This window comes from Azohydromonas lata NBRC 102462, from assembly GCF_001571085.1.
Lineage (GTDB): Bacteria > Pseudomonadota > Gammaproteobacteria > Burkholderiales > Burkholderiaceae_C > Azohydromonas > Azohydromonas lata.
Genome location: NZ_BCTC01000011.1, coordinates 55004 through 95531, shown reverse-complemented (window position 1 = coordinate 95531; position 40528 = coordinate 55004). Strand labels below are relative to the sequence as shown.

At 70.0% G+C, this 40528-nt stretch carries 36 protein-coding genes (1 of these 36 only partly in view); 14 read left to right on the top strand and 22 right to left on the bottom strand.

The window, feature by feature from the left end; genetic code table 11:
* The coding region (locus ALA01S_RS06555) for a methyl-accepting chemotaxis protein (RefSeq protein WP_238455712.1) at positions 1-600 on the top strand (600 nt) is incomplete at its 5' end.
* A 235-nt stretch (positions 601-835) separates the two neighbouring features.
* A complete protein-coding gene (locus ALA01S_RS35155) occupies positions 836-2407 on the top strand; it encodes a methyl-accepting chemotaxis protein (RefSeq protein WP_066333727.1) in 1572 nt (523 codons plus the stop codon).
* Between the two features lie 38 nt (positions 2408-2445).
* On the opposite strand, the gene ccoG is transcribed toward ALA01S_RS35155, so the two are convergent.
* The 6 genes from ccoG to ALA01S_RS06520 form a co-directional block, all read right to left on the bottom strand.
* Entirely contained in the window at positions 2446-3867 is a 1422-nt protein-coding gene (gene ccoG / locus ALA01S_RS06545; RefSeq protein WP_066333725.1) for a cytochrome c oxidase accessory protein CcoG, read from the bottom strand.
* A 134-nt stretch (positions 3868-4001) separates the two neighbouring features.
* On the bottom strand, positions 4002-4481 hold the full coding sequence (locus tag ALA01S_RS06540) for an RrF2 family transcriptional regulator (protein ID WP_066333723.1): 480 nt from the start codon (positions 4479-4481) through the stop codon (positions 4002-4004).
* A 4-nt stretch (positions 4482-4485) separates the two neighbouring features.
* Complete coding sequence (locus tag ALA01S_RS06535; protein WP_066333720.1) at positions 4486-5691, bottom strand: NnrS family protein; 1206 nt, start codon at positions 5689-5691, stop codon at positions 4486-4488.
* The gene (locus ALA01S_RS06530; protein WP_238455711.1) at positions 5688-6794 is read right to left on the bottom strand and encodes a DUF8744 domain-containing protein; all 1107 of its coding nucleotides are present in this window, start codon (positions 6792-6794) and stop codon (positions 5688-5690) included. The genes ALA01S_RS06535 and ALA01S_RS06530 overlap by 4 nt, the downstream gene beginning before the upstream one ends.
* A gap of 17 nt (positions 6795-6811) precedes the next feature.
* On the bottom strand, positions 6812-7168 hold the full coding sequence (locus tag ALA01S_RS06525) for a metal-sulfur cluster assembly factor (RefSeq protein ID WP_066333717.1): 357 nt from the start codon (positions 7166-7168) through the stop codon (positions 6812-6814).
* Position 7169: 1 nt separating this feature from the next.
* A complete protein-coding gene (locus ALA01S_RS06520; protein WP_066333714.1) occupies positions 7170-7439 on the bottom strand; it encodes a DUF2249 domain-containing protein in 270 nt (89 codons plus the stop codon).
* A gap of 191 nt (positions 7440-7630) precedes the next feature.
* Here ALA01S_RS06520 and ALA01S_RS06515 point away from each other — a divergent pair, with 191 nt between their 5' ends.
* The 5 genes from ALA01S_RS06515 to ALA01S_RS06495 all read left to right on the top strand — a co-directional run bounded on the left by ALA01S_RS06515 (position 7631) and on the right by ALA01S_RS06495 (position 13421).
* Entirely contained in the window at positions 7631-8626 is a 996-nt protein-coding gene (locus ALA01S_RS06515; RefSeq protein WP_066333711.1) for a recombination-associated protein RdgC, read from the top strand.
* Between the two features lie 48 nt (positions 8627-8674).
* Positions 8675-10003, top strand: coding sequence for an erythromycin esterase family protein (locus ALA01S_RS06510; protein WP_066333750.1), 1329 nt, complete (start codon positions 8675-8677; stop codon positions 10001-10003).
* 201 nt (positions 10004-10204) lie between these two features.
* Positions 10205-10597: a TraR/DksA family transcriptional regulator gene (locus ALA01S_RS06505; RefSeq protein WP_066333708.1), complete on the top strand. Its 393-nt coding sequence runs from the start codon at positions 10205-10207 to the stop codon at positions 10595-10597.
* Positions 10598-10841: 244 nt separating this feature from the next.
* Positions 10842-12545 carry a cation:proton antiporter domain-containing protein gene (locus ALA01S_RS06500; RefSeq protein ID WP_066333706.1) on the top strand — a complete coding sequence of 568 codons (1704 nt, stop codon included), beginning with the start codon at positions 10842-10844 and terminating at the stop codon, positions 12543-12545.
* A 192-nt stretch (positions 12546-12737) separates the two neighbouring features.
* Entirely contained in the window at positions 12738-13421 is a 684-nt protein-coding gene (locus ALA01S_RS06495) for a PEP-CTERM sorting domain-containing protein (protein WP_066333704.1), read from the top strand.
* Positions 13422-13536: 115 nt separating this feature from the next.
* Here ALA01S_RS06495 and ALA01S_RS06490 read toward each other — a convergent pair whose 3' ends face one another.
* The 8 genes from ALA01S_RS06490 to ALA01S_RS06455 form a co-directional block, all read right to left on the bottom strand.
* Positions 13537-14232, bottom strand: a complete 696-nt coding sequence (locus tag ALA01S_RS06490; RefSeq protein WP_066333701.1) for a Crp/Fnr family transcriptional regulator — start codon at positions 14230-14232, stop codon at positions 13537-13539.
* Between the two features lie 209 nt (positions 14233-14441).
* Positions 14442-16301 (bottom strand): nitric oxide reductase activation protein NorD, encoded by a 1860-nt coding sequence (locus tag ALA01S_RS06485; protein WP_066333697.1) that lies wholly within the window; start codon positions 16299-16301, stop codon positions 14442-14444.
* A gap of 34 nt (positions 16302-16335) precedes the next feature.
* A complete protein-coding gene (locus tag ALA01S_RS06480) occupies positions 16336-17430 on the bottom strand; it encodes a 4Fe-4S binding protein (protein ID WP_238455710.1) in 1095 nt (364 codons plus the stop codon).
* A gap of 24 nt (positions 17431-17454) precedes the next feature.
* The gene (locus ALA01S_RS06475; RefSeq protein ID WP_066333695.1) at positions 17455-18261 is read right to left on the bottom strand and encodes a CbbQ/NirQ/NorQ/GpvN family protein; all 807 of its coding nucleotides are present in this window, start codon (positions 18259-18261) and stop codon (positions 17455-17457) included.
* Between the two features lie 13 nt (positions 18262-18274).
* Positions 18275-19723, bottom strand: coding sequence for a cbb3-type cytochrome c oxidase subunit I (locus tag ALA01S_RS06470; protein ID WP_066333693.1), 1449 nt, complete (start codon positions 19721-19723; stop codon positions 18275-18277).
* 4 nt (positions 19724-19727) lie between these two features.
* On the bottom strand, positions 19728-20162 hold the full coding sequence (locus tag ALA01S_RS06465) for a c-type cytochrome (RefSeq protein ID WP_066333691.1): 435 nt from the start codon (positions 20160-20162) through the stop codon (positions 19728-19730).
* A gap of 281 nt (positions 20163-20443) precedes the next feature.
* Entirely contained in the window at positions 20444-20767 is a 324-nt protein-coding gene (locus tag ALA01S_RS06460) for an ElaB/YgaM/YqjD family protein (RefSeq protein WP_218011433.1), read from the bottom strand.
* A 226-nt stretch (positions 20768-20993) separates the two neighbouring features.
* A complete protein-coding gene (locus tag ALA01S_RS06455) occupies positions 20994-22244 on the bottom strand; it encodes an NAD(P)H-dependent flavin oxidoreductase (protein ID WP_066333686.1) in 1251 nt (416 codons plus the stop codon).
* 351 nt (positions 22245-22595) lie between these two features.
* On the opposite strand from ALA01S_RS06455, the gene ALA01S_RS33890 reads away from it, so the two are divergent.
* Positions 22596-22928 carry a cupin domain-containing protein gene (locus ALA01S_RS33890; protein WP_169805858.1) on the top strand — a complete coding sequence of 111 codons (333 nt, stop codon included), beginning with the start codon at positions 22596-22598 and terminating at the stop codon, positions 22926-22928.
* Between the two features lie 36 nt (positions 22929-22964).
* Here ALA01S_RS33890 and ALA01S_RS06445 read toward each other — a convergent pair whose 3' ends face one another.
* The 5 genes from ALA01S_RS06445 to ALA01S_RS06425 all read right to left on the bottom strand — a co-directional run bounded on the left by ALA01S_RS06445 (position 22965) and on the right by ALA01S_RS06425 (position 30401).
* Entirely contained in the window at positions 22965-23675 is a 711-nt protein-coding gene (locus tag ALA01S_RS06445; protein ID WP_066333680.1) for a carbonic anhydrase, read from the bottom strand.
* A 118-nt stretch (positions 23676-23793) separates the two neighbouring features.
* The gene (locus tag ALA01S_RS06440; RefSeq protein ID WP_066333745.1) at positions 23794-25701 is read right to left on the bottom strand and encodes a DmsC/YnfH family molybdoenzyme membrane anchor subunit; all 1908 of its coding nucleotides are present in this window, start codon (positions 25699-25701) and stop codon (positions 23794-23796) included.
* Between the two features lie 21 nt (positions 25702-25722).
* The gene (locus tag ALA01S_RS06435) at positions 25723-27927 is read right to left on the bottom strand and encodes a molybdopterin oxidoreductase family protein (protein ID WP_066333678.1); all 2205 of its coding nucleotides are present in this window, start codon (positions 27925-27927) and stop codon (positions 25723-25725) included.
* Positions 27928-28399: 472 nt separating this feature from the next.
* Positions 28400-29194 carry a DNA alkylation repair protein gene (locus ALA01S_RS06430; RefSeq protein WP_238455709.1) on the bottom strand — a complete coding sequence of 265 codons (795 nt, stop codon included), beginning with the start codon at positions 29192-29194 and terminating at the stop codon, positions 28400-28402.
* Positions 29195-29303: 109 nt separating this feature from the next.
* Positions 29304-30401: a choice-of-anchor A family protein gene (locus ALA01S_RS06425; RefSeq protein WP_066333675.1), complete on the bottom strand. Its 1098-nt coding sequence runs from the start codon at positions 30399-30401 to the stop codon at positions 29304-29306.
* Positions 30402-30682: 281 nt separating this feature from the next.
* Between ALA01S_RS06425 and ALA01S_RS06420 the strand changes: the two genes are divergently transcribed.
* On the top strand, positions 30683-30949 hold the full coding sequence (locus tag ALA01S_RS06420; RefSeq protein ID WP_066333674.1) for a hypothetical protein: 267 nt from the start codon (positions 30683-30685) through the stop codon (positions 30947-30949).
* An 18-nt stretch (positions 30950-30967) separates the two neighbouring features.
* Here the strand turns inward: ALA01S_RS06420 and ALA01S_RS06415 are convergent, their stop codons facing one another.
* Together ALA01S_RS06415 and ALA01S_RS06410 are read right to left on the bottom strand one after the other, a co-directional pair.
* A complete protein-coding gene (locus ALA01S_RS06415) occupies positions 30968-31669 on the bottom strand; it encodes a response regulator (protein ID WP_066333742.1) in 702 nt (233 codons plus the stop codon).
* Positions 31670-31679: 10 nt separating this feature from the next.
* Entirely contained in the window at positions 31680-33611 is a 1932-nt protein-coding gene (locus ALA01S_RS06410) for a type IV pili methyl-accepting chemotaxis transducer N-terminal domain-containing protein (protein WP_066333668.1), read from the bottom strand.
* Between the two features lie 201 nt (positions 33612-33812).
* Here ALA01S_RS06410 and ALA01S_RS06405 point away from each other — a divergent pair, with 201 nt between their 5' ends.
* Complete coding sequence (locus ALA01S_RS06405; RefSeq protein ID WP_066333665.1) at positions 33813-34379, top strand: hypothetical protein; 567 nt, start codon at positions 33813-33815, stop codon at positions 34377-34379.
* A gap of 93 nt (positions 34380-34472) precedes the next feature.
* Here the strand turns inward: ALA01S_RS06405 and ALA01S_RS06400 are convergent, their stop codons facing one another.
* Positions 34473-36170, bottom strand: coding sequence for an MFS transporter (locus tag ALA01S_RS06400; RefSeq protein WP_066333662.1), 1698 nt, complete (start codon positions 36168-36170; stop codon positions 34473-34475).
* Positions 36171-36419: 249 nt separating this feature from the next.
* Here ALA01S_RS06400 and ALA01S_RS06395 point away from each other — a divergent pair, with 249 nt between their 5' ends.
* From ALA01S_RS06395 to ALA01S_RS06380, 4 genes are all read left to right on the top strand, one after another.
* Positions 36420-36782 (top strand): DUF485 domain-containing protein, encoded by a 363-nt coding sequence (locus ALA01S_RS06395; protein ID WP_066333659.1) that lies wholly within the window; start codon positions 36420-36422, stop codon positions 36780-36782.
* On the top strand, positions 36779-38509 hold the full coding sequence (locus tag ALA01S_RS06390) for a cation acetate symporter (protein ID WP_066333658.1): 1731 nt from the start codon (positions 36779-36781) through the stop codon (positions 38507-38509). Before ALA01S_RS06395 ends, ALA01S_RS06390 begins: the two co-directional genes overlap by 4 nt.
* Positions 38510-38841: 332 nt before the next feature.
* On the top strand, positions 38842-40521 hold the full coding sequence (locus ALA01S_RS06385) for a sensor histidine kinase (protein ID WP_066333656.1): 1680 nt from the start codon (positions 38842-38844) through the stop codon (positions 40519-40521).
* Positions 40518-40528: the 5' end (the start) of a response regulator transcription factor gene (locus tag ALA01S_RS06380; RefSeq protein WP_066333649.1), read on the top strand. 739 nt of this gene lie beyond the right edge of the window; the window shows 11 of its 750 coding nt (coding positions 1-11); it begins with the start codon at positions 40518-40520; its stop codon lies off the right edge, out of view. The genes ALA01S_RS06385 and ALA01S_RS06380 overlap by 4 nt, the downstream gene beginning before the upstream one ends.

The following is a 40528-nucleotide window of genomic DNA, read 5'->3' as shown; positions in this document are numbered from 1 at the left end:
GGCTTCGCCGTGGTGGCCGGCGAGGTGCGCACCCTGGCGCAGCGCAGCGCCACGGCGGCCAAGGAGATCAAGGGCCTGATCACCGACAGCGTCAGCCGCGTGGACCAGGGCTCGGCCCTGGCCGACCAGGCCGGCCACACCATGGAAGAAGTCGTGGCCGCCATCAAGCGCGTCACCGACCTCGTGGGCGAGATCAGCCACGCCAGCGTCGAGCAAAGCCAGGGCGTGGCCCAGGTGGCCGAAGCCGTCAGCGGCATGGACCGCGCCACGCAGCAGAACGCCGCGCTGGTGGAGGACAGCGCCGCCGCCGCCGAGCGGCTGCGCACCCAGGCCCAGCACCTGGTGGAGGCGGTGGCGGTGTTCCGCCTGGACGGCGGCGCGCAGTCCTTCGCCTACGGCGCGCCCACGGCCCCGGCGGCGGCCTACACGCCCATGGCGCCCTCCACGACGCCATACGCGACCAAGGCCAGGCCGGACGCGCCGGCACCCCGAGCCTCCCGCCTGGCCCCGCCCGCGCAGCCTGCCCTGCCGGCCGGCCGCGACACGCCGTCGCCCCGCGCCATGCAAAGCGACGACAGCGCGGAGTGGACCTCGTTCTGACCCCGGCCGCCGCCTGAGCCCCGGCCCGCCGGGCCGCAGCACCGCCAGCCCCCGCCGCCAGCACGGCTACGGAGCTGGCGGTTTTTTTTCGTCTCATGCGCATCTCATGCACACAGAAAATCCAGGCATGAAAACATCAGACATTTGTCAAGAGGGAAAACACAAGTGTTACTAAGGTTGATGTAAAGTTATGTGACTAGATTGCATCGGATCGCACGCACCCCCGTTGCATCCCATGAAACTCGTGAACTTCCGCATTGGCCAGCGCTTGGCCGCCGCTTTTGGCGTGATCGTGGCCATGGCGCTGGCTTCAGCCGCGCTGGGCGTCCACCAGCTCGCCCGCATACAGGACAACCTGGACCGCGTCGTCGAGGACAGCAACGTGAAGATCGCGCTGTCGCACGAGATGAACGACGCCATCCACCGGGTGCTGCGCTCCATGCGCACGCTCATGCTGCTGGAGGACAAGGCCGCCGTGGAGGCCGAGGTGACGCGCATCGCCGAGTACCGCAGCGCCTACGACGCGGCACGCCAGGCGCTGGACGCGCTGCCCGCCGACGAGGAGATCAAGGCCCGCTTCGCGCAGGTGGACGAGGCGCGCAACGCCACGCGCGGCATCAACACCCAGGTGGTGCAACTGGCGCTGGCCGGCCAGCGCCAGGAGGCCCTGGCGCTGCTGCTGACCGAGTCGCAGCCGCGCACGCAGCGCTGGCAGGACCTGCTGCAGGACAGCATCCGGCTGCAGGAGGCGGCCAATGCGCAGAGCAACGCCCAGGCGCGCGAGGCCTACGCCTGGGCGCGCAACGAGCTCGTGAGCGGCGCGCTGCTGATGCTGGCGGCCTCGGTGCTGCTGGCCTGGCGCATCACGCGCTCCATCACCGTGCCGCTGCGCCGCGCCTGCGAAGTGGCGCTGCGCGTGGCCGAGGGTGACCTGACCCAGGGCGTGCGGGCCGAGGGCCGCGACGAGGCCGCGCAGCTCCTGGGCGCGCTGGCCGTCATGGAGGATCGCCTCACCAGCACCGTGGCCCACGTGCGGCGCAACGCCGAGGGCGTGGCCACGGCCAGCGCCCAGATCTCGCAGGGCAACCTGGACCTGAGCCAGCGCACCGAGGAGCAGGCCTCCTCGCTGCAGCAGACCGCCGCCTCCATGGACCAGCTCGGCGGCGCCGTGCGCCACAACGCCGACACCGCGCAGCAGGCCAACCAGCTCGCGCAGGGCGCCTCGGACGTCGCCGTCCAGGGCGGCCAGGTCGTGGCGAAGGTGGTGGACACCATGCGCGGCATCGAGGAGAGCTCGCGCCGCATCGCCGACATCATCGGCGTCATCGACGGCATCGCCTTCCAGACCAACATCCTCGCGCTCAACGCCGCGGTGGAAGCGGCACGCGCCGGCGAGGCCGGCCGCGGCTTCGCCGTGGTGGCCGGCGAGGTGCGCGCCCTGGCGCAGCGCAGCGCGGGGGCCGCGCGCGAGATCAAGGACCTCATCGGCGTGAGCGTGCAGCGCGTGGGCGAAGGCTCGGCGCTGGCCGACCAGGCCGGGCAGACCATGCAGGACGTGGTCAGCGCCATCAAGCGCGTGACGGACCTCATGGGCGAGATCAGCCACGCCAGCCTGGAGCAAAGCCAGGGCGTGTCCCAGGTCGGCGAGGCCGTGGGCCAGATGGACCGCGTCACGCAGCAGAACGCCGCGCTGGTGGAGGAAAGCGCCGCCGCGGCCCAAAGCCTGAGCTCGCAGGCGCAGCGCCTGGTGGAGGCGGTGGCGGTGTTCCGCCTGGCGCAGCACGCACCGGCGCTGGCGGCGGCCTGAGCCGCCGGCGCGGCCCCGCGCGGGCCGCGCCGAACGCCTCAGCGCGGCACGACGAAGGTGGTCTTTTCGCTCACGGCCTGCCGGCTGCCGTCCGGCAGCAGCCGCGAGACTTCGATCACCACGGGGCTGGAGCGGCCCTGCCGCTGCATCGCCTCTTCGGCCGGCAGCTGCAGCCGCAGCGGCAGCGAGCCGATCTGCGCGGGCGCCACCTCCAGCTCGGCCGGGCCCACCAGCATGAGGCCGGGCAGCCCGCTGGCGCTCACGCTGAAGCGGCCCGCGCTCTCGGAGCCGTTCATGAGCTGCAGCCGGTAGACGTTCTCCACGCGGCCGTCCTCGACCTGGCGGGCCAGGATGTTGCGGTCCTTGATCAGGTCCACGTGGAAGGGGCTGCGCAGCGCCAGGCTGGCCACGAAGGCGATGCCCACGGCCCCCAGCAGCGCGCCGTAGATGAGCACGCGCGCTCGCAGCACGCGCTTGAACATCTGCCCGCGCGAGAGCTTTTGCGTCACGCCGTTCTCGGTGGAGTAGCGGATGAGCCCCTTGGCGTAGCCCATCTTGTCCATCACGCCGTCGCAGACGTCGATGCACGCGGCGCAGCCAATGCACTCGGCCTGCAGCCCGTTGCGGATGTCAATGCCCGTTGGGCAGACCTGCACGCACAGCCCGCAGTCGATGCAGGAGCCCAGGCCCATGGCCTTGGGGTCGGCCTTCTTGGAGCGCGAGCCGCGCGGGTCGCCCCGGCCCGCGTCGTAGGTGATGATCATCGAGTCGCGGTCGATGAGCGCGCTCTGGAAGCGGGCGTAGGGGCACATGTAGCTGCACACCTGCTCGCGCATGAAGCCGGCGTTGCCCCAGGTGGCAAAGCCGTAGAACAGCACCCAGAACGCCTCCCAGCCCGTGAGGCTGGCCGTGGCCAGCTCGGCCGCGAGCGTGCGTATGGGCGTGAAGTAGCCGACGAAGGTGAACCCGGTGACGAGGGCGATGGCAATCCAGGCCACGTGCTTGCTGCCCTTGCGCAGCAGCTTCTGGCCGCTCCAGGGCGCCTTGTCCAGCTTCATGCGGGCGATGCGGTCGCCCTCGGCCTTGCGCTCCACCCACATGAAGATCTGCGTGTAGACCGACTGCGGGCAGGCGTAGCCGCACCACAGCCGCCCGGCCACGGCGGTGAAGAAGAACAGGCCCAGGGCCGAGAGCACCAGCAGCGCGGTGAGGTAGATGAGGTCCTGCGGATGCAGCACCAGGCCGAAGAGGAAGAAGCGGCGCTGCTCCAGGTCGAACAGCAGGGCCTGGCGGCCGTTCCACTGCAGCCAGGGCGCGCCGTAGAAGAAGAGCTGCGTGAGCCACACCATCACCCAGCGCCAGCGCGCAAACCAGCCGTCCACGGACTTGGGATAGATCTTGGCCTGCTTCTGGAAGAGGGACGCCGGCTGTATCGGAATGACGGTGGGGCTCTTGCTCACGGGGACTGCCTTCAGAGATGCGCGCGCAATGTATCTTTGTATGGATGCCGCAGCGTCCCGCCCGGCGTTGCGCGCACCGCGGCGGCGTGACGACTTGCCGCCCGCCCGGCGGCAAAGGCACTAGTGCGAAAGAACTAGCCCGGCACGGGCACGGCCGGGAGGGCGCGCACCAGGCGTATGGGCTGCGGCGCGGCGGCACCGGTGCCGGGCAGCACGTCGGCCAGGCAATGGGCGTCCAGGTGCTGCATGAAGCGCTGCAGCGCGCCGTCGAGCACGCCGGTGAGCGCGCAGCGGCCGTGCAGCAGGCAACCCGACGGCGCCTCGGCCGCGGCCGCGTCCAGGCACTCGACCAGGGCGAAGTCGCTTTCCATGCAGCGCACCACGGCGCCCAGCGGGATGTCCTGCGGCGGCCTGGCCAAGCGCATGCCGCCGCCCTTGCCGCGCACGGTCTCCAGCCAGCCGCCCAGGGCCAGGCGGTGCGTGACCTTCATGAGGTGGGCTTCGGAGATGCCGTAGGCGCGCGCCACCTCGGCAATGGTGCAAAGGCGGTTCGGGTTCTGCGCCACGTGCAGCAGCAGCCGCAGGGCGTAATCGGTCATGGCGGTCAGTCGCATGGCGTCATCCTGCCTTGCCGTCCAGGCGCGCGCGGGTGAGCGCGCTCCAGTAGCGCACGGCGTAGAGGCCGAAGCCCGCGCTCCACAGCGCGGCCGAGCACCACAGCGCGTGCACGTACAGCGCCGGCCACAGCAGCGGCAGGCCCACGCGCACGGCGCCGGCGGCCAGCACCAGCGCGTAGCAGGCGACGTCGAAGCGGTCGGCCCGCAGCGCGCGCCCGGTGTGGCCGCGGGCGGTGCGGGTCATCATGGCGATGGTCAGGCCGCCGATGGCGCCCACCGTGAGCGCGTGCGTGGCGAAGGTGCTGGGCAGCAGGTCCAGCGCCGTGGCCGCGCGCAGCGCCAGGTGCAGCGGAATCCACAGGTAGGCCGCGTGCAGCGCCCACACCAGCGGCACGCGCCGGGTCAACAGCGGCTGCCACAGCAGCAGCCGCGCGCCGTGCAGCAGCGCGGCGGCCGCGGCGATGGCGAACACCGCCACGCCGGAGAGGCCCAGCGCATCGGCCGCCAGCAGCGCCAGCAGCGTGCCCAGGGCGCCCTGCTCCACACGCGGATGGCGCACGGCCTTCACGCCCGGCACGCCGTTGTTGGTGAACATCGGGATCACCCGGCCGCCCATGACGGCCATCATGAACAGCACCACGTCCAGCGCCACCTGTATGCCGGCCCAACCCGGCAGCGGGCTGAAGCCCAGCCGCTCGGCGTGCACCAGGCCCGCGCCCAGCGCCATCACCACCAGCAGGGCAGCGAAAAAGTAATTGCGCTGGTTCTTGCCGCGGCGCAGCGCCTGGAACAGCGCCCAGGCCGACAGCAATGGGAAAGCCACGTTGGCCACCGCCGCGGCCCAGGCCCAGGGCGTGAGCAGCAGCACGCGGGCGGCCAGCCACAGCGCGGCCAGCGCCATGAGGCCCGCGCCGCTGGGCGTGTCCTGCCCCGCCCAATTGCGCCCGGCGGTGAAGAGAAAGCCCACCACCACGGCCAGCGTGAAGCCGAACACCATCTCGTGCGCGTGCCACAGCGGCCCGGGCAGGTAGGGGTGCGGCAGCAGCCCCGTGGACTGCAGCGCCCACAGCGCGATGGACAGCGCCGCGAACGCGCTGGCCAGCAGGTAGAAGGGCCGGAAGCCCAGCGCCCACAGGGCGAAGCCGGGCGGACGCGGCGCGGGCGCGGCGCCGCGCGGCGCCTGCTCCAGTTGCATGATCCTCTTCATGAGCGGGCTCTTTCCATGGCGCGCCAGCGCAGCGCGGCGCGCACCATCACCAGGGCGAACAGCGCCATGGCCATTGCGTTGAGCACGGCGCCCGTTGGGCGCCATGCGGGGCCGGCCAGGCGCAGCACGAGCGAGGCGTGCAGCAGCGCCAGCGGCAGGTAGAAGGCGGCATCGAACTGCACCTTGATGCGCGCCACGGCGGGCAGGATCACGGGGGCATGCCCCATGACCATGCAGAAGATGAACCCCAGGCCCAGCGCGTGCAGCGCCGCGTCGCGGCTGGCCCAGCCCAGCGACAGGCCCAGCCAGGCCACGCCGGCCACGGCCAGCCAGGCGTAGCCGCCCAGCAGGCACAGCGCCATGTAGCGGGTGAGCCCCTTGGCGCGCACCGTCTGGCGCGCGATGTCGAAGCTCATGAACCACAGCGCCAGCGCCACCAGCGCCACGCCGAAGAGCGCGCTCCACAGCGCGGCGCCGGCCAGCAGCGCGCACAGCACGGCCACCAGCAGGGGCTGCGCCGCGGCACGGCGGCGCATGAGCCGCGTCATCTCCAGCCGCTCCGCGGCGATGGTGATGACGAGGAAGGCGAACCACGAGGCCAGCATGGCGTCGTCGTGCAGCCCAACGGTCAGGCGCACGTTGCCCGTGAGCCAGGCCAGCGCCGACACCAGCAGCACGATGGTGTGCGGCGCGGCCTGCCGGTGGACGATGGCGAGGTTCACGCCCGTGAAACCCAGCGCCGCGGCGGTGAACGCCAGCGCGCCGGCTTGCGGCCAGCCCGCCAGCAGCGCCAGGCCGCCGGCCAGGGCCAGGAGCGGCACGGCGAAGGCCGCGCGCGCCTTGAGCGCCACGGCCCGCTCCAGGCTGACCACGGCGCCGAAGAAGCCGCAAATCATCAGCGCCGCGTGCTGCGCGGCGGCCTGGCCGACCAGCACGCCGCCGCCCACGGGCAGCCCCGCGCGCAGCAGCCCGCCGGCCACGGCCAGCAGCAGCAGCGACGCGAGCAGCGGCACCAGCAGCAGGCGGCCCACGCGCAGCGCGCGCGAGGGGCCGGGCTTGCCGGCGCTGCCGCGGCGGCGGGGTTTGGGCAGGACGGCGGCCATGGCGGGGCAGCCTTTCATCACCAGCGCATGAAGCGTCGTGCGCTTTCGCTCATGCGCTCAGGCGTCCACGGCGGCTCGTAGGTGATTTCCACTTCCAGCGGCAGCGCCGCGGGCAGCACCCGGTCGAGCTCGTCCTGCACGTCCTCGACGATGACGTCCGTCACCGGGCAGGCCGCGGAGGTCATGGTCATGAGCACGTGCACGCCCTCCTGCGTGACGCGCACGCGGTAGATCAGGCCCACGTCCACGATGGACAGGGCCACCTCCGGGTCCACCACGCGGCGCAGCGCCTGCGTGACGGGCCCGCGCAGGGCCTCGTCGCCCTCGTAGTCGAAGCGCGGCGCGGCGTCCGCGCCCTGCCCTGCGGTGTCCATGTCAGCCTCCGCAGCAGCCGCCGCAGCAGTGGTCGCGCCGCGCCAGCTTGGTGATGTGCACGCGCCAGGCGGCGGGTCCGCTTTCCACGGCGGTCCAGGTGAAGAGGTTGGGCACCAGGGCGTCGAACTGGCGGCGCAGCGGCTGCGGGTCGTGGTCGTTGACCAGCTCCAGCGTGCCGTCCGCGCCCAGCGCGTCGAAGCTGGAGAACACGCGCAGGTGGCGCTCCTGCGGCGGCAGGCTGCGCAGGTCCAGGGAAACGGCTGAAGGCATCGGGATTTCCAAAGATGTACAAAAGATGCATCTATGGTGCCGGCCGCCCTCCCCGAGCTCCTTGACTTAGCGCAAACCGGGCCTTTTGGACGGGGCCGTGCCGCCGCGGCGTGGACAATGCGCCCCCTTGCGCCGCGACGGCGGCGCGCCGGAAGTCCTTTCCCCCGTCCCTATTTTTCTGGTCCTGGCCCATGTTCAAGAACCTGCATCTGCTGCGCATCGCCCCCGGCTGGAACGCCGACGCGGCGCAGGCCGAGGAGCGCCTGGCGCGCGAACCCTTCACGCCTTGCGGCGCCACGCAACCGGAGAGCGCCGGCTGGGTGCCGCCGCGCGGCACGCCGCACGCGCCGCTGCTGGAGGTGGTGCAGGGCCAGTGGCTGCTGGCGCTGATGACGGAGCGCAAGATGCTGCCGGGCTCGGTGGTCAAGGAGCGCAGCGAGGAGATCGCCGTCCGCCTGGAGCAGGAGCGCGGCTACAAGCCGGGCCGGCGCGAGGCCAAGGAGATCAAGGAGCAGGCCACGCAGGAGCTGCTGCCCCTGGCCTTTACCAAGCGCGCGCGCACGCTGGTGTGGATAGACCCGAAAGCCGGGCTGCTGTGCGTGGACGCCGGCGGCACGGCGCAGGCCGACGCGGTGGTGAGCCTGCTGGTCAAGGCGCTGGACGGTTTCAACGTGCTGCCCCTGCAGGCCAAGCAGTCGCCGGCCGGGTGCATGGCGGCGTGGCTGGCCGAAGGCGAAGCGCCGGCGGGCTTTTTCCTGGACCGCGAGTGCGAGCTGAAATCGGCCGACGAGATGCGCTCGGTGGTGCGCTACGCACGCCACGCGCTGGACACCGATGAAGTGAAGCAGCACATCGCCGCGGGCAAGCGGCCCACGCGGCTGGCGCTGTCCTGGGGCGAGCGCGTGGCCTTCACGCTCACCGAGGGGCTGCTGCTCAAGAAGATAGAAATCCTGGACGTGGCCCTGGAAGGCCGCGACGGCGTGGCCGAGGACGAGGCTTTCGATGCCGACGCGGCCATTGCCACCGGCGAGCTGCGCGGGCTCATTCCCGACCTGCTGGAAGCGTTGGGCGGCGAGCAGGACGGCACGGAGGGTGCCGCCGCGGCGCCCACGCCGGCCCCGGTGGCGGCCCCAGCCCCGGCTGCGCCGGCCACCGCCGTGGCGAGCAGCGACGAGGCGCCCTGGTAAGCCGTTGAGCCCCGCCCTTGGGCGCGGCGCTTGCCGCCCCCGCTGGGCATGAGACACGACCCTGCCCTGGACCCGGTGCGCCGCGCCGCGCGGCCGCTGGACGACCTCGACGACGTGGGCGCCATCGCCCGCGCCGCGGCCAATGCCCACATCGTGCTGCTGGGCGAGGCCTCGCACGGCACGCGCGAGTTCTACGCGCTGCGCGCGGCCATCACGCGGGAGCTCATCGAGCGCCACGGCTTCGACGGCGTGGCGCTGGAGGCGGACTGGCCCGACATGCTGCGCGCCCACCGCTGGGTGCAGGGCGGCCTGCAGGACGCCAACGCGCGCCAGGCGCTGGAGAACTTCAAGCGCTTTCCGCAATGGATGTGGCGCAACCGCGAGTTCCTGCGCCTGGTGCAGTGGCTGCGCAGCTACAACGACCTGCAGCCCATGCACAAGCGCGCCGGGCTTTACGGCCTGGACCTCTACAGCCTGCACGGCTCGGTGCAGGCGGTGCTCACCTACCTGGAGGCGCACGAGCCGCACATGGTGGACGAGGCGCGCCGGCGCTACGGCTGCTTCGACCACTTCCTGGAAGAGCCCCAGCGCTACGGCCAGGCCCTGCACTTCGGCCTGAGCGAGGGTTGCCAGCGCGAGGTGCTGCAACAGTTGCAGGCGCTCATGGCCGAGTCCGCTCGGCAGACCATGGGCGGCAGCGCGGCCGACGAGCTGTTCCACGCCCAGCTCAACGCGCTGGTGGTGCGCAACGCCGAGCGCTACTACCGGCTCATGTTCCAGGGCTCCACGGCCTCGTGGAACCAGCGCGACCGCCACATGCACCAGGTGCTGGAGCGCGTGCGCGAGCACCTCACCCGCACCCGCGGCCACCCGGCGCGGCTGGTGGTGTGGGCGCACAACTCGCACCTGGGCGACGCGCGGGCGACGGAGTTCGGCGGCCTGGGACAGCTCAACCTGGGCCAGCTCGTCCGCGAAGCCGCCGCCCCCGCCGAAAGTTTTACGCTGGGCTTCAGCACGGACCATGGCAGCGTGGCGGCCGCCCCGGACTGGGACGAGCCGGTGCAGTTCATGCGCGTGACGCCCGCGCGGGCCGACAGCTGGGAAAGGCTGCTGCACGACACGGGGCTGGACCTCTTCCTGCTGCCGCTGCAAGGCGAGGACGTGCAGCGGCTGCTGGCCCCGCCGCGGCTGCAGCGCGCCATCGGCGTGATCTACCGGCCGGACACCGAGCGGCAAAGCCACTACTACGACGCCTCGCTGTCGCAGCAGTTCGACGCCGTGCTGCACGTGGACCGCAGCCACGCCCTGCACCCGCTGGACGGCGCCGCGCCGCCGCAGGTGCTGGAGGAGCCGGAAACCTTCCCCAGCGGCCTCTGAGCCGCGCTGCAGACGCCGGGCCCGCACGCCGGATGCGTGGGGATTACCCCGCCCCACAGGGCTAATCCCGGCAGCCGCCATCAAGCGGAATTTGAAAATCGGCGGTACTTCGGTGCACCCCGGCGCGCGGCACATGGCTTGCCGCCGGGGTGGTTCAGCAACACACGGCCGCTGCGCCACGGCAAACCCCAGGAGGTACCCATGTCCGCCCTGACCCCCGAACAACTGCAGGCGCTGCAGGCGCTGCTCTCACAGCGCGAAGCCGAGCTGGGCGCCGAGCTGCGCGAGGCGCGTGAGGCGCGCGAGGAGCGGCCCAGCGCGCAAGGCCCGCAGGTGGACGACCAGGTGGCGCAGGGCGAGGAGCGCCTGCGCACGGGCCTGGAGCACATCGAGATGGAGCGCGACCAGCTGGAGCTGCGCGACATCGACGACGCGCGCACCCGCCTGGCCGACGGCAGCTACGGCGAATGCGTGGACTGCGGCTGCGACATCCCCTACGAGCGGCTGCACGCGCAGCCCACGGCCGCGCGCTGCGTGGACTGCCAGGAGCGCTGGGAAAAGACGCACGAGACGGTGCCGCGGTACACGGCCTGAGTTCGGCTGAAGTTCGGCCTGAGACCGGCGCCATGCCGGTCCCGCCGCGGCCTGCGCGGCCTGGGCGCTTTCGCCCAACTTTTTTCACCCCCCGGGTGAACCCGGGCGCCCCCAGCCGCTCTACCTTTTTCCTGCGACTTCCCATCCCCTGAACAAGCGCTCCCCGGCCAGGGCGGCGCGCCGTGCTTTTCCCATGAAGCGCGGCGCCCGCGCGTGGCCGCCAGGCGCACCGACCACACTGCCGATGCACGCACCCGTCCCCCTCATTGCCACCCTCGCCGCCGCCTTTGCCCTCTCGCTTTTGCTGGGCTTCCTGGCCGTGCGCCTGAAACTGCCCGCGCTGGTGGGCTACCTGGCCGCGGGCATCCTGCTGAGCCCGGCCACGCCGGGCTACGTGGCCGACATGAAGCTCGCCGCCGAGCTCGCCGAGATCGGCGTGATGCTGCTCATGTTCGGCGTGGGCCTGCACTTCTCGCTGGACGACCTCATGGCCGTGCGCCGCATCGCCGTGCCGGGCGCGGCGCTGCAGATCGCCGTGGCCACGGCCATGGGCGCGGGTGTCGCATTGAGCTGGGGCTGGAACTTGGGCGGCGCGCTGGTGTTCGGCCTGGCGCTGTCGGTGGCCTCCACCGTGGTGCTGCTCAAGGCGCTGGAGGCGCGCGGGGTGCTGGACAGCGTCAACGGCCGCATCGCGGTGGGCTGGCTGGTGGTGGAGGACCTGGTGATGGTGCTCGTCCTGGTGCTGCTGCCGGCGCTGTCGCCGCTGCTCGGCGGCGCGGCCGACACGGACGGTGCCCACGCCGGCGAGGCCCTGTGGCTCACGCTCGTGCGCACGCTGCTGGCCGTGGGTGCCTTCGTGGCGCTGATGCTGGTGGTGGGCCGGCGCTTCTTCCCCTGGCTGATGTGGCAGGTGGCGCGCACGGGCTCGCGCGAGCTGTTCACGCTCAGCGTGGTGGCCGCGGCCGTGGGCATCGCCTTCGGCGCGGCGCAGCTCTTTGGCGTGAGCTTCGCGCTGGGGGCCTTCTTCGCCGGCATGGTGCTGCGCGAGTCCTCCTTGAGCCACCGCGCCGCCCACGAAAGCCTGCCGCTGCGCGACGCGTTCTCGGTGCTGTTCTTCGTCTCGGTGGGCATGCTGTTCGACCCCATGGTGCTCGTGGAGCAGCCGCTGGCGGTGCTGGCGGTGGTGGCCATCATCGTGCTGGGCAAGTCCATCGCCGCGGCGGCGCTGGTGCTGCTGCTGCGCTACCCGCTGGGCACGGCGCTCACGGTGTCGGCCAGCCTGGCGCAGATCGGCGAGTTCTCCTTCATCCTGGCCGGACTGGGCATGCAGCTTGGGCTGCTGCCGGCCGAGGGGCAAAGCCTCATCCTGGCCGGCGCGCTCATCTCCATCGCGCTCAACCCGCTGGTGTTCTCCGCCATCGAGCCGGTGATGCGCTGGCTGCGCCAGCGCCCGGGCCTGCTGCAGCACCTGGAGCGCAGCGACGACCCGCTGTCGGAGCTGCCCATGGACACCGCCCACCAGTACCTGGAGAAGCAGGTGGTGCTGGTGGGCCACGGGCGCACGGGCCAGCGCATCGCCCACGCGCTGCGCGAGGCCGGCATCCCCTGCGTGGTGGCCGACGAGAACCGCGAGACCGTGGAGCGGCTGCGCGCCGAGGGCCTGCCCGCCGTGTGCGGCGACGCCACCGACGAGGCCACGCTCATCCAGGCCCACATCGCGCGGGCGCGCATGCTCGTCATCGCCGTGCCGCAGGCCGTGGACGTGCTGCCCATGGTGGAGACGGCGCGGCTGCTCAACCCGGACATCGAGGTCGTCCTGCGCGGCCACGACGAGGACGAGGCCGGCTTCCTGAAGCGCGCCCAAGCCGGCGCCGTGTTCTCGGCCGAGGAAGCCTTGGGCGAAGTCATGAGCGCCCACGTGCTGCAGCGCCTGCGCACCGCGCACTGAGGAGCCCGCGCGGGCCCGCCGCGGCACGGCCCTAACCCTGTCGGGTTTTTTTACAGTGGCGCCACCAAGCGCCCTGAAGTCAGCTGCAAGCGTTTGTCGCGAAACGGTTTTTTACATTTGGCACACCCCTTGCATGCGGGAGCGCGGCGTCCCATCGCGTCGCAAGAACCACCAATTTCCAGGGGTAAGCAAATGAAGAAGATCGCAGCCGCGCTTGCAGCCGTCGCTTTGTGCGCCGGCGCGCAAGCCGCCACCGTGTCCGACAGCTTCACCAACACGCTGCAGCACACGGACTTCACCAACCAGACCGGCACGCTGGACCTGTTCAACACCGCGCTGGGTACGCTGACGGGCGTGTCGCTGACGCTGTACGGCCAAAGCGTGACGGACCTGGTGCTGACCAACACGTCCAACTCGGTCTCCGAAGCCAGCGCCAGCACCCGCACCCGCCTGACCTTCTCCAGCAGCATCGGCGCGCTGAGCTCGCTGATCGGCGGCTCCTACAAGATTCAGCTGCTGCCCACCACCGACGACACGACGCTGAACCCCGGCCAGTCCGCGACGTTCAACGACGTCAGCGACAACAGCAGCTACGTCGTCACCGGCCTGAACGCCATCCTGTCGGCCTTCAACTCCTCCGCCGGCCACAACACCTTCACCATCAGCTGCTCCTCGGCCACGCGGCTGCTGACCTCGGTGTCCGGCGGTAACTCCGACGCCACCCAGAACACCGAAGCCGGCTGCGGCGCCTCGGTGGTCTACACCTACACGGCCGCCCCGACGCCGCATCCCACGCCCGAACCCGCCTCGCTGGCGCTGGTGGGCCTGGGCCTGGCCGGCGTGGGCGTTGCCCGCCGCAAGGCCAAGCGCGCCTGAAGCCGCGCGGGCTCCAGCCGGCCACGGCCGGCGTGAGCCTCACGCATGAAAAAGCCGGGGGAGGACCCCGGCTTTTTCTTTGGCGGCGCGCGCCGCGGTGCGTGGCCGCGCCGGCCTACTGCAGCGGGTAGCGGGCCAGGCGCTGCGCGTCGAGGATGCGTATGTCGCGCTTGTCCACCTCGATGAGCCCCACGGTTTCCAGTTCGCCCAGCACGCGCGAGAAGTATTCCGGCGTGATGGACAGCCGCGAGGCGATGGTGGCCTTGCTCACGGGCAGCGAGACGGTGGCCGTCGCGTCGCCCTCGCCGTCGCTGTGCTGCTCGCGCAGCAGGTAGCCGATGACGCGCTGCATGCCGCTGTGCAGCGCATAGGCCTCCACGTCGTTGATGAGCCCGTGCAGCCGCCGCGACATGCCCGCGAGCATGCGCAGCGCAAAGCGCGGGTCGCGCGAGATCTCGCCGAACACGGCCTCCTTGCGCACGCCCAGCAGCAGCGAGTCGGCCAGTGCCGTGGCGTTGACGATGCAGGGCCGGTCGCTGAACACCAGCGCCTCGCCGAAGCTGTTGCTTGGGCCGACCAGCTCAATGACCTTTTCCTGCCCCGCCGGCGAGATGGCGTGCAGTTTCACTTGCCCGGTGACCACGACGTGGAAGGCCTCGCAGGGGTCGCCGCAGCGGAACACCGGCTCGCCGCGCGCGTAGCGGCGCAGTTGGCAGCCCTCGGCCAGGTTCTGCAGCTCGGCGGGCCGCAGGTCGCTGAACAGCGGCAGCACCGACAGGTAGCGCGGGGTATCGAACTGGCGCAGGTCCATGGGGCTGTCTCCTGATGCTCGGGTTGTGGCGGCTTTGGGGGGCGGATTGTGGGTGGCGAAGGACGGCTTGGGCTTGATGGGAATCAAGCGAAAAGGCTTGCTTCGCTCAAGCCGCGGTGCGCTGCGCGTGAGCCTCCGGCCGGCACGCTTGTGCCCCAACCCGCGCAATGCTGCGCCCTCACAGGCGTCACCCGGCAAGGCCACCAGCCCTATCGGGTCAACGTCGCATACACCTGCGCCAGCCGCCCAACGAGCTCGGTGGCGCGATGCACCTGCGCGTAGCCCTTGGTGCCGAAGAGCATGGGCAGGTAGTCGTGGCCCTGGTCGTCGATGCTCACGCAAAAGGGCACCAGCCCGGCCGCGCGCGCAGCCTGCACGGCGTGGCGCGTGTCCTCCAGGCCGTAGCGGCCCTCGTACTGGTCCAGGTCGTTGGGCTTGCCGTCGGTGAGCAGCAGCAGCAGCCGCTGGCGCTCGCCGCGGCGCTGCAGCCGCTGCGTGGCCAGCCGTATGGCCGCGCCCATGCGCGTGTAGTAGCCCGGCTTGACGGCGCCCACCCGCGCGCGCGGCGCCGCGCCCCAGGGCTCGTCGAAGCCCTTGAGGCAGTGCATGCGCACGTGCTGGCGCCGCACCGAGCTGAAGCCCAGCATTTCGAAGGCATCGCCGCCGGCCGACAGCGCCTCGCCGAACACGAAGAGCGCGTCGCGGATCACGTCGATGATGCGCGCCTCGTTCGTTGCATAGGCATCGGTGGACAGGGAAAGGTCGGCCAGCAGCAGCGTGGCCAGGCTGCGCTCGGCCTTGACGCGGCGCGCGTGCACGGCCGGCGCCTCGCTGCGCGCGCCGGCGTCGGACTGCAGCCGCACCCAGGCGTCCAGGTCCAGCTCCTCGCCGCTGACCTCGCCGCGCTGCCAGCGCGGCGCGGCGCGCAGCAGCTCCAGGCGCCGTCGCACGCGCCGCGCCGTCGCCTTCAGGGCCGGCGGCGGCACGAAGGGCTCAGCGGGCCGCGACACCAGCATCTGCGCCGCGCAGTAGGCGGGGCGCAGCACGCCGGCCTTGTAGTCCCACTCCGGGAGCTGGATGCCCGGGCCCAGCGGGATGTCGTCGGCGCTGGCGCTGGGCAGGTCCAGGTCGAACTTCACCCGCGCGGCCAGCGTCTGGCCGTCGGGGGCGATGGAGAGCTTCTCCATGTCGTTGGCCGCGGCCAGGGCGTTGCCGTCGTCGCTGTCGTCGTCGCCGCGGTTGACCTTGACGTGCTCGCTCCACGACAGCAGCGCCTCGGCGCGGAACACCAGCAGCAGGGGGTTGCCGTCGCGCTCGTCCACGGTGCGCTGGGCGGCGCGGCGCTTGGCATCGGTCACGCCGGGCGGGCGCTGGGCCTGCGGCTCGGCCTCGCCGGCGTCCGGGCGGGCGGGCGCGGCAGCGGCGCCGGGGGCGTGCTCCACCCACAACCACAGCGGCGACACCTCGCCCGGCAGCACCGGCGTGGCGGGCAGCGCCACGTCGCCGCCGTCCACGCCGGCGCGCAGCGCGGCCTGCACGGTGGCCTCGGCCTCGGCGGCCCGCCCTTTGAGGCGCTGCGGGCGCGGGCGCTGGGCGAGGTGGGCGTCCACCAGTTGGGCATGGCGTTCGCGCAGGCCCGGGAAGCGCTGCAGGGCCAGCCGCGTGGCGGCGAGGTTCAGGGCGATCCAGCCTTGGGCGGCGCCCTCCGGCGTGGCCGCGATCTCGTCCACCGCGGCCGACAGCGCGGCCAGCCACAGGTACAGGGCGCGGTTGAGCGCGGCCTCGGGGAACACGGCCAGGCGCGGCGGCAGCGCCAGCACTTCGTGCTCCAGGCGCGGCAGCGCGGCGCGCTCGCCGCTGCCGGCCAGGCGCTGCAGCCAGCCGCGCGGGCCGCCGCTGCGCCGCTCCGTGGCCGGGGCGATGCGCACGGCCTGCGCGCCACCGGCGCCGCGAAACAGCATGCCGATGGCGCGCTGCACCTGCGGCAGCTCCACGGCGGCGTCGGGGAAGGAGCGGTCGGCCGCACGCGTCACGGCGCGGTGCCACCACTGGCCTATGAGTTCTTCCATGGTTTCAGCTCACGATCAGCACGGTGCGAGGGCTTCAGCCCTCCTCCCGCTTCTGTCTTTGTGTCTCGCGCTGCGCCGCCTCGCCCTGCTCCCAGTTGAGCAGCGGCTCCTTGTCCAGCGGCCCCTGCGACACGTCGCACTCGCTCAGGCAACGCCCGCACTGCACGCAGGAAAACATCATTCGCTTGATGTTGCGCGGGTGCAGCCGCATGGGGCAGGCGTTGTCGCAGGCGCTGCCGGAGGGCGCCTTCACCGTCTCGCAGTCGCGGCAGTCGCGCGCGCGCTCGCGGCTGAAGGCCACCACCATGCCGCGCGGGTTGGCCATCCACACCAAGCTCTGGAACAGGCCCACCGCGCAGCCGAAGCGGCAGAACAGGTGCCGCGCGAAAGCGAACTCCAGCGTGAACACCGTCGTCGCAATCGCCAGGAACTTCGCCTGGTTGGGCGTGGACGTGCCGTGCAGCAACCCGCCCCAGACCTCGGCCGGCGGCAGCAAGTAGCTCAGCAGCGTCACGGCCCAAGTGAAGCCGAGGATCAGGCAGGACAGCGCGAACAGCGGCCACCAGCGCTTGCGCGCCGGGCGGTCGACGCGCGGCAGCGCATGGCGGTCCCAGACGCTGAACTTCGCGCAGGCGCGGTGCAGCAAGTCGTTGAGCAGCTCCACCGCCGAGAAGTGCGGGCACAGCCAGCCGCACCACAGCCGCCCCCAGCGCCAGGCCACGGCCAGGAAGCCGCCTACCAGCGCCAGCGCCGGCAGCAGCGCGCGCAGCACGAAATTCAGCGCCAGGTGCGGCGCCGAGATCTGCCCGGCCGTGAAGGCGTCGATGCCCAGCGACCAGCGCATGCCCAGCACCCAGAGCTGCGTCTCGTTGAGGTCGAAACGCAGCAGGTTCAGCGCCGGGGCGAACACGAAGAAGGCGAAGAAGCCGGCCTGCAGCCAGTGTCGGCGCCGCTGCAGCCGCTGCGCGCTGCGCACGGCGGCGGTGTCGGCCGGTGGCTTGCGAACCGTCATGCGCCGGTGCGGCGTGGTTTGAGCCTCACCGCCGCAGCCCGCGGCCTTGTCGATCACTGCGCGCGCGGCCTCGGCGCCGGCGCGGCTGCCGCCGGGGGGCGGTCCTTCGAAAGCCATGGCCTCACCTTGTCGCTGAACCCATCAGCCGCCGATGACGGCGCTGGTGAGCTCGGACAGCGCCGCGGCCGTCTCGGCATCGTCGGTGAGCGCGTCCACGATGGCGGCGCGGCAGGCCGCGGCCAGCGGCAGGCCCGCGCGCACCAGGCGCGCGGCCATCACCAGCAGCCGCGTGCTCACGGTCTCCTCCAGGTCGTGGTCGGTGAGCCGGCGCAGCGCCTGCGCCAGCCGCACCAGCGTGGCGGCCAGCGGCGGCGGCGCCTCGGCCTCGGCTTCCACGATGCGCTGCTCCACCTCCGCGGCCGGGTAGCCGAAGGTCAGCGCCACGAAGCGCTGCCGCGTGCTGGGCTTGAGGCTCTTGAGCAGGTTCTGGTAGCCGGGGTTGTAGCTGATGACCAGCATGAAGCCGGGCGCGGCCTGCAGCAGCTCGCCCGTGCGCTCCAGCGGCAGCACGCGGCGGTCGTCGGCCAGCGGGTGCAGGACGACGGTGGTGTCCTTGCGCGCCTCCACCACCTCGTCGAGGTAGCAGATGGCGCCCTGCCGCACGGCGCGGGTGAGCGGGCCGTCGCACCAGACGGTCTCGCCGTCGCCCAGCAGGTGGCGGCCCACGAGGTCGGCGGCGCTCAGGTCGTCGTGGCAGCTCACCGTCACCAGCGGACGGCCCAAGCGCGCGGCCATGTGCTCGACGAAGCGCGTCTTGCCACAGCCCGTGGGCCCCTTGATGAGCAGCGGCAGGCGCTGGTGGAAGGCGTGCTCGAACAGCTCGCACTCGGCGGCCTGCGCCATGTAGAAGGGCACGGCCGCAACCTGCCTGGCGGATGTGAATTCCATGGTGGAATTTCCGTCAGGCGCGCTGCGCCGGGGCGGCCTTGAGGCCCTTGCCGCCGTGCGCGGGCTGCTGCGCCAGCTCCTCGGCCGAGGCGCCGACGAAGAAGCTCGCCAGGTACATCAGCAGGCCCAGCAGGAAGATCACGCCGCCGGCGATGCGCACCCAGTAGAAGGTGGCGAGCTGGTCCTGCGTGGCCATGAAGGACATGGCGCCGCTGGTGGGCAGCCGCTGCAGCCACACCTGCAGCACGCCGGCGCCGGTGAGGGCCAGCACCATCACGCCCATGCCGATGCTCATGGTCCAGAAGCTCTTCTTCTCCAGGGCCTGGGCGCGCAGCGGGTTGGCCTCGCGGCCGCGCAGGATGGGCATGGCGTAGCTGATCATGGTGATCACCACCAGCACGTAGGCGCCGTAGAAGGCCAGGTGGCCGTGGGCCGCCGTCACCTGCGTGCCGTGCGTGTAGTAGTTCACCGGCGAGAGGGTGTGGATGAAGCCCCACAGGCCAGCGCCCAGGAAGCCGATCACCGAGGTGCCCAGCGCCCAAGTCACCGCGGCCTGGTTGGGATGCTCGCGGCGGCGGCGCTGCACCATGTTGAAGGCGAACACCGTCATCATGAAGAAGGGAATCGGCTCCATCGCGGAGAACACGCTGCCTATCGTCTTCCAGTAGCCCGGCAGGCCGATGAAGTAGAAGTGGTGGCCCGTGCCCAGGATGCCCGTCATCAGCGCGAAGGCGATGATGATGTAGAGCCACTTGTCGATCACTTCACGGTCCACGCCCGTGGTCTTGACCAGGACGAAGGCCAGCAGCGCGCCCAGGATCAGCTCCCACACGCCCTCCACCCACAGGTGGACGACGAACCACCAGTACATCTTGTCGCGCACCAGGTTGTGCGGGTTGACGAAGCTGAAGAGGAACAGCAGCGTCAGGCCCCACAGGCCCAGCATCAGCACCAGGCCCACGCTGGTCTTGCGGCCCTTGAGCATGGTCATGGTGAGGTTGAGCATGAAACCCACGGCCACCACCACGATGCCCAGCTTGGTGGGCAGCGGCTGCTCCAGGAACTCGCGCCCCATGGTCTGCAGCAGCTCGTTGCCCGTGAGCTCGGCCAGCTTGGCGTAGGGCACGGCCAGGTAGCCGACGATGGTCAGCGCGCCGGCCACCAGGAAGATCCAGAACAGCGCCACGGCCAGCTTGGGGCTCCACAGCTCGGTCTCGGTTTCCTCCGGAACGATGTAGTAGGCCGCTCCCATGAAGCCGAACAGCAGCCACACGATCAGCAGGTTCGTGTGAACCATGCGCGCCTGGTTGAACGGGATGTAGGGGAACAGGAAGTCGCCGATGACGTACTGCAGTCCCAGGCTCAGGCCGAAGATGATCTGGCCGGCGAACAGCGCCAGCGCCGCGATGAAGTAGAGCTTGGCGACGGCCTGCGACTTGTACTTGAGTGCAATGGGTTTCATGGTGTCAGCCCTCGATGTTCGGCGGCCACTTCTCGGTGTTGACCTGGCCGGTCCACTTCAGGAACTCCACCAGGTCGTCGAGTTGCTGCTCGCTGAGGTTGAAGTTGGGCATCTGCCGCCGGCCCGGCGCGCCGCTGGGCTGCGCCTTGATCCACGCCTTCACGAACTCGCCGCCGCGGCGCTCGATCACGTTGCCCAGCTCCGGCGCGAAGTACGCGCCCTCGCCCAGCAGCGTGTGGCAGCCGATGCAGTTGCGCGTCTCCCACACGGCCTTGCCGCGCACCACCGCCGGGGTGATGTCGGCCGCGTGCGAACGCTGCGGTATGTGCTGCTCGGTGTTGACGATCAGCGCGGTGAACAGCAGCGCGAAAAACACGCTGCCGCCCCAAAAAATGTTGCGGGCCTTCTGCTTGGTGAACCCGCCCTGGGTCTGGCTCATGACAAGCCCTCCTCGGTCGAAACACGATGGGGCTTAGCCTAGGGATTCACTCAGGCTTCTTCCTTGAACCGGTTCAAGAATCGGGACGTCGCCGCCCGCCGGCCGTGCACTTGACACGAATCAAGCACGCACGTGACCGCAAAAGCCCATCCACCAGGGCCGCGCAGCCTGCGGCGGGCCCTGAAAACCCGCCTTGCGGCAGGCCATAAAAAAACCCGCCTTGCGGCGGGTTGGCGGTGGAGCCGGCGCGCGGCCGGCTCAGCAAAGCGAAGCGGCGGCGGTCAGCGGCGACCGACGATCATGCCCACCAGGAAGCCGACGCCGGCGGCCACGGCGATGGAGCGCCAGGGCTTGTCGTGCACGTAGTCGTCGGCGGCCTGGCCGGCGGCGCGGGTCTTGTTGACGGCGTTGGCCTGCAGGTCGCGCAGGTCGTGGCGGGCCTCGCGCAGCCGCTCGCGCAGTTGCGTGGCGCTGGCGCTGGCGCTGGCGGCGCTGGAGCGCATGAGCGCCTCGGCATCGGCCACGATGGCCTTGAGATCGCTCTTGAGCTGATCCATGCCGGGGTTGTTCGCCACAGGTGCATCAGGGGTGGTCATGTCGTTCATCGTGCGGTCCTCCGTGGTTGAAAGGGCTGGCGCAGGCCAGGTGCCGATACTTCGGCCACTACCTTAGCCCCAGGCCACGCATGGCGGCAAGCACCGTGCGCAACCCTGCAGCGCCAGATAAACCCTTGGAGCGGCCATGGAGCCGCCCTATCCATGCAGACCACGGAAAACGCCCGCGAGTTCCCCGCGGGTTGGAAACACGGGCGGCGCGCGGCCGCCCGCGTGCTCAGGCCGGCAGGGCCTCGGCCTGCGCCGCAGCCAGGGCGCCCAGGACGGCCGTCGGCGTGAGCAGCCGCTCCATGAGCTCGCGCACGCTGCGGATCTGCGTGCCGAAGGGCAGCGCGCCCTTGCCGCGGAAGAACAGGCCCTTCTTGACCTCGCCGCGCAGCGCCGCGGCGAGCTGGTGGTCGATGCAGAACTGGCCCCAGCCCTTGAGGCCGTCGCGCAGCCCGCACTGCGCCAGGCAGTCGAACACCTTGGTGCAGCGCGACTTGGCGTGCGCCTTCTCCTGCAGCTTGTCCTCGGCCTTGAGGTAGGACTGCAGCCACTGCGTCTTGATGCCGCGCGCGGGCAGGCCCGCCACGCTGGTGAACTCGGTCAGCTCCTCGTCGCGCGCCTCGGCCAGCACGCGCTTGAACTCGGGGTGCGCGTCGCACTCGTGCGTGACGGCGAAGGGCGTGCCCAACTGCACGCCGGCCGCGCCCAGGGACTGCAGCCGCACGATGTCCTCGTAGCTGCGCACGCCGCCGGCGGCGATGACGGGAATCTCGCGCTCTATGCCGGCCTTCCTGAAAAACTCCAGCACGGCGGGAATGACGTTCTCGAAGTCGAAGCGCGGGTCGTTGAGGTCCTGCACCTTGGCCGCGCCCAAGTGCCCCGCCGCCAGGCGCGGATGCTCGATCACGATGGCGTCGGGCAAGCGCTTCTTGCGCTCCCACTTCTTGACGATGAGCTGCACGCCGCGCGCATCCGACAGGATGGGCACCAGCAGCGCCTTGGGATGGTCCTGCGCCAGGTCCGGCAGGTCCAGCGGCAGCCCGGCACCCACGACCACGGCGTCAATGCCGGCCTCCAGCGCCCGCTTGACGCTGTTGGCGTAGTCGGCCACCGCGCGCATGACGTTCACGGCCACCAGCCCGCGTCCCTGCGAGAGCTGCTGCGCGGCCTTGATCTCGCGCTCCAGCGCTTCCAGGTTGGCCGCGTTGATGAGGGCCTTGCCCTCGGCCTCGCGGCCCGCGTGCGCGGCCGCGCCCTCGGTGCGCTCCATGAGGTCCGGGTGGTGGCGGCGCAGGTCCACCGAGCTGATGGTGCCCACACCCCCCATGGCGGCCACGGTGCCCGCCAGCCGGTGCGCAGACACGCCCACACCCATGCCGCCCTGCACGATGGGCAGCAGCGAACGGCCGCCCAACGACAGCGCCTTCAGGCTGCTTTGCTTCAAAACGGACGCAAGAAGGGAGTCGATGTGCGGATTCATGAAACGGGGGCGGCAAGACGTCAAGCTGCGGACCATACGCAAGCCGATGCGCCGCCGCCTTGATCCTTGTCATGCGCGCCGTGATGAGGAAAGCCTGCACGGGAACACGGCGGCTTGATGCGTGTCAGGACGCACGTCCGCCGGAGAGGGTGCCCCAGCCCCCCGCCGGCCCTGTGCCGCAGCCCCGCCGGGGCACCTTCCCGCGGCCTGCGCGCGAACAGGCCGCCCGCACTTGCCGGCTCACCTGGACACCGGGAGCACCGGGTGTTTCCCTGGCGAAGTCCCCGCCGGCACTGTTGGGTTGGATGCCGCGGCTTGCAGCCGCGCGGCGCGGTGGCGATGCTCCCGGCCATGGCCTTGGAACACGCATCCCCCCTGCAGCCCATGCGGCTGCTCACCGAGGGCGCCCTGCCCCCCGACGCCGTGAGCGTCAGCCTCATCAAGAGCGAGGAGCTGCAACTGCTGCGCGTGGTGCTGCGCGCCGGCGGCGTGCTGCCCGCGCACTGGGTGGCCGGCGAATGCACCATCCAGTGCCTCACCGGCACGGCGCAGCTCATCGCCGGCGACCAGCGGCTGGCGCTAGAAGCGGGCGACGTCGTCCTGGTGCCCAAGCACCAGCCCCACGAGCTGCAGGCCCGGCACGAGGACAGCGCGCTGCTGGTGACGATCCGGCTGGGGGCGTGAGGGGCGGGAAAGGCGTGAGACGGGCGGCGCGCGGGCTCAGCCCCGCGGCGGCCATTGCCCGCCAATCTCGTTGAACAGCTCCTGCGCCTCGCCCGGCCCATCCTTGTAGGGCCCCGTGCCGCTGTGCTCGGCGCGCGAGGCGGGCACGAACGCGCCGCGCCGCACGTCGAAGACGTGCACCTCGCCGTCCTCGATCACGTAGTGCCAGCCGTGCAGCGTCAGCTCCCGCGCCTGCACGCGGCGGCGCACCATGGGGTAGTCCATCAGCCGCTCCAGTTGCAGCACCACCGCGCGCTGCTCGGTGCGGCGCAGCGCCTCCGGCGTGGGCACCACGGGCAGCGCGGCCTCGCGCGCCAGGTCCAGCCACACGTTCAGGTTCCTGGCCTCCGGCGACACCTCGCCGTACAGCGCCTGCATGGCCCCGCAGTGGCTGTGCCCGCACACCACGATGCGCTGCACCTGCAACTGCAGCACGGCGAACTCGATGGCCGCCGCCGTGCCGTGGTAGCCGGCCGAGCCGTCATACGGCGGCACCAGCGCCCCCACGTTGCGCACCAGGAACAGCTCGCCCGGCTGCGCGCCGGTGAGCAGGTGCGGCACCAGCCGCGAGTCCGAGCAGCCGATGAACAGCGTGGTCGGGTGCTGGCCCTCGTCCACCAGCGCCTTGAAATGCTGCTCGTAGCGGGGAAAGGCGTCGTCGTGGAAGCGGCGCAGCCGCTGCAGCAACTCGTCGTCGTGGTCAGGCATGGAAGAGGTTCTCGCGTGGCCGCCGCGCGGCAACTTCGATGCCGGCAAGCTCCGGCGCCGCCGCACCCGGCATCGCGTCACGCAGCCCGCGGCCGCACTGGGGTGTTGGGTGTGTGGCTCAGCCGGTGAACACCCGCTTGGCCTGCGCCACCTTGTCGCGCAGCGGCGTCTTCATGACGGTGTCCAGCAGCTCGCCGACCTTGAAGGCATGGTGCTGCTCATGCACCACGCCCACCTGCGGCATGTCGGCCAGGCCCACCTTGCGGGCGTGCTCGACGAAGCCCGGGTTGCGCCAGAAGAAGCCGCCCGGCAGCGTCGTCGGGATCACCGCCGCGAAGAACAGCGCCCGGCCCAGCACCGACTGCGCCAGCGCCACCACCGCCAGCAGCGGCAGCAGCACCACCGCCAGGCGCGGCGCGGCCAGGGCGGCCAGGGCCAGCACCAGCGCCGCACCCAGCAGGCCATTGCGCAGCGCGTAGGAACGGCCGTACTGCGTGGTCTGGATGTAGAAGGACGCCGCACCCTCACTCTGCTGCTCGCGCAGGTCGCGGGCATGGGCCAGCACCGCCGCGCCTTCCAGCGCCAGGCCGATGGCGGCCACGCCGGCCACGATGCGCACCAGCCCTTCAGAGGCCACGCCCAGCACCACCGCCACCACGCCCACCAGCAGCGCCCCCAGCGACAGCGCCGAGGCGATGAAGCTGGCATCCGTGTGCCAGTGGTTCCAGAACGGACGCGCCTTGATGCGGTACAGCTTGATCATGTAGAAGCCGCCGAACGCGATGCCCAGGCCGCCCACCGCGGCGAACACGCCCTGGAGCGCCCCCACCAGCGGCTGCGCCAGCCCCGGCACCGCGCGCTCGGCCACCGCCAGCGCCAGGTAAGCCCCCAGCCCGGCCGTGAACACCGTCACCCCGGCAATCTCACGCGCCACCGGCGAATACTTGAGGTTGTAATAACCGCGATAAAACCGGTGCGGGCGGCCCAAATGCATGTTCAGCTTGAACATGCCGAATATCAGCAGGCCCATCATCGCCAGCAGCATAGCCAGCCAGGCCACGCTGTCCTGCAGCGCCACCAGCGGCTGGAATATCGCCGCGCCCGCCGTCAGCAGCGCGAACGCACCGGCGGCCAATTGCGCGGTCAGCGTGAAGGCAATGTGCGAATTCTCGTGGCTGCCCAGCAGCTTCTTCAAATTCCAGTGCTTCTCGAAACCCTGCTTGGGGTCGAGCACGGGCACGTAATTTCCATCGTCGTCCTTGCGGTGGAACTTGATGGGCACGCTGTCCACGCGGTGCATGTCGCGCGCCAGCGTCTTGGTCTGCTGGAAGCGGGTGTTCGGGTGCGTGATTTCCGGCGACGGGAAACCGGGGATTTCCAGCTTGGCCTGCACGCGCCCTTCGGGAATATTTTCCACGACGCCGAAATCCAGCGCCTTGCCCACGCAGGCCGACACGCAAGCGGGCTTCAGCCCAACCTCCAGCCGGTCCACGCACATATTGCACTTGCTGACCGTGCCCTTGGCCTGGTCGAGCTGCGGCGCGTTGTACGGGCAGACCCAGGTGCAATAACCGCAGCCGAAGCAGATGTCCGGGTTCTGCAGCACCGCCCCATACTCGGCAAACTTCGTATAAGCCCGCGTCGGACACCCTTTCAGGCAAACCGGGTCGTCGCAGTGGTTGCAGGCCAGCGAAATATTGATGCGCGACACGTTGGGAAAGGTGCCGCCCTCGATGAAACCCACCGAGCGGAAAGCCTGGTGCGCAGGATTGTCGTTTTTCTCCGAGCACGCGGTTTCGCAGGCATGGCAGGCGATGCAGTTGTCGGCATTGAAGAAAAAGCCGTGCTGCTTGTAGCGGTTGGGATTGTCGCCAACCATGCCGTCGCCGTTGATGTTAAGGCTCTGGCCGCGGCGCTCGTCGCCCACGGGAACCGTCTCAATGCCCTTGCCCCACTGGTTATGGCTCTTGCACGGCGCATCCGGCAAAACGGCATAACCAGGCTCAAATTCTCTGCGTTCAAACATGATGTGCAACTCCGGCAAGCCTTAGAACTTGCGCATTTCCTTGCTCAGGATGGCCGCCTCGTGCTGGTCGGCAATTTTCTCGACGCGCACCGCGCCCTGCTTGAATGCAGGCTGGCGGGAATACGGATCGAGCAAGGCAATCGTCAGGCGGTTGGCGCAATCGTGGAAATGGAAGGGCAGGAACACCATGTTCCTGCGCACGCGCTGCGTGAGCTGCGCCATCACCACCGCATCGGAGCGGCGCGACACCAGGCGCACATACTCGCCACGCCGAATACCCATCTCCGCCGCCGTATCGGGATTGAGCTCGACGAAGGGAATCGGGCTGAACTTGTTGTTGTTCCCCACCTTGCCGGTCTTGGTGCGGGTATGCCAGTGCTCCACCAGGCGGCCGGTATTCAGCCAGAATGGGTATTGCTCGTCCGGCACCTCGTAATTCACGACGAAAGGCAGCGCAATCAGCTTGGCCTTGCCGTCGGGGAAGCGGAACGTCGCGTCCTGCGTGTAGAGCCGCTTGCCGCCCACCGGGGGCAGCTCGCCCCGCGCCGCCTGCTCGGCCGTGTAGGGCCACTGCACGCCGCGGCGCTGCTCCAGCAGCTCGTGCGTCATGCCGGAGATGTCGCAGAAACGGCCCTTAGACAACCTGGCCATTTCCAGGAATATGTCCGACGCCTTCTCCGGGAAATTCACCCGGCCGTCCTCGTTGAACTTCTCGGCAATCTTGTTGAATATCCACAGGTCAGGCTTGGCCTGGCCCGGCGGCACGGCCAGGGGCGTGACGCGGTTGATGCGGCGCTCGGTATTGGTCATCACGCCGTCCTTTTCCGCCCAAGTGCCGGCGGGCAGGTAAACGTGCGCGTATTGATTGCACTCCGTGTCCTCGTAGCAGTCCTGCACCACGCAGAATTCCAACTGCTGCATGGCCCGCCGCACGCTCGCGGTATTGGGCAGCGAGCTCATGGGATTGGTGGCGACAATCCACAAGCCCTTGATCTGCCCCGTTTCCATGACCTTGAAGATATCGGTCTGCTTCAGGCCCACCTTCTTGGGGAAAAACTCGGGATCGACGTTCCAGGCTTCCCCGATTTCCTTGCGGTGCTGGGCATCCTCCAGGTAGCGGTAATTCGGCAGCCCGGAGCAGGACGACCATTCCCGCGTGCCCATGGCATTGCACTGGCCGGTAATGGACAGCGAGGTGCCGCCCGGCTTGCCCATGTTGCCGGTGATCAAGGCGAGATTGTTGATGCCCACCACGCCGTCGGAACCATGGGTGCTCTGGTTGATGCCCATGGTCCAGATCTGCATGGCCGCCGGGGCCTTGGCAAACAGGCGGGCGACGACGCGAATGGTTTCCTCGTCGATGCCGCAAACCTTTGCGGCCTTGGCCGGGTCCCATTGGGCCACCTCGGCCTTCAATGCTTCCAGGCCGTTGCAATTGGCCTCGATATAGCGCTTGTCTTCAAGGCCTTCCTTGAAGATGACGTGCATCATGGCGTTTTGCAAAACCACGTCCGTGCCCGGCGTCAGCGGCAGGTGAATATCGGCCATCTGCGCCAGCATGGTGACGCGCGGGTCCACCACGATCAGCGGGAATTTGCGTTGCTCCTGCGCGTCCTTCAGGCGGTAATAAATGATGGGGTGCTGCTCAGGCAGATTCGAACCCCAGGCAATCAGGCAGTCGGTGTGCGAGAAATCCTCGTAGCTGCCCGGCGGGCCGTCGGAGCCGAACGAGCGCTTGTAGCCGGACACGGCCGAGGCCATGCACAGCGTGGTATTGCCGTCGTAGTTGTTGGTGCCGATGAGGCCGCGGGTGAGCTTGCCCAGCGTGTAGAACTCCTCGGTCAGGAGCTGGCCGGTGGAAATCACGGCCACCGAATCGCGCCCATATTGGGCCTGGATGCGGCGGAATTCGTCGCGCACCTTGAGCGTGGCGGCATCCCAATCGGTGGCTTGCCAATCTTCGTGCCAATGGCCGCGCATCAGCGGTTTCGTGCCGCGGCCGGAAGCGGCGAATATCTCGTGCTCCGCCAAACCCTTGAGGCAGAGTTTGCCGCGGTTCACGTCCGCGTCGGCCACGCCGCGCGAGGCGACAGGTTTGCCCTGGGCATTCAGGCCCACTTCTATGGAGCAGCCGGTCGAGCAATAACCGCAGGTCGCATATTTCCACGCCACCACACCCTTGTCGGCGAGGGTGATGGGGTTCTTCTGAGTTCTGCCAAACAACATGTTTTTCCTTGCTGAACCGGCCCGGGGCGCGCTGGGACCAGGGCTGTCGGTTTGCTCTCTCAGCAGGGCAGCTGCTGCTTGCGGGTGCCGGGGACAGCCATGGACAGCGCTTCCTGCTGCGCTCGTTGAGGCATGACTGTCCCGGTTTCCACCGACGCGGCACATTCTTCCGACGGTCAGTTTTCAGCAGCGGAAGGAGTACGCAGGGTTAACCCGACATAGTTCTTTGGAACTAAGGGCGTGAAAAATACACGGGAAACCTGGCGCCGCGGTTTCAAAGCGCAAGATATCTTGACCCATCAAAATAATGGGCAAATTAAAACAACAAGCAATAAATTCCACGGGCCGCGGAAATCACTTTTTTGAAAACCCCTTGGCCCCCTTCACCGGTTCCAGCGGCATCCCGGCACGGCAGGTGCAGCGCCTGGGCGTGGACCGGGCCGGCGCCGCGCTACAAGGGGTGTGACGGGCGTCAGACCTTGCAGGCTGCGGCGCGCAGTTGCACGGCAGCGGGTACCAGCTTCTTGGCCGGATGCCGCAAGGCGTGGCGTATGAGCCAGCGCAATTCGTTGTCCGCATCCGCCAGCCAGCGCCGGCACAGCTCGAACACGCGCTCGGGATGCCGCTTGGCGATGTCGCCCAAGTGGTTGGCGACGCTGCGGCGCACGTACAGCTCGGGGTCGTTCTTGAGCTTTTCCAGGAGGGGCAGCACCGGCGTGGGATCGGCGTCGAAGGCGGGAAGGCGCATGGCCCAGGGCAGGCGCGGCCGCGTGCCCTCGGAGCACAGGCGGCGCACGTGCGGGTCGGGGTCGTCCGTCCACTGCAGCAGCCGCTCCAGGGTGCGCTGCGGCTCGCGGATCAGGAAAGGGCGTATGCAGAACTCGGCGCTGAAGCGGCGCGTCAATTCATATTGAGCCCGCATGGAAACTTCGAAAGGATCCTCGCCGCCATTACCCACAGGGTCCAGCCCATATTGGGCGACGAAACTCACGTGCGGCAAATAGAAAAACACGGCCAGCCCCAATTCGTCGGTGCGCGCCATGGGCGGCGTGAGCGAGTCCAGCAATATGGCGATGGCCGACGCGTAATTGGCGGGCAGGTATTTGCGCATCGCCCGCGCCAGGTGCACGCCGCGGTCCATGATGCCCAGCGGCTCCAGGCCTTCCAGGGCGGCGGCGCGAAAGGCACCGGCATCGAATGCCGGATACGCCAGGCGCAGGTTGTGCGCCAGGCCATCCACCGCCTCCTCGCCGAGCAGGCGCTTCAAGGGCGCGCCCTTTTGTAGGGAGCGCGGGGCGGGAGGCAGGCGGGGCTGGTCGTCGGTCACAAGGGGCATCGCGCGGCAATGGCGTGGAGGGAGCACGCCATTGTCCGCATCAAGCCCTGCCGTGGCGCTGACGGCGCCTGGCCGCCAGGGCGCAGGCGCTCAGCCCGGCCAGCAGCAAGGCCAGCGTGCCGGGCTCCGGCACGGCCTTGGCGGGTTGCGACACGGGCGAGGACTGCGGCTGCGACAACGGGGACGACTGCGGGCCGGCCGAGGGAGAAGACGTCGGAGAGGAAGTCGGCGAAGACGTCGGCGTGGAGACCGGCGCGGACGGCAGCTGCAAGCCCGCCACGTCGACCGTCGAGAAATAGTGGTTGGCGTTGATCTGGATATTCGAAACCCAGTCCTTGACCACCACGTTGCCGTTGATCTGCCCGTTGCCGCCGGAGATGGAAGCCTTGGGCGCCAAGATGCTGCCGTAAACGCCCACGCCGCTGAGCACCAGGTCCGTCACGTCGACGAAATTGAAAAGGACGTTGTAGTCGGCAAAGCCGTACAGGCCGACGTTCTGGAATCCAGCGCGCGTGCCGCTGACATTGAAAATCAGCGTCTGCCCGCGGCTCAGCCCGTCGAACATGATGTTGTTCAAGCCCAGCAGCCGCTCGCCGGACACGTTGAAAACCTGCGCGCCGGCGCTGCCGTCGCCGCGCAGGGTCACGCCGCCCCAGGGGTTGAAGCTGGCCGTGCCATTGGCCGTGGCGGTGTTGAGCGCCGCGGACAGGCTGCTGAGCTGCTGCGCAGTCTGGTCGAAGGAGAACGGCGCGGCGCCCTGCTGCAAGGAGCCGGCGAACCCCAGGTTGCCCAAGCTGGTGCTGCCGCCCACCCAGGCATTGCCGTTGTTGATGGAGCCGTTCCAGAAGTTCAGGTTGCCGCCGACCACCAGCGCCTTCCCGGCCGAATCCGCCTTGTTCAAGGCGTTGACGCTGTAGCCGGAGAGTGCGGCGTTGCCGGCCACGGCCACGGCGCCTTCGGTGTCGCTGCCGGCGCTGCTGAAGTTGCCCAGGGCAAAGACGTTGAAGCTGGCGGCCGTGCCCAGGTCGATCACGGTGGCCTGTGCACTGCCGGACCAGGCCGCGCCCACCAGGAACGCGGCGGACAGTGCGAGGGGCAAGGCACGCAGGGAGGCAGCGGTGGACTGGGGCAAGGACATGCTGGGCAGCCGCCGGCGTTACGGCGGAACAGGGCGTTGGACGGCCCTGACAGTGTCCGGCAGCCGCGGAAACAAGCCGTGACGAAACTGTGAAAACTTGCCGCAACGCGCGTGCGCAGTTCACGCTGCTCGCGCCGGACGGGCCATTTCCACGCATCCATGCCGTGGAACGAGAAATTCTGCCTTGGCCCGCCCTGCGGGCTGCGCGACAAGAGGACCGCGGGCGGCTCGCCGCACACGCCCCTGCAGAACCCCCTTGGACTTGCCTCACGGACACCGCCATGCCCGTCTATTGCGTCTCCTACGACCTCAACAAGGTCGGCCAGAACTACGCCCACCTGCACGACGAGCTGCGCAGCTCCGGCACGTGGTGGCACCACCTCGGCACCACCTGGCTGGTGCACACCAGCGAGGCCGCCGACCAGCTCTCGACCCGGCTGCGCCGCGCGCTGGACGACAACGACAGCCTGCTCGTCATCAAGGTCACGCGCGACTACGCCGGATGGATGCCCAAGAAGGCCTGGGAGTGGATTGAGCGGCACCTTTGAGGGCGGCCGCCCCGCTCCTCAGCTCAACCCCCGCTCCGTCGCGTACACCGCCGCCTGCACGCGCGAGCTGAGGTTGAGCTTGCGCAGGATGTGCTGCACGTGGATCTTCACGGTGGTCTCGGCGATGTCCAGGGCGCGGCCGATCTCCTTGTTGCTGGCGCCGCGGGCGATGTGGCTCAAGATCTCGCGCTCGCGCGGCGACAGCGTGACGATGGGGTCGGCCGGCGCGGGTGCGGCGGGCGCGGACGGCGCCGGGGCCCCCAGCGACTGGAACGCGGCCACCAGCTTGGCCGTCATCTCGGGGCTGACCACCGACTCGCCGCGCACGCTGCGCACGATGGAGGCCGCCAGCGCCTCGCTGTCTATGGTCTTGAGCAGGTAGCCCTGCGCGCCGTTGCGCAGCGCGGCGGCGAGGTCGCGCTCGTCCTCGCTCACGGTGAGCATGAGCACGCGCGCGTGCGGCGCGGCCTCCTTCAGGCCCTTGAGCGCGTCCACGCCGTTGACGCCGGGCAGGTGGTTGTCCAGCAGGATCAGGTCAGGCTGCAGCGCCTGCGCGTGGCGCTGCGCCTCGCCGGCGTCGCCGGCCTCGGCCACCACGGTGAAGCGCGCGTCGGCGGCCAGCAGCGCGATCAGGCCGCGGCGAAACAGGGTGTGGTCGTCCACCACCAGCAGCCGGATGGGCGCGCCGGCGGCGGCGCCGGCGGGGGAATGCGTTGTCATCATCGCGCGATCATGCCGCCGCCGAGGGCGCTTGAGCCGCGGGCGGCGTGCCGGCGGCGGGAGCCGTGGACACGGCGGACGCGGCGGCCGAGGGCGGCACCGTCAGCGTCACGCAACTGCCCGCGCCGGGCACGGCGTCCACGCGCACCTGGGCGCCGATGCGCGCGGCGCGCTCGCGCATGATGCGCAGGCCCACGTGCGTCTCGGCGCGGTCGGCGTCGGGGTCAAAGCCCTGGCCGTCGTCGCGCACCTCGAAGCGCCAGCCCGCGCTGTCGGCCGCCACCTCCACCCACACCTGCGACGCCCGCGCGTGCTTGCGCACGTTGGACAGCGCCTCCTGCACCACGTGCAGCACCTGCACCTGCGCGTCCGGGTCCAGCGGCAGGGCGTGGCCCTCCAGCTCCAGGTGCGACTTCAGGCCCGTCTGGTGCTCGAACTTCTGCAGCGTGGTGCGCAGCGCGGGCTCGATGTGCTCGGCGTTGGTGCGGGTGCGGAAATGCACCAGCAGCTCGCGCACGTCGCCCATGCACTCGCGCACGCCCGTGTCGAGCTCGCCCAGGGTGCGCTCCACCACCGCCTCGTCGCCGCGCTGGCGCGCCGCGCGCAGGAGCTGGACCTGGATCTTCAAGAAAGCCAGCGACTGCGCGATGGAGTCGTGCAGCTCGCGCGCAATGAAGCTGCGCTCCTCGGCCACCGCGCCCTCGCGCTCCAGCGCCGCGGCGCGCAGCCCTTCCATGCCGCCGGCCAGGTGGCTCGCCAGCGCGTCCAGCAGGCTGCGCTCCTCGTCGCTGAGCGTGACGCTGCCGCGGAAGAAGAGGTCCACCTCGCCCAGCAGCCGGTGGTGCAGCCGCACCGGCACGCTCACCAGCGTCTTGAAGCCCTCGCGGGCGCAGTGGCCCAGCGTCTGGTCGGCCATGACGATGGGGATGACGCGGGTGCGCGCATCGGCCGCGGACTGGCCGCACAGGCACTCGCCCGTGGGCACGCAGTGCTCGCCCTCGCTCAGCGCCGCGGGCAGGCCCTCGCCGGCCAGCAGCAAGTAGCGCTGGTTGGCCTCGTCGCTCCAGCGGATGGCCGCGGCGTCGGCGCCGGCAATGCGCCGCACCTGCTTGGCGAAGTGCTGCGCCATGCCCTCCAGCGTGTCGGAGCGCGCCAGCAGCGCGCTCACGTCGTACAGCGCCTGCAGCCGCCCGCGCTGCAGCTCCAGCTTGGCGGTCTTCTCGCGCACCTTGTCCTCCAGCCCGCGGTAGAGCGACTGCAGCGTCTGCGCCATGCGGTTGAAGCCCTCGCCCAGGCGGCCGAACTCGTCGCGGCTTTGCACCTCCACGCGCGCGTCGAAGTCGGCCTGCTCCACGCGCTCCAGGCCGCGCTGCAGCCGCGCCAGCGGCTCCAGGACGAACAGGTGCCCCGTGTAGAACAGCGCCACGGCCACCGCGATGGCCAGCCCAAGCATGGCCAGCTGGTACAGGTGCAGGATGCTGGTGAAGCGCGCGAGCTGCAGCTCGATGGAGCCCACGAACAGGTCCACGGAGCGCACGAAGGCGTCGGCATCGGCGCGCACCTGCGCCGGCGCGGGCAGCGTCCCTTGCGCCCAGCGCGCGTGCAACTGCTGCCACTGCTGCAGCACGTCCGCAAAGGCCGCATGCACGGCATCGTTCCATGGCACGAACAGGGGGCGGGAGGGGTCCCCGCGGCCCAGCAAATCCAGGCTGGCCTGGAAGCGGTCGAACTGCGCCTGCACCTGCTCAGGCGAGGTGTCGTGCAGCGAGGCCGCGAGCTGCCAGGTCTGCATGCGCATGCGCCCGGCCTCGTTGACGGCCGCCGCGCCGCCTTCGAGCTGCCAGCTCACCCACAGCGTCAGCCCTATGGAGGCCAGGGCCAGCACCAGCACCGCAGCGCCTATGGCCAGCAGCTTGCGCGCGAGAGTCCAGGGAGTCTTCATGCGCGCACTCTACGCAGCGCGCGCCTGCCGCGCCTGCCACCAATGCGAAAACCACGCATCCCGTGAACGCGCGCCGTGCCGCCCGCAACCCCGGGATGCGGGCCACCCGGCCAGGGGCCTACGGTAGCCGCCCCGGCGCGTGCTGTGGCCGCTGGCCGCGGTGGGGGACGCCGGCGCAAGAACCAGTGAAAGGATGGATTCATGTCTCGCAAGTCCTTTTCCCTGACAACGCTGGGTGCCGCGCTGCTGTGCTCGCTGTTGGCCGGCAAGGCGCTGGCCCAAACCGCCCCGCCACCACTGGACGACCGCGCCCGCCGCGGCCTGGCCATCGTCCCGGAGGGCATCAAGCTCAACATGGCCGGCCGCGACCGCGCCCTCGTCGGCCTGGGCAGCTACCTCGTCAACGCCGTGGGCGGCTGCAACGACTGCCACACGCGCCCGGCCTACGCCCCCGGCGGCGACCCCTACCTGGGGCAGCCCGAGGTCATCAACGCCGCGCAGTACCTCACCGGCGGGCGGCAGTTCGGCCCCTTCACCTCGCCCAACCTGCGCCCGGACGCCAAGGGCCTGCCCGCGGGGCTGAGGCTGTGGCAGTTCATACGCACCATGCGCACCGGCATAGATCCCGACCCGGCCGCGAACGGGCGCAAGCTGCAGGTGATGCCCTGGCCGGTGTACGGCCACATGCTTTCGAGCGACCTGGGCGCCATCTACGAGTTCCTGAGCGCCCTGCCCTCGGCGCCGGACAACCCCAACCCCGGCCCTTGAGGCTGGCGGCGGCGGCCCGCAGCCGCCGCCGGAAAGCGAAAAAGCGCGGCCACGGCCGCGCTTTTGCATGGGGGCGCCGCGCCGTGCACCCTGTCAGTCGGCGGCGTAGATGTCGCGGTCCTTGGTCTCGCGGATGAAAAAGGTGCCCACCACGAAGGTCGCGCCCGCAACCACGATGGGATACCACAGGCCGTTGTAGATGTTGCCCGTCTGCGCCACGATGGCGAAGGCCGTGGTGGGCAGCAGCCCGCCGAACCAGCCGTTGCCTATGTGGTAGGGCAGGCTCATGGAGGTGTAGCGGATGCGCGTGGGAAAGAGCTCCACCAGCATCGCCGCGATGGGGCCGTACACCATGGTCACGTAGATCACCAGCAGCGTGAGGATGCCCACCACCAGCGGCTTGTTGATGCGCGCGGGGTCGGCCGCTGCAGGGTAGCCCGCGGCGCTGGTGGCCTGCGCCACCTCCTTCTTGAACGCGGCAATGCGCGCCTTGCTGGCGCTGTCGAAGGCGTAGCCGTCGGCCGAGAGCGTGGCGTCGAAGGCGGGGATGACGCGCTCGCCCACCGTCACCGTGGCCGGCGTGCCGGGCCCGCCCTTGACCACCGAGTAGTTCACGGCCGCCTGCGCCAGCGTGCGCTTGGCCAGGTCGCAGTCGCTGCGGAAGTCCACCTCGCGCGCCACGGGGCTGCCCTGGAAGCTGCAGCGCGCGGGGTCCACCGTCACGACAATGGGCACGGCGCGCTGCGCCTGCGCCAGCGCCGGGTTGGCCGCCTCGGTGAGCGCGTGGAACAGCGGGAAGTAGCTCAGCGCCGCCAGCAGGCAGCCGCCCATGATGATGGGCTTGCGGCCTATGCGGTCCGACAGCCGGCCGAAGACGATGAAGAAGGGCGTGCCCAGCAGCAGCGACACGGCGATGAGGATGTTGGCCGTCTGCGGCTCCACCTTGAGCGCCTGCGTGAGGAAGAACAGCGCGTAGAACTGGCCCGTGTACCACACCACCGCCTGCCCCGCGGTCAGGCCCACCAGCGCCAGGATCACGACCTTGAGGTTCTTCCAGCGGCCAAAGCTCTCCGACAGCGGGCTCTTGGAGCTGCGGCCCTCCTCCTTGATCTTCTTGAACGCTGGCGACTCGTTCATGGACAGCCGTATCCACACGCTCACGGCCAGCAGCACGATGGACAGCAGGAAGGGCACGCGCCAGCCCCAGTCGGCAAACACCTCCTCGCCCATCGCGGTGCGCGTGCCCAGGATCACCACCAGGCTCAGGAACAGGCCCAGCGTGGCGGTGGTCTGGATCCACGAGGTGTAGGCGCCGCGCTTGCCGTGCGGCGCGTGCTCGGCCACGTAGGTGGCCGCGCCGCCGTACTCGCCGCCCAGCGCCAGGCCCTGCAGCAGCCGCAGCGCGATGAGCATCACGGGTGCGGCCACGCCCACGCTGGCGTAGCTGGGCAGGATGCCCACGATGAAGGTGGACAGACCCATGAGCAAGATGGTCACCAGGAAGGTGTACTTGCGGCCGATCATGTCGCCCAAGCGGCCGAACACCAGCGCGCCGAAGGGCCGCACGATGAAGCCCGCGGCAAACGCCAGCAGTGCGAAAATGAAAGCTGCGCCCGCATCCAAACCAGAAAAAAACTGCTTGGCGATGATGGAAGCCAGCGAGCCGTACAGGTAGAAGTCGTACCACTCGAAGACCGTGCCCAGGCTGGAGGCGAAGATGACCTTGCGCTCCTCGCGTGTCATGGGGGCGCGTGAGCGCGAGGGGCTCAGCGCGCGTGCGGCGGGGGCCATGGTGCTTGTCTCCTGGTCGTGTTTTCGGGTCTTGGGCGCCCTGCTGTCGGGGTGCCGCCAGCGCATGCTGGGCACGCCGTCTGACGGCTTGCTGACCTCTTTCTGACGGCTGGCTGACGCGTCAGGATGAACCCGCAGGACCCCGTTTTTGTAAGAACTTGGTCAGACGCTCTGCTGAAACTGCCTAAGCACGAGGTGCCGTGCCCACGTGGGCGGCATTCCTGACACCCCTGCACCGGAGATAGAAAAATGGCGACTGCCGTAGGAAGTGCACCGACCCGATCCAGGGCCGAGGAGACAAGCAAGGTTGATCCCGTGGTGGCCCGGATCCAGGCCAACCCGAAGTACCAGGAGCTGCGCCGCAAGCGCAGCGGCTTCGGCTGGATGCTCACGGCGCTGATGCTGGTCGTGTACTACGGCTACATCTCGCTGATCGCGTTCAACAAGCCCTTCCTGGCCACGCCGCTGGGCCAGGGCGTCACGACGCTGGGCATTCCGCTGGGCATGGGGGTGATCCTTTTCACCATCGTCATCACCGGCATCTACGTGCGCCGCGCCAACAGCGAGTTTGACGCGCTGACGGCCGAAATCCTGAAGGACGCCGCCAAATGAGCAGCAAGCAGTTGAAGACCCTGGCCGCGCTGGCGGCCCTGGCCGGCGCGGGCTCCGCGCTGGCCGCGGGTGCTGACGTGGGCCAGGCCGCCAAGCAGGCGACCAACTGGACCGCCATCGCCATGTTCGCCATCTTCGTGGCCGGCACGCTGTGGATCACGAAGTGGGCCGCGGCCAAGACGCGCTCGGCCGCCGACTTCTACACCGCCGGCGGCGGCATCACCGGCTTCCAGAACGGCCTGGCGATTGCGGGCGACTACATGTCGGCCGCCTCCTTCCTGGGCATTTCCGCCGCCGTCATGGCGTCGGGCTACGACGGCCTGATCTACTCCATCGGCTTCCTGGTGGGCTGGCCCATCATCACCTTCTTGATGGCCGAGCGGCTGCGCAACCTGGGCAAGTTCACCTTCGCCGACGTGGCCGGCTACCGCTTCAAGCAGACCCCCATCCGCGCCTTCGCCGCTTCCGGCACGCTGGTGGTGGTGGCTTTCTACCTGATCGCCCAAATGGTCGGCGCGGGCCAGCTCATCAAGCTGCTGTTCGGCCTGGAGTACTGGATGGCCGTGGTCATCGTGGGCGCGCTCATGATGGTCTACGTGCTCTTCGGCGGCATGACGGCCACGACCTGGGTGCAGATCATCAAGGCCGTGCTGCTGCTGTGCGGCGTGAGCTTCATGGCCTTCATGGTGCTGGCGCAGTTCAACTTCAGCCCCGAGGCGCTGTTCGCCAAGGGCGTGAGCGTGAAGACGGCCATCGCCATCGCCGCGGGCAAGACGCCTGAAGAAGCGGCCAAGACGGGCCTGTCCCTCATGGGCCCGGGCGGCTTCATCAAGGACCCCATCTCCGCCATCAGCTTCGGCATGGCGCTGATGTTCGGCACCGCCGGCCTGCCCCACATCCTCATGCGCTTCTTCACCGTGCCTGACGCGAAAGAAGCCCGCAAGAGCGTGTTCTGGGCCACGACCTGGATCGGCTACTTCTACATCCTGATCTTCATCATCGGCTTCGGCGCCATCACCCTGGTGCTGACCAACCCCGAGTTCGCCGACACGGCCAAGGGCGTGATCAAGGGCGGCGCCGGCACGGCCAACATGGCTGCGGTGCTGGTGGCCAAGTCGGTGGGCGGCGACGTGTTCTTCGGCTTCATCTCGGCCGTGGCCTTCGCCACCATCCTGGCCGTGGTCGCGGGCCTGACGCTCTCCGGCGCCTCGGCCGTCTCGCACGACCTCTACGCCACGGTGTTCAAGAAGGGCAAGGCCGACAGCGCCTCCGAACTGCGCGTCTCGCGCATCACGACGCTGACGCTGGGCGTGCTGGCCGTGGTGCTGGGCATCGTCTTCGAGAAGCAGAACATCGCCTTCATGGTGAGCCTGGCCTTCGCCATCGCGGCGTCCGCCAACTTCCCCGTGCTCTTCATGAGCGTGCTGTGGAAGGACTGCACCACCAAGGGCGCCGTGATCGGCGGCTTCCTGGGCCTGATCAGCTCGGTGGGGCTGACCGTGGTGTCGCCCTCGGTGTGGGAAGCCACGCTGGGCAACCCCAAGGGCTCGGCCTGGTTCCCCTACACGTCGCCGGCGCTGTTCTCCATGACCATCGGCTTCGTGGGCATCTGGCTGTTCTCCATCCTGGACCGCAGCGCGCAGGCCACCAAGGAGCGCGCCGCCTTCGCCGTGCAGCAAGTCCGCTCGGAAACGGGCCTGGGCGCCGCCGGTGCCTCCGGCCACTGATCGGCCGGCAGACACGCCTACACACACGCCAAGGGCGGGGCCCAGCCCCCGCCCGCAGCCAAAAGGCCGGGTTCACCCCGGCCTTTTTTTCGCCTGTGCGGCCATGGGAGTAACGCTCATCAAGGGCCACGAATCGCTGCCGAAATCAAGACACAGGCGGCAAAACAACAAGTGCCAAACGGCTACGTGAGGTTTTGCTGCGTTGCAATAGACAATCAAACGTGACCTATGTCTCAATATGAATCCTAGGGAGTGTCCCGTGGCCTGTTGAAAAGGTGAGCGTCCGTGGTTAATAGGAACGCCGCCGAAGGCCGACAGGAGTGAGGAGTTCCATGTCCAGCGCGCAGGGGCAACTGGCCCCGTCCACGGCTGTAGAGCCGCCGCCGTACCGCATGCAGCGCCTGCAGCATCCGCGGCAGGCGCTGCTGCGCTATGTGGCAGGCACGCGCGCGCTACTGGCCCTGAGCGCGGGCCTGACGCTGCTGCCCGCGGCGCCCAACCGGCTTTCGGCGCTGTTGCTGCTGGGCTATTCGGTCGGCGCGGCGCTGCTGCTGGCGCTGTCGCTGCGGGGCTTGCCACTGGCGGGCTGGCGCGTGTGGCTGTGGCTGGATGCGATGGTGCTGCTGCTGGCCAGCCTGGTGCTCACGCAGCAGCTCATGGCGCTGACGGCGCTGACCGTGCTGCCGGTGGTGGCCATGGCGCTGCTGTGGGGGCTGGAGTCGGCGGTGCTCATGGCGCTGTCCTGCGCCGCGGGGCTGTGGCTGTTCACCGGCGCCGGCCACGGCGAGCCGCTCACCCTGGCCGTGCCCTGCGTGCTGCTGGCACTGGCGCCGGCCGTGGCACTGCTGGACCGCCCCGGCGGGGCGCTGCGCCAGCGCCAGCGGCTGCTGGAGGCGTTCTCGCAGCAGGCCGATCCGCGCCACGGCCTGGAGCAGCAGATGCGCGTGCTGCTGGGCCTGTTGGGCGAGCACTTCACGCTCGCGCGCGCGATGCTGGACATGCCCGGCCCCGAGCCGCGCGTGTTCTGCTGGGAACCGCCGGCGCGGCTGACGGTGCTTGAAGGCGCAGCGCTGCAGCGCTGGCGTGCGCAGCGCGAGTCCTTGCCGGCCGACCTGGGCTTCATCAGCGGCACCGAGCCCGCGGTGTGGACGCGCGCGCTGCACCCGGCCAGCGGCGTGCCGGCGCCGGCCCCGCAGGGCGAGGCCAGCCGCGTGCTGTTGGGTGCCGGCGCCCAAGCCCTGTGGTTGCCGCTGCGCAGTTACGGCCGCACCCAGGGCCAGCTCTGCCTGGTGCGCCACGAGCCGCCCTTCACCGCGTCCGACCTGCGCGGGCTGCACGCCCTCATGCGCGAGCTGCTGCCGCTGCTGGAGCGCACCGACCTGCTGGAGCAACTGCAGCACGAAACCGCGGCGCGCGAGCGCGAGCGCATAGGCCGCGACCTGCACGACAGCGCCGTGCAGCCCTACCTGGGCCTGAAGTACGGGCTGGAGGCCCTGGCACGCGTGGCCGGCGCCGACAACCCCATCAGCCCGCAGATCGCGCAACTCGTGCAGATGACCAACGAGGAGCTGCAGACGCTGCGCGACACCGTGCGCGGCCTGCGCCGCGGCCACGACCCCTACGCACCCAACGGCACGCTGGCGGCGCTGCAGCGCCAGGCGCAGCGCTTCGAGGCGCTGTACGGGCTCAAGGTCGAGGTGACGCTGCCTGAGCATGCGCCGCCGCTGCACGGCAGCCTGGCCAAGGCGCTGCTGCACCTGTTCAACGAGGCGCTGACCAACGTGCGGCGCCACACCCGCGCCACCACGGTCGCCGTGCGGTTCGACGTGCAAGCCGACGAGCTGTGCATGCGGCTGCGCAACGACCGCCCCGCAACCGCCCTGCCCGCGCCCTTCACGCCGCGCTCGCTCAGCGAGCGCGCGCGCGAGTTCGGCGGCCAGGTCACCGTGACCCACCCGCCGGGCTGCACCGAGGTGGCCATCACGCTCCCACTGACAGGAAACACCCCATGAACGCCAA

Excerpts from the sequence above, each read along its gene's own strand:
- ALA01S_RS35155 (WP_066333727.1), top strand. The coding sequence starts at position 836 with ATGAAACTCGTGAACTTCCGCATTGGCCAGCGCTTGGCCGCCGCTTTT.
- ALA01S_RS06540 (WP_066333723.1), bottom strand. The coding sequence starts at position 4,481 with ATGCGACTGACCGCCATGACCGATTACGCCCTGCGGCTGCTGCTGCAC.
- ALA01S_RS06535 (WP_066333720.1), bottom strand. The coding sequence starts at position 5,691 with ATGAAGAGGATCATGCAACTGGAGCAGGCGCCGCGCGGCGCCGCGCCC.
- ALA01S_RS06530 (WP_238455711.1), bottom strand. The coding sequence starts at position 6,794 with ATGGCCGCCGTCCTGCCCAAACCCCGCCGCCGCGGCAGCGCCGGCAAG.
- ALA01S_RS06525 (WP_066333717.1), bottom strand. The coding sequence starts at position 7,168 with ATGGACACCGCAGGGCAGGGCGCGGACGCCGCGCCGCGCTTCGACTAC.
- ALA01S_RS06520 (WP_066333714.1), bottom strand. The coding sequence starts at position 7,439 with ATGCCTTCAGCCGTTTCCCTGGACCTGCGCAGCCTGCCGCCGCAGGAG.
- ALA01S_RS06515 (WP_066333711.1), top strand. The coding sequence starts at position 7,631 with ATGTTCAAGAACCTGCATCTGCTGCGCATCGCCCCCGGCTGGAACGCC.
- ALA01S_RS06510 (WP_066333750.1), top strand. The coding sequence starts at position 8,675 with ATGAGACACGACCCTGCCCTGGACCCGGTGCGCCGCGCCGCGCGGCCG.
- ALA01S_RS06505 (WP_066333708.1), top strand. The coding sequence starts at position 10,205 with ATGTCCGCCCTGACCCCCGAACAACTGCAGGCGCTGCAGGCGCTGCTC.
- ALA01S_RS06500 (WP_066333706.1), top strand. The coding sequence starts at position 10,842 with ATGCACGCACCCGTCCCCCTCATTGCCACCCTCGCCGCCGCCTTTGCC.
- ALA01S_RS06495 (WP_066333704.1), top strand. The coding sequence starts at position 12,738 with ATGAAGAAGATCGCAGCCGCGCTTGCAGCCGTCGCTTTGTGCGCCGGC.
- ALA01S_RS06490 (WP_066333701.1), bottom strand. The coding sequence starts at position 14,232 with ATGGACCTGCGCCAGTTCGATACCCCGCGCTACCTGTCGGTGCTGCCG.
- ALA01S_RS06485 (WP_066333697.1), bottom strand. The coding sequence starts at position 16,301 with ATGGAAGAACTCATAGGCCAGTGGTGGCACCGCGCCGTGACGCGTGCG.
- ALA01S_RS06480 (WP_238455710.1), bottom strand. The coding sequence starts at position 17,430 with ATGGCTTTCGAAGGACCGCCCCCCGGCGGCAGCCGCGCCGGCGCCGAG.
- ALA01S_RS06475 (WP_066333695.1), bottom strand. The coding sequence starts at position 18,261 with ATGGAATTCACATCCGCCAGGCAGGTTGCGGCCGTGCCCTTCTACATG.
- ALA01S_RS06470 (WP_066333693.1), bottom strand. The coding sequence starts at position 19,723 with ATGAAACCCATTGCACTCAAGTACAAGTCGCAGGCCGTCGCCAAGCTC.
- ALA01S_RS06465 (WP_066333691.1), bottom strand. The coding sequence starts at position 20,162 with ATGAGCCAGACCCAGGGCGGGTTCACCAAGCAGAAGGCCCGCAACATT.
- ALA01S_RS06460 (WP_218011433.1), bottom strand. The coding sequence starts at position 20,767 with ATGAACGACATGACCACCCCTGATGCACCTGTGGCGAACAACCCCGGC.
- ALA01S_RS06455 (WP_066333686.1), bottom strand. The coding sequence starts at position 22,244 with ATGAATCCGCACATCGACTCCCTTCTTGCGTCCGTTTTGAAGCAAAGC.
- ALA01S_RS33890 (WP_169805858.1), top strand. The coding sequence starts at position 22,596 with ATGGCCTTGGAACACGCATCCCCCCTGCAGCCCATGCGGCTGCTCACC.
- ALA01S_RS06445 (WP_066333680.1), bottom strand. The coding sequence starts at position 23,675 with ATGCCTGACCACGACGACGAGTTGCTGCAGCGGCTGCGCCGCTTCCAC.
- ALA01S_RS06440 (WP_066333745.1), bottom strand. The coding sequence starts at position 25,701 with ATGTTTGAACGCAGAGAATTTGAGCCTGGTTATGCCGTTTTGCCGGAT.
- ALA01S_RS06435 (WP_066333678.1), bottom strand. The coding sequence starts at position 27,927 with ATGTTGTTTGGCAGAACTCAGAAGAACCCCATCACCCTCGCCGACAAG.
- ALA01S_RS06425 (WP_066333675.1), bottom strand. The coding sequence starts at position 30,401 with ATGTCCTTGCCCCAGTCCACCGCTGCCTCCCTGCGTGCCTTGCCCCTC.
- ALA01S_RS06420 (WP_066333674.1), top strand. The coding sequence starts at position 30,683 with ATGCCCGTCTATTGCGTCTCCTACGACCTCAACAAGGTCGGCCAGAAC.
- ALA01S_RS06415 (WP_066333742.1), bottom strand. The coding sequence starts at position 31,669 with ATGACAACGCATTCCCCCGCCGGCGCCGCCGCCGGCGCGCCCATCCGG.
- ALA01S_RS06410 (WP_066333668.1), bottom strand. The coding sequence starts at position 33,611 with ATGAAGACTCCCTGGACTCTCGCGCGCAAGCTGCTGGCCATAGGCGCT.
- ALA01S_RS06405 (WP_066333665.1), top strand. The coding sequence starts at position 33,813 with ATGTCTCGCAAGTCCTTTTCCCTGACAACGCTGGGTGCCGCGCTGCTG.
- ALA01S_RS06400 (WP_066333662.1), bottom strand. The coding sequence starts at position 36,170 with ATGGCCCCCGCCGCACGCGCGCTGAGCCCCTCGCGCTCACGCGCCCCC.
- ALA01S_RS06395 (WP_066333659.1), top strand. The coding sequence starts at position 36,420 with ATGGCGACTGCCGTAGGAAGTGCACCGACCCGATCCAGGGCCGAGGAG.
- ALA01S_RS06390 (WP_066333658.1), top strand. The coding sequence starts at position 36,779 with ATGAGCAGCAAGCAGTTGAAGACCCTGGCCGCGCTGGCGGCCCTGGCC.
- ALA01S_RS06385 (WP_066333656.1), top strand. The coding sequence starts at position 38,842 with ATGTCCAGCGCGCAGGGGCAACTGGCCCCGTCCACGGCTGTAGAGCCG.